Raw genomic sequence first — 57,671 nt, 5'->3', positions numbered from 1 at the left:
GGAGGAAACCTCCGCAAAACCCGGCGCGACAGTCTGGAAGATCGCCCCGAATTCCGCGGCGTTTGTCGATTCGCGAGGCGAGACTTCGAACGCTCCTGGCAGTTGCCGTGCACTCGGGTCACCCGGTGGCTTATCAAGGATAACATACGCCATTAAATCCGCGATCTCCTGACGCGACAACTGCTTCTCAATCCCCTCGGGCATCAGCGAGAGTTCACTCAGCTTGTATTCTTCGATCGTGGTCCGGGGAATGATCTCTACCTTCCCCCCCTGCACCTTCAGGACGACCCGCTCCGGAGAATCCTCAGCCAATAAACCGCTTAGCGCCCGGCCATCGTCGGTGATCACCGTACACGAGCGATAACCCGCACCAATGACGAGGTTCGGGTCGAAGATGTTCGAGAGCAATTGCGTGTAATCGTTTCGCCCATTGAGTGTGATCTCCGGCCCGACCTCTGCCCCTTCGCCGTACATCTTGTGGCATTGCCCGCACACCTTGCTGAAGATGAGCTGGCCTTTCACCGCGTCCCCCGGTGTGGTGCGAACAAGATGTCGCATCTCGGCAACCACTCGTTCCCGTTGCGGGTCGCGACCTGAACGCACCTGTCCCCACACTTCACCCAGCCGCTTGGAAAGCAGTTCATCCCCGAGATCCGCGATCCGTCGTGCTTGAAGTGAACTGAGAGCTGACGCGGGAATCTGCTTCTTCTCCATCGCTGCCAATAGAGCCGCAGCCCATGTCGGTCGCTGGGTGAGCAGTTCGATGGCCTTGGGCTGCAGATCGGTGGTAAGCTTCGGATAGTAGGCTAGGGCGAATGCGCCAACTTCGGGATCATCCAGCCGCGACAAAGTTGCCAGCAGCTTCCCCTTGAAATCGCTCGCAGCGGGCGGCTTGCCATCGAATATGGCAGCCACGCTCCGCAGCACTTCATCCTGACCAGCCGCCACGAGAGCACCAGCGGCCGCCAGTCGCTCCTCGTCTTTGAAGGTGGACGTTTCCAGCACTCTACGGGCGGCTGCATACCCGTCTGAGTCGCCCCAGGTTGTCGCCAGAAGCGCGGCTGGTACAAAGTTGCGGCTGGAGGGATCGGCCACGATTTTCTGGATGACCGGCCCAACCGACTTGCGTACCGCCGCCAAACGCTCACCCGCCAACTGCCGCGTCTGGATCTGCGTTGCCAGCACGCTCAGCACCTGCCGGGCTGATTCACTCGCCGCATCGGTGGCAAGAATCGTTTGCAGCACGACTGCATCCGGCTGCGGTTGCGACAAGACCCAGTCCATCAACCGGCCATCCAATGATTGCGCCAAGGCACTCGACCGGTATTCCGGCGCAGCGAGGAGATCACCCAGGAGCTCTGGTCGACGGCCATAAAAAGCCTTGACCGTCTGCCACGCCAGCCGATGAGCATGAGGGTCGTTTCCCAGAGCTTTTGATCCTTTTTTAATCGCCTCATGGACATCGTCACTGAGAATGCCCTGCTCTGCGGCACGAGTGGCGGTGATCCATGCCTGCACCCGAACAATCTGATCTTTATCAAGCATTCCGTACGGGATCACGATGCCAATCAGTTCGTTGGAATCCATCGTGCTGGAAGCATTTAAACGAGGGATGATCGATAGAAGTGTCCGATAGCTCCAGGCACGAATAACTGGGTCCGGATGATGTAAAGACTGCTTGCAATGAACTTCGTTATAGGTTGGCCCGTTGGTGGCAACTCGAAAGGCCGCATGACGCCCAAAATCGGTTGTGAGCTTCCCATTGGATCGAGACATTCCGAGAGACTGAATGCGTTTCGCACTTTCCCCGCCTGCCCACATTCTCTCTTCCAGAATCCGCTGAGCAGTCCCGCGTGTCCAGACGTTCGGGCTTTCCAGTAGTTGAAACAACTCGTCGTCGCCGAGTGATGCCAAGTCGAAGTTCGCCTTCCGAGGAGTCTCCTTGTATCGCACGCGATAGAGCCGCCCTTTGAGCCGGTCGATCCCTTCTGGATCGCGGTTGGCATCCTGATAGCAATGATAGCGGTCGTACCAGTCGAGGATGTAAAGCGAGCCGTCTGGGCCGGTCTTCTGCACCACCGGCATGAACCAGGCATCGTTCGCTGTCAGGAAATCAGGTTCGCCGAAGCCCGCGTAGGTCGAGCCATTGCGCTCAATACGGTCGACATTGATACATCCGCCATGGATGTTCCCCATGTAGAGCTTCTTGCGGTACTGCTCGGGGTAAGCGTCGCTGTCGAACCAGGTGATGCCGCAATACGCCGCCTTCTGGTGCTTGTGCTTGACGATCGATTCAATCTTCCATGTGTGCGGCGGATAAGGCCCGCCCTGCCGGTGGTAGTAACCGGTTTCGACGAGATGCCACAGGTGGTCGATGACGCAGGCGCTGATGAACGCTTCGCCTTCGTCATTGAAGGCGATCCCCCACGGGTTGCTTGTCCCTTCGCAGAAGACCTGGAATTCGCGAGTTTGCGGATGAATGCGGAACATCGCCACCGTGAATTTCCAACCGGGATGTTTCTCCCGCTCGGCCTCAGCAAAATTCGGATTGTCTTTACCATACTTGACGTGGCTGGGATTGAAGACGCCATTGAGCCCATAGAGCCAGCCATCCGGCCCCCAGGTCAAAGAGTTTGGTAACTCGTGGGTATCGTCGCGGCCAAAACCGGTCACCACGACTTGAGCCGGGCCGTCGGGTACACCATCCCGATTGGCATCCGGTACAAAAAGAATGTCAGGTGCATTCGCAATCCAGACACCGCCATGCCCGACTTGGACGGCCGAGGGAATGTTCAGCCCATCGAGGAAAACTGTGAACTTGTCAGCCCTTCCGTCGCCATCGGTGTCTTCGAGAATCTTGACGCGGTCCCGCCCTGGCCCGGCACTGTGCCTGGGATACTCCAGTGACTCCGTGATCCAGAAACGGCCCTTCTCGTCGATCGCCATCGCCACCGGATTGACGATCTCCGGTTCGCTGGCGACGACTTCCACCGTGAAGCCTTCCGGCACCGTCATCAGCTTCGCAGCAGTCGTTGCGTCGCGAGGATCGTTGGGCGGCTTCTCCTGACGATGAGGAATCACCTGCGCATTGAGCGATGTCCACGTTCCGAGAAACAATAAACCGAGCAGTAAGCCACCTGGAATTTTGCGGCTCAAAAGTAATCCAATCGGAAAGCGACAATCCATGGGAGGTGCCTCAGTGAGAAACGCATAAGCAGCAACACATGCATGTTACATCGAGGGACTTTGCACCGCCACAGTCCTCAAGCCTCTGAATTCTCTACTTCAGCGAATCAGGCTGACCTGCTGGTCACTGATGGCTGGCCGGACAATTTCCGGCGGATGACTTTTCTCAGTCGCACCCAGTTCCCAGGGAGATTGCCCGACCCACGTCGTTTTTAGCCCTTCGATTTTGAGTGTTCGCCCGGCAAGATCGACCGTCACCATCGCCCATAAAGGATCCTGATACGGGCAGGTACTTTTCAGGTGAGGATGCTGTTTGTGAATCTCTGGGGAGTAACTTTCATGTGCGAATTGATCTCCCATCCAGTGGTAGGCCGCACTGTTGATCTGGATGTAAGGAATCCCGTTGACGGGGCGAACGTAATCCTGATGCAAATGACCTGCGAATACAGCCACTACGGGCGATTTGTTTGATAACGTCCCTTCGAGAATCTTCTGGATTGCCGCATGGTTTTCGATGCCTGAATCTGTTTCCAGAGGTTGGTGGATGAGCACGATGACGGGTTCGCTGGATTTCTCAAGCTCCGTTTTCAACCACGCGATTTGATCCGGTCCAATGTACCGGGCATATCCCGATTTCTGGCCCCCCGGTTCATTTCCATCCAGAACAATGAATCGCACCCCTTTTGCAGAAAACGCATAGTACCTGGCAGGCATACCATAGAACTCGGCAGTGACCTGAGGTTTGTAACCGGCGTCCATGTCATGATTACCCAGCACATGGTATTTAGGCCCCGGGAATGCGTTCCAGATCTTCATGAGGGGCTGGTTTGCAGGTTTGGGGATACAAAAATCGCCCAGTTGGCAGATAAAATCGACGTTTGCCAATGTCATCGCTTCGACAAACGCTCTCAAACGATCAGGAGCATCGGGGATAATGTCCTGATGGAGATCTGTAATCACCCCAAAACGAAGTGGTGCTGTCTGCTCCTGCGCCTGGGTCACCAGGGCGGGTAAAGTGACGACACAGGAACTTGTGGCCAGAAATGTCCGCCGACTGATATTTGTCATCAGGAGTCGCTCCAGGAATGTCGTGCTGTGTTGAGTCTTAAATAGAAACGAGGGAAAGCCTGGCATTGGCTGATCATGTTGATGGTTGGGCAAGATGCTTGTTGAACCAGCTCAGCATTTCTTGAATCGCCTGTTTCATGTCTGCAGGAGGTAAGCCATGGCCTGCCTCAGGAAACTCCACCAATCGATTGGGAACTTGCGTCTGCTCGAAAGCCGCTTTGATGTTCTGGCTGTGTGAGACGGGAACCAGATCATCTTTGGCCCCAGCGAGGAGCAAAGTCGGCGCGTCATCGGCAGAAACTTGTAACAGGGGTGAAAGTTTCTTCGCTGCCGCCAGGTCGAGATCCAGAGCAGGAAATCGATCGTAAGCGGGGAGCCGGTCTTTGGCCTCGCGTACCATAATCGTCAGATCCGTGGGGGCCACAAACGCTGCGACGGCCTGAACACGATCACTCACCCGATTGATGGGATCGGGATCGTTCGCACGACCATCGTCTCCTGTGGTGCCCAGCGTGAGTGAAAGATGGCCGCCAGCGCTGATGCCAAAGACTCCCAGGCGGTTGGGGGAAATTCCAAACTGTTTGGCATTCAGACGAATAAATCGCACACTGCGGCGGACGTCGGCGACGGCATCGGGAATGCCATATTTCGGGCTGCTGCCGTGGCGTACGGCAAATACCGTGTAGCCTGCGTCGGTCAGTGGCTTGAGCATACCATGCAGCTTTTCGGGTGGTGACCACTGCGAATACCAGCCACCGCTGACGATAAAGATCACCCCCGCTCCATTGGCATTTTCAGAGGGAGTAAAGACATCCAGCGTCATCGCCAGACCATCTTTATGACCATAGACCACATCGGGCGTAATCTTTACGGTAGAATCGGCTGCCGTAACTGCATGCTGAAGGCCCATCCAGAGGGAGAGTATAATCAATCCTTGATTCCAGAAACTTGCCATCATTGTTCTCCTGATAAATGCTCTGTTGCGTCCACTCAGTTTCAAATCACACTCGATATGCGTTCCCCATGAGTTGACCGTGAAAATCGCTCATGATCAACTGCCCAGCAGATCGTATCGATCTGGTTTCACTTTGGTTCTCAGCGATTGATCTCGTGCCAACGGGCAAACTTTACTGGACAGTGACTCTGTCAATGAATTCTTTTTTGACCCAGCATCAACCGCCATCCGCTGCCCAGCCATCATCGACATTCCGTCTTGACTGGCTGTGCTGGACAGCTTTGGCGTTGACCTTGATCCTCCGCGTGGGCTGGATGGTTTTGAAGCCCGAGTCTCTAGCGATTGATCGGGATGCTTATCTCCTGCTGGCTCAAAATCTGGTGCATGGCGAAGGGTTTTGCGGGCCGGGTGGAGTTCCCACAGCGTTTCGGCCACCACTTTTCCCACTGCTTCTGGCACCGTTGTTGTGGCTGGCAAATGTCACGTGGGCTGTGGCCATACTGCAGTTGTCACTCTCTCTCGTGCTCACCTGGGCGACGATTCGAACAACTCAACTGTTGACGATCGATCGTGCCAGCGGTGAAGACACAAGAGATGGATGGCATGCGGCGGGTGGCTGGGCGGGCATGATTGTCGCAATAGATCCTTTACTGCTGCTCTACTCGACGCAGCCGATGACGGAAATTTTAGCCGCCACGCTGATCATGCTGTTGTCGCTGCAGTTGGCTCAGGCATTGATCCATCCCGCATCTCTGACACTCTCCCGATTGATGCTGGCTGGTCTCATGGCTGGGTGCGCCCCATTGGCCAGGCCCGCACTCCTTCTGCTGCTACCATGGTTCCTCATTGGCATGGGATGGATCGGCAGCCAACACGCACCACACCGTTCACCGCGATTATTTCTGCGCATCGTGATGATCCTTGCAGGATTTGCTTTGATCGCTCCCGGAATCTGGATGACTCGAAATCAACTGGTGATGGGTGAACCCATCGTCACCACAACACATGGAGGTTACACACTCTGGCTGGCCAATAATCCTGTCATACAAGAGCTCGAAGAGATCAAAGGAACTTCCATCTGGCCTGATGAAAAATTTCGTGAATGGGAAGCCAGAAACCGCGAAAAACTCGATGGGCTCAGCGAAGTCGAGCAAGACAAACTTCAGCAGGGCTGGGCCTGGCAAACCATCCGCCGCAATCCTGAAGCCTTTACTCGCAGCGCTCTGCTCCGGATGGCATTTTTCTGGAGCCCAGTCCCTCAAAGCATGTTCCAGAATCGAGTGCCGTGGGGACTCATGGAACTGTTGTTCTTCAGCTATGGCCTGTTCGCCATGATGGCCTGTTTAGGAACTATTGAACTCCTTCGCAGTCATCGAGTTTTTGGCGTCTGGTTGGTTGGTACTGTCTGCCTGGTGATGCTGCCCCATGTTTTCTACTTCAGCAATGCGCGGATGCGGGCCCCCATTGAGCCTCTCCTGGCGATCCCTGCCGCGATCTATCTCGTCAAACTCTTACAGCCATTGATCCGCAGGACGCACATTCCCGAGGATTGATCCCGTCTTGGCAAAGTCACTGGGAATTCTCGGCAGCATTGATGATCCGGCGAGCAATCATGACTGGATTGTCCTCGGGATCGATAGGGAATTGCCGACATTCTTCCAGATTACGAAACCACGTTTCCTGTCGCTTGGCAAACTGTCGTGTGCGATCGCGCATGGTGATAAACACAGATTCAGGGAGAGAGAGTTCCGGGTGTCGAGCTTCAGGACTCAGGGTTTCCAGCCAATCGAGAATTTCTTTGTAGCCCAGTGCCTGTCGGGCGGTATGGCTGAGAGGGCGTTCGAGTTCCATGAGTCTGAGATTTTCCGCAACCAGCCCTTGCTCGACCATCTGCGTTAATCTCCGTTCGATGCGTTCGGCTAACCAGCCTCGAGGGGGCATCAAAGCAAAGACTTTGTGGATCCCTTCGACTGGCGGTTGATTCTGTTGCGCAGACAACGGAATGCCAGTGAGCTCAAAAACCTCTAGGGCACGGATCACTCGCCTCAAATCATTCACATGCAATCGAGCCGCTGCCGGAGGATCACATTGGGCCAGAAGGTCATGAACGGCCTGATTTCCCTGTGTGATCGCCAAAACCTCCCACTTCTTGCGAAGTTCCCAATCAGCCGCCGGGCCATTAAAAACTCCCCGCAGCAGACTCCTCAAATACAACCCCGCTCCACCGACAAACAGCGGGGTCTTGTTGCGCTGGACAATCTCTTCCGCCACCTGATGAGCATTTTTCAGATACTCCGCCACACTGAATTCTTCCCACGGATCAATGACGTCGAACAAATAGTGCGGCCTCGCCAGACGCTCCGTGACGGAGGGCTTCGCTGTACCGATGTCCATTTTTCGATACAGTGTCATCGAATCGAGAGCGATGATTTCTGCATCGAGCATTTCTGCCAGTTCGAGAGAGACTGCGGTCTTTCCACTGGCGGTCGCCCCGGTCAGAAACCAGCACTGGTTGAGAAGTTCTGCGGGAAACTGCATAGCGAGTGGTTTTCAACAGCAGGGTGGTGGCATACACTGCACTCAGTTCGCAGGGCAGCATTCTGCCCATCATAACAGTGGCTGTGGTTTGCTGAACCTTGAAAGGGACCGCAATCGACGGCTGTTGTTGAACCAAAGAACTGCAGGTTTACTACGAAGGTTTTGACATGCCACAGTTTGAGAGTCAGGTTCAGCTTCCTGCAGCACCGGAAAAAATCTTCGACTTTATCTCACGTCCAAAGAATCTCGCCTCGCTGAGTCCTCCAGAAGCTGGTCTGGTCTTTGTGGAAGCTCCCGAAGTGTTATCTCTCGGCAGCATCATGGTCTGTCGAGTTCAGGCTTACGGCGTCGTCCAGCAACTTGAGCAGAAGATCACGGTCTTTAATGCTCCCGTGGGCTTTCGCGAAGAACTGATCAAAGGCCCCATTAAAAGTTACATTCACGATTACATCATCGAGCAGCAGGATGATGAGTTGTGCGTGCTGAAAAATCGAATTGAGTTTGAGCCACCGGGAGGCCTGATTGGTCTGATGGTCACTGCCGACAAGATTCTCGATCAACTGGAAGATGCCTTTGCTTACCGCCGTCAGATGCTGGTCAAGGCGTTCTCGTAAACACTCGAAAGTCAACCATTCGCACGGGAACCTGAGGTAGACTTGATGAGTGATTTGCTCAAGCGGCTCGAAGCACAGTTGGAACACCGGCTCATGGAACTCCCCGCCGGGTCTTACGTGACGGAACTTTCGCAGGCGGGTCATCATATGATGGCCACAACGCTGGTCGAAAAGGCCTACCAGATGGTCGAAGCCTGTGCGGAAGAGGATGCAGGGAACCCGGGCGACGTTCCTGCAGCAGCCGCCAACGTGTTGTTCCACTGGATGCTGCTGCTCAAGGCCTACGGACATGACTTGAGCACGGTTGAGCGAGAACTCACGCAGCGCTTTGATCTGCGGTGAGCCATCACTTCAATTCGGTGATCTTCACAGGCCGGCGATCATGATTTTTTCGCAGAAATCGCTTTGAGCACTTTCGTCCAGTTACTGCGCAGTTCTTCCTCACTCAACCCACCAGAGTTGTCGGCATCGATCTGCTTGAGAAACTGTCGATGGCCAGACTGAACCTCGCTCTCATCGACCTCCCCATTTCCATTGCGATCGAGAGCTTTGAGAAGTTTGCGGGGCCCCTCTTTGGAATCGAGCCAGTCGGTCATGAGGTTGGCAGTCTCTGCTGTTGAGCGGGGGATCGCGATGTCAAAGTAGCCAATCATCATCTCTTCCCAGGATTGATCCCCCCAGGTGACGACTTTGGAAGGGTCAGGGTTGGCGAGATTATCTGGTGAATTATCAAATGTCGCCGAGGCGAAGAGAGTTGAGCCGCGAGCCACTTTGATCGGTTCTGCCAGGCGATACTGTGTCTGCCAGTTGAAGTCGTAATGGGGAACATTCAGCACAACTTGCCGTTCCCCACCGGGTGACTGCAATTCGTAACGGAATGACTTCCCCCGGAGATGCATGTGAGGTGACATCGACAGCAATTCCAGCTCGACGGGAGCTTTTGTGGGCCTGGCGTCGACGCGCTGATTGTCTTTGTACGGCTCTAATCGAAAACGGAGCTGAGCCACACTTTCCGTCTTGACTTCATGCGTGACTTTGGCGGGATCAGCAAAGATCAGCCCGACTTTTGTGCGATCTTCCTGGGCCTCGCCATTGGGAGTGTAATGTACCTGAAAAATAAACTTGGAACCCTTCGGGATACGTTTGGCATAGCCTTCCGGGAGTGGCTTCAATCTCAATCCAGGCACATACGCCACCAGAAACTGCTTATCGTGATCAAACTTTTTGCCATCCTCACTCAGGAACACAATGACGTGATGGACAACAGCCCGGTTCCCGGGTTGAACCTCAACACCCGAGATCCAGCGATCTTCGGTGATGCCAGGATCTGCCGAGAAATATTGATATTTGACTTCGCCGGTCGACTTGACAGAGTACGGCCGCTCGCTCATCCACACCACCTGATCCGGCTGACGTGGTAATTGCCAACCATTGGTGAAAACTGGCAAAGGAGGTCTTTGCGAAATGTCTCCTGCCGGGGTCCCTTCGGCGACCCATTGCTTCAATGTGTCAATTTCCTTTTGAGAGAGCCTCCGTTCATTGAGGAATTTGGCGTGCGACTCCTCCGCATGCCAGGGCGGCATTCTTCGCTCACTGGTCACTTCGGCAATCATTTCGGCCCAACCCGCAGCCTCTTCGTAGTGAACCAGGCTGAAAGGCCCAATCTCACCGGGACGATGGCACTCGACACAATGGGCATCGAGGATCGGTGCGATGTCTTTGGCCCATGTCACTTGAGGCTCTGCCTTCGGCGAACTCAAGCGGCCAATCAGGCAGCCAATAACTTCGGTCTTGCTGATTTCGACGTTTTTCTTTGCCAGAATCTGTTCGACAGCCAAAGCCAGATCTTCGCGAGTCGGAGCTGGCCTTGATTTCCCAATCCCGTGCTGATCGTCGATTCGACCGCTATAGCGAATGACGCGGTTTTGATCGAGCACGACCACTTGAGGTGTTCGTTCGGCCCCTAACGCCTTGAGCCAGTCTTGATGGGTATCCTTCAGAATCGGGTAGCTCAGTTTTTGGCGACGGGCTTGGGCCTGAATTTCGGCCAGCGAATCTTGAGGATTGGCGTTAACCCCCACGAATTGTACGCCCCGATCCGCAAATCGTTCCGCAAGGAGATTCAACGTCTTGGCATATTGCAAAGCCAAAGGACACTCTGTTCCCAGAAAGGCCACCACCACGACGGGTGATGCTTCCGATTTCGGAAACGTCCAGACGTTTCCTTCGACATCTTTCCAGGTTTTATCAGTCAGCTCGGAAAGAGCAGTCAACTTTCCCTGCGGGCTCTCGGCAGTGGCAGCCGCCTGCGGCGTGTTTTCCACCGCAAAAGTCGGAAGTGCCGCCCAGGATCCTGACATGAATCCCGCGAGGCAAACCAGTGGCTTCAGGAAAGATGGTGTCGATCCGCTCATAACTGATGGCCCTGAAATCTGTTCACTATCTTTTGGCTGCCCTACCAACACCTGTCAGCACAGTTCCCTGTGACTCAAAAGGACTTACCCAGGAAAAGTGCTCCGGGTTTCAATACAGGAACACCTGGCAGAATGGTGGGTTCTCCAGAGTTTTCAGTCATCCCGCGGTTTTTGGGAAGAGCGGAATGTGAGCGCACAGAGAATTAAGACACGCTAACTTTCCTCACCTGGGGAAAAACTGCCAATCGTCGGCATGGCCAGGCTGGTGGAAGCGTTAATCCATGGTCTTCCTTCGGCATGTGCAATGGCCCGAAAGATACCTTCCCAGGTGAATGGACTGGCTTCCGCAGAAATCGATAACCCAGCTTCGATGGCGGCTTGTGTCGTCACCGGACTGATGCTTACAAATCGAGCCACATTGATGAACTCTGACGCATTGTGGCCAGATTCTCTCAAATAAGCATCAAGTAGTTTTTTCCAATTCCTGGCAATCGATGGGCTGCTCAAGGCAATCCAATCGAGTTCTTTACGGGAGAGTTTTTCCCAGAAATCTGTCGGCCAACTGGTCACATCCTCATTGCGATAGACCACCGCCGTTTCTATTGACCAGCCTGCTTTTTGAAGTCGTTCGGGAATGACTTCCCGTCCACGATTCGCCCGGAACCAGATCGCTTTTCCAGATGGGAATTGCTGGGTGAGTTCTTCCGCAAGGACTTCTCCGCGAAACTGAGAGGGCACAAAGTCGGCACGAAGATGCCATTTCTCCAGTTCGGCAGCAGTGCTCGCACCAATGACGGCAAGTCGGCAGCTTGCCAGTTTGCGACCATCCAGCCCGCGTTTCCACAAATGCTGCATGAAACAACGCACACCATTCACACTGGTGAAAATGATCCAATCGAATTCTGCGATACGGTCAATGATTCCATCGACGAGGGCCCAATCATCGATGGACGAGATCGAGATGGTGGGCATCAGCAGCGGAGAACCTCCCAATTGCTCACATTCGAGGGCCGTGAGTTCCCCCTGTTCGAGTGGTCTGGGAATCGCAATTCTCAGGTTGCGAAGTGGCCGCTCTTCAAACCAGGCAGCAGGCGTTCGCCATTCAATCGCATTACCGATCATGGCAAGTGATGGTGCCAGGAGATTGGCCTGTTTGGCCCTGGCAGCGATATCCGCCAGAGTCGCTTCCACCATTTGCTGACGAGATGTAGTCGCCTGACTCACAACCATGGCAGGTGTCTCTGCCGGCTTGCCGGCGTCGATGAGTGCTCTGGCGATCGTCTCCAGGCGATGCAAACCCATGTAGAAGACGAGCGTGCCAGGAAAATTGGCCAGAGACTGATAATTCAATGTCTGTTCAGTTTTGTCTGGATCCTCGTGCCCTGTAATGAATGCCACCGCAGAGGCACACTCACGATGCGTCAGCGATAAACCCGAATAGACGGCTGCAGCAGTGGCGGCTGTAATTCCCGGAACCACTTCAAACGGAATCCCCGCTTCAGCAAGAGCGGCCGCTTCTTCACCGCCGCGCCCAAAGATAAAAGGATCGCCTCCCTTTAATCGCACCACGATCTGGCCATTGCGTGCCGCTTCAATCATCCGGGAGTTGATCTCCGATTGAGAAATCCAGCCCGGATGTGTGCTGATGGCGCGATCTCCACCTGCCGAACGACCTGCGCGACAGCTTCGAACAGCCTCACCACGCGACCAATTCAGAATCCGTGGATTGACGAGGCCGTCATACAACACCAGATGGGCCTCCTGTAGACATTGCCAGCCACGAATGGTCAACAATCCCGCATCACCCGGCCCGGCACCGACCAGATAAACTTTTCCAATCCGATTCGTCATGAGTCTTCCGGTGATCAACGCGGCCAGTTTTTCATTTTTGTCCCTGAACCAGAGCGTTACGACGGTTGGGATAAAGACTGAAAACGGGATCCTTCGTATCTTGAGGCTTTGTGGTGTATCTTTATGGTAATTCCATCCTTTGTCGATGAACAACACTCTCTGAATCGAAATGACTCCGAGAGTCATCGTCTGTTAGATCCTTACCGACTTTTTACGGTCCATCAAAACCGTTCTCTGGAATCGAAAGTTTTCCTATATGCCCAAACGTGAGACTGGTTCTGGCCGGTCATCTTCTCCAGAGAACCGTCCGAGACCTTATCGGTCTGCAACCCAACAGACGGATTCTGATCCTCATGCAAGGGAGGAAGAAGCGACAGATCCCTGGGTGAGAGCCTCGCGCAAACTCTCAGGTTCGAAGCATCCCCTGCGAAGTACCAGCCCGAAAAAGGCCGACAGAAAATCGACTTCGGGGGCCGGACGCAGTGGAGGAAGTAACCCACCACCTTCCAGGGCGCTGCATGGACGATCGGCATCCGCGCGGACAGGAACGACACGCCCGGGAAGACGTGAAGCACTCGAGGCGATCGATTCCGTTAATGCCGCCATGGCGAAACTGACTGGACCGCAAAATTTCCGTGAAGGATCCAAGGCCTCTGCCAAAGGAGACCTTGAACTGGCTCTCAGTCACTTTCGAGAAGCCGTCCATCGTTCGCCATCGAGTTTGCCTTATCGAAAAACGCTAAGAGCGACGGCTTGCCGTAAGCATCGGCAAAACCTGGTCGGGTCGCCCAATGCGAGCAGTGTGATTATCCGTCTGGTGGTGCTCATTTCCGATGCGAAGAAGAAACGGGAGTGGCACCGGATTGATCGACTGGCCGAAGAAGGCCTGGCGCTCAATCCTTGGCATGATCAACTTCATGCACTGGCAGCCGAGGCCAATCTTGAAAGACGCTACTATGAAGTGGCTCTGTTTCTTGCCGATACCGCCCGTCAACTCACTCCGGGTAACCAGGAATTTGAGGTGTTGTATCAGAGGATTCAGGAAGCGATGAGAAATCCTGCAGTAAAGGATCGCTCAATGACAGAGACTTCGATGGCCAAGCGAAAAGCGGCACAGGGCAAACCGACCAAAAAATCGACTTTAACGCCCGGGACGAAGGCGAAAGCCAAGATCGTCGCGAAAAAATCTGAAAAGGTGGATAAAGCACCTCGAAAAGCGTAAATATCTAGTTGCAAATCTGTTCTGAGCGAAGACCGATCGACTAACTTCAGGGCTGCCAAATGAATTTTCTCGTTAGATCTCATACCGCAGGATTTTCGCTGCTGTCGAGTTGCCTCATGTTCGGTCTGGTGCTGGCAGGAGTTCAAAGCCGATTAGCACAGGCTCAGGAACCTGCCCAAACTCCTTTGAATGTCCTGGGAAGTCTGGTTCCTGATACAGCCAATCTCGTCGCTGTCATTCGCGTTCAGGAACTTCTCGACAGCCCGATGGGACGCGCTGCCAACTGGAGACAGGCACATCAGGCGGCTTTCCTGAATGGTGCTGCCACTGTCCCGACCAACGCCACCATGCTGGTGCGTGCGGCACATGTTCAACCCGATCATAACCGGGTCGTCTGGTCATTAGCCTTAGCCCAGATGCAGGGCACGTGGACGCTTCGCACACTCAGCCAGCCAACCGGCGGGGTCATTCAACAGGTCAATAATCACCCGGTACTGGTTCTCAGTTCCGATGCTATTGCGACTCAACTCCCTGGAAATCGCCTCGCAATCCTCTCGCCCGCCTCGAGGCATGACCTCGGTCGATTTCTGCGTCATACCACTGAAACTCTGAATGGTGCCTCACCGCAAAAATCCTGGGCCGAGACCCAAATCGATTCGTCCAAAAGTCACATTATGCTATCTCTCGATATGAGAGACACGTTTGACCCGGTCGTGGCAGCCAACTATCTGCAGTCAACTCTGGCTTTTGCTGGTAAACAGAACGAAGCCAGGATTATGGGTCAGATTCTGTCGGATCTCGAATTCATCGAATTCGATGTCGATGCCAGCAGTCAGCTTGATATGACGATCAAAATGAGCTTCTCCCGCTCTCCCACAAGACCAGCCAGCGAACTGCAGCAGGTGTTCGTCAATTACCTTGATGACTATGGCTTTCATCTCGATGAAATTGAAACTGCAAAAGCCACACTGAGCGGTCGCGTGCTGACCTTATCGAACACGATTTCTGATGCCAGCCTGCGTATGGTGCTCTCATTGATTCGTGGTGTGGGTGCAGGAACTTTGCTCCCCGAATCTCACTCGGCACAAACTCCAGAGGAAGCAACTCTGGCGGCATCAATTGCTTATTTCCAGACAGTGAATCAGCTTGTCGATGATCTGTTTCGCCAGGCATCGCGCGGTCACGACTATCAGCGAGTCGCCTCGTGGTACGACAACTTTGCCCGTCGTATTGACGAGTTGCCCATTCGAAATGTTGATCCGGATCTGCTCCGATATGGCCGTTCGATCAGTGCCCGCTTGAGACAAATCGGAATGTCGCTGCGCGGGATTCAATTAGAAATGGGACGCGTCGCCAGCTACGCTGAGTACCGGGTGGATGTCACTCCCCCCCAGGTTCAATGGAATGGTGGCTGGGGTGGAAACTGGAATGGCTGGGGTTGGGGCGGAGCCTGGGTGACACCGGGAACTGTGAATGTCGAAACCAACTTCCCTGAAATTCGCGGCAGACAGGCTGATGCGATTGCCAGAGGCACGACTGAGCGCGAGACCATCTGGAAATCGATTAACAATGATCGAGCCATTGTTCGCGACGACATGATGAAGAAGTTCAATGTCGATTTTCTGAATCCACCTCGTCGCTAGAACAGTCACTGATTGACAATTTTTCATGGAGGATGATTCAACAATGTTTCGACTTTTAGGATTCTGCCTGGCCCTGGGATTGAGCTCGCTCTTGCTGACGACTGCCCATGCCCAGGAAGCTCGCGTGGTAGACAAAGCCGGGTTTGACAAGGCGATCGCAGCACATCGAGGCAAGATTGTCATTGTGGATTGCTGGGCCACCTGGTGTGTGCCTTGCATCAAGCAATTCCCCAAATCGGTCGAACTTGCAGATCGTCATGCCAGGGATGGCGTGGTGCTGGTGACATTGAACTTTGACGATGTCTCTGGAACCAAAGTGCCAGCGAAGGTCAACAAGTTCCTCGCCGAGAAGGCAGGAAAAGGGGACCATCTGGTCAGTGCTCATTCTTTGAGTGATGACGGCGCAGAGATTTTTGGAATCTCAGACGCGGCTCTACCTCATTACATAATCTATGGCCGCGATGGAAAAATCGCCGCTCGGATTGCCAGCACCGAAGACCTGCCAGCGACTCACGAACGAGTCGAACAGGCCGTCCAGAGCCTGCTCAGCAAATCGCCCCGGTGAGTCGATGAGTTAAGACCCATCGACTCAGAAAACCTCTTCACTGAGGTCTAAGCCAATTAAGGTTCAACCCAGAGTCGCTGTCGCCAGCAGGTTGGAGAGTCGACAGATGTTTCGGCGGGATTTGTCTGCTGGTTGTGATGTCAGAATCACGGCATAGGCTCCGAGTTCCGGATCCATCCAGCAGAGTGTTCCCGTGGCTCCCCAGTGACCGCAAGTTGTTTCAGGAAGAAGTTCGCACAATGGGGATGTGTGCTGGCGCCAATTGAGTCGCCAGCCATAACCCCAACCCCGCGTGCGGCGTTCGATCTCTCCCAACTCTGGGAGCATCTGAACCTGGTTTTCCATCGATCTCACAAGTGACTGACGCGAAAGAAACCCGTGTCCAGGACCTGCCTGGCCATGTTCAATATCAATCGTGGTGAGGCAAGCTCTAAGGAGCGAAACGATATCTGTGGGAGTACAGACCATTCCACCCCAGGGTGCCCCCAATGTCCGCCACCACGGACTATTCCAGTTCCAGTCGTCGCCGCCAGCCTGTTCGGGGGGCACTTGAACGGAGATCTGTCGGCGTTCAATTCGCTCGAACGATTTTTCAGTCCCTGCTCCCAGAGCCGAATCATGCATTCCCAGAGGCTCAAAGATGGTTTTTCGAATGAATTCTCCCTGAGGCAGGCTGGTGATCTTCTCCATGATTTTCCCCAGCACGGAATAGCCCAGTGACTGGTACTGCACACCCCGGCCAGGAGCAAAAGACAGCGATGCCCGACAAGCTTCTGTCACAAAATCATCCAGGGTCGCGTGGGCTTTGCGAAGCTCGACGTTATTCGGCGGGAGATCGGGCAAACCGGATGTATGAGTCAGCAGATGGCGGATTTCGATGCCGTGCTTCTGTTCGTTGGCGAATTCCGGGAGAAATCGAGTCACGCGATCATTCAGGAGAATCTCACCAGCTTCAACCAACGCGAGTATGGCCATCGCCACGACCGGTTTAGTGATGGAAGCCACAAGATAAGCGGGTTCGCCTTCGAGTAAAGCCGCTCCCAGTTTTTGGATTTCAGGTCCGAAATGCCTGGGGGCGTAATGCCTGCGCGGCGATCCACAAGCGAAGGAAAGCGTCACGCCTTCGGCTTTGGACCAGCTTTCAGCCAGAGCCTGAGCCCGATTCCATGCTTCCTGCGAAGAGACAACCATTGTGAACCTCCCTGCTCATCTGCCAGTAAAATGAATGATCTACGAGACAGGATGACTCGATCACCCTTCAGGATTCGCCCGCGAGCATGCCGCCGACAGGTACAGTCTCAATCCGCATGATGCTGTCGAGCCTCGTGATCTCGAGAACTTCGCGAATCTCTGGATTCGGATTGAACACCATCAGTTCCACACCGAGTTTGGGAATGGTGGCAAGTAGCCCCAGCATGCCACTGGGGACAAAGCGAACATTCGTGAGATCGACAGCCAGCGACTGACATTTCGTGGTGCGAAGCAGCAATGTGAGTTCATCGCGGCAGATTCCGAGATCGAGTCGATCCGGGCGGTTCCTCCCGAAACCAATCACCGTTAATGGGCCGGATTGGTAGACTGCAAATGAACTATAGGGCTGACTGGTCATGATTTACTCCTGAGTTTCAGGAGTGTGTCAATTCCTGTCATGCAGGTCAACTCGCCTATCATGCAGATTAACTTGATTGAGACGACTCAACAGGAGTGCCGCCTCAATTCGACCACGCAGCGAAAAGTGAGTGAAAGGGCAGGATGGTTGGAATAAAGACAGCCTTGATACAAACACATCGAACGAATAGATGTAAACTCATCCTGCCGAGAGGAAGTCTGCCCATTCTTCTCCAGAAATTCCAGTCGAATCGTTGACGATCGACGATTTTGCAGAATTTCGAGATGATGCTCAGCGAATGATCAACTCCTCACCCGCTTCATCGACACGAGGGGATTGTCCACCACGCAGGACACTGTTTCCCTGGAAGAGAGTCCGCTGGTCGATTGGGGTGGGATTCAACCAGTCTTCTTCGCGAAATTGACCACTCGGCGAGTAGGCAGCCAGTGCGTTCTGGTAGGTGACAATCTCAATCTGGTCTTTCGTGATTCCGGCCTGTTCCATGAGTCGAGCTGTTTTGGGAACAGCCAAAGCATCAGAAACGCCCCAGTCAGCCGAGGAATCGATAATGACCCGCTCTGTCCCGTACTGTCGGATAATCTCGACGACCCGCTCATTACCCATTTTGGTGCGCGGATAAATCGTGAAGGCACACCAGTAACCACGATCCAGAACTTCTTTGCAGGTCTCTTCGTTGTTGTGGTCAATCACGACACGATGAGGGGCGATCCCGAGATCTTCAATGATATCCATCGTGCGGTAAGTGCCCCGCTTTTTATTTCGATGCGGCGTATGAATCAGAATGGGAAGATCGACCTCCACTGCCAGTTCGAGTTGCAACCTCAGATACTTCTCTTCGAGAGCGGTCTGGTCATCAAAGCCAATCTCACCAATCGCCACGACCCCTTCTTTGGTGAGATACAGGGGCAGCATTTCCATCACTTCGTCAGCCAGTCGCTCGTTATTGGCTTCTTTGGAATTCAGGCCAATCGTGCAGTAATGCCGAATGCCAAACTGCGAAGCGCGAAATCGTTCGAAGCCAACGAGCGTAGCAAAATAATCCTGAAAGGAACCGGCAGTCGTTCGAGGCTGTCCCTGCCAGAAAGCCGGCTCAATCACAGCCACCACCCCCGCAGCGGCCATCGCTTCATAATCGGCCGTAGTTCGCGAAACCATGTGAATGTGCGGGTCGATAAAGGCCATGATCAAAGCTCTCCTGTGGAGTCACCCGGCTGTGATGTATTGACGATGCTGATGATACCATCAGGAACAAGACAATTTTTCGCTCTGACTGGTCGAATCTCGGACGATATTCACTTCTAACTGACCGTTCGCGGCACGAGAAGTTCCCAGGTCAATTGACCCGTTTCCCATTCATCACGAAGTTGGCTGGCTGAGGCAGGCCCGTCGAAATTTGCGCCGGAATTTGATTCCACTAACGTCAGGAATGCTGCCCGCTGTTCCGTGGGATTACCTGACTCCAATAGCTGCTGCAGCTTGTGGGTCGCCCGGGAATTCAGGAAACGAACCATGGGTCGCCAGAGATCGAGAGGCACTTGCCGACCTGCTGCCTGACGTTCTTCGGCAAAATCGAGCAGCATGTCGACGAGTTCCGGATTGTTGCGTTGATCAACCGCCCAGATGCCACTGAGTGAGATGTCGTTGAACAATGTCTTGAGAATCAGTTGGTTCCATGAGTTATTGCAGAGATTCTCAGCGGGGTACGGGTTGTCGTAAACAATCGCCAGAAGCACGCTCCGGATGTTGGAACGAATCCCTTCTTCACACCGCTGCTGGTGGGCCTCCGGATAAGGGAATAGTGGCAAAGCGCTGTAGAGAGCCACCAGTTCTCGCACTTCTCCGGCGTTAAAGAGCGGATCAAGGACACTCAGTAATTCTCCGGCGGTTCGATGTCGCCATTGGAGAATCAGCCAGGTTCGGGCCGCCTGATCGACGCTCCAGGCCTCTGGATGCCAACCTGGCCGCACTTTATGGGCCGCTTGAAGCTCCTCGGATGAGAGGTTCAGATCGGATTTGCCAGTTTTTCGCGGAACGAGCCCAAATGAAAGAAATAATCCCTTACGGTCACCTTGAGAGATCTTCTCCGATTGCCTGGCCAACCACTCCAGAGCTGAAGGCTCCAGCCTTGTTTGCAGCCAGGTGGCCAGCACATGAGCAATCTGCTCTGTTCGTTCTGTCTTCGAGGATGTCTTCGGCAATTGAGTTGGGATGACGGCCGGTGTGGAATCAGCAATCGAATTCATGGCAGGAATCTCGGAGGAGGCATCATGGCAAGCGGCGGGTGAACATCTGACTCAATTCTTACGCGGTCATTCAACAAGTTGAGATCAGCAACCAGGGTGGATCAATGACCATCAGCCATGCCGGCTGCAGCCCGAAGGATGACCACAGCAACTGTTCATTACAGGTAAAGGAGATGCCGAACTGCGGCCACCAGCCACCATGGCGAGCATACCGCCAGAGATCAATCTTTCGACGGGTGTCTCTGCTGGTGTGGTTCCAGGCAGACGCCCTGCCTTCTCACAGAGCTCGCCCCAGGTGAGAATCTGCTCACGGATCCCGTGAGAAACACTGACCGTTTCATTGTTTGCAGGACAGAAATAATCGTAATTGATCATGTCGGGGCACTCTTTCTCACATGAAATCATCGGTTGAGTGCGTCACAATCATTTCTCAATCGAACGCAGAAACAACCTTCTATGTCAGAATACCGCCGGATGAGTGCAGCGGGCAACCCTTGCAATTTGAGCCCACCTGCTCAGCTCTTCCTGCGAATCAACCCCAGGCAAAGTGAAAGTCGCAAAGCATGTCCGCTTCCACACGACCAGATGGTGGATTTCTCGGGAGCAGCCCGTTCAATGGGCAGTTTCCTCAAACTCGCCTGCGCCGCAATCGCCAATCGACGTGGTCTCGGGCATTAACACAGGAAAACCATCTGCACGTCAGCAATTTGATCTGGCCGGTCTTCGTGATTGATGGAGTCAATCACGAAGAAGAAGTTGCCAGTATGCCCGGAGTCTTGCGCAGGACGATTGATCGGCTGCTGCCAGCCTTGCAAGAAGCCGAGTCACTGGGGATACCGGCAGTGGCCATCTTTCCTGTGACGGAACCACGATTAAAAGATGCTGAAGGAACGGAAGCTATCAATCCTGAAAATCTGGTCTGCCGGACTGTCCGCGCGATTAAGCAGGCAGGTCTTTCATTGGGAGTGATCTGCGATGTGGCCCTTGATCCTTATACATCGCATGGTCATGACGGAATTCTGCGTAACGGCGTGATCGTTAACGATGAGACGGTGGCACGACTTTGCCAGCAAGCGGTTGTTCAGGCTCAGGCGGGCTGTGACGTCATTGCTCCGTCGGACATGATGGACGGCCGCATCGGTGCGATCCGCAACGCACTGGATGAGGCTCAATTCCAGCATGTGCAGTTGCTTTCTTATGCTGCCAAATACGCCTCAGCGTTTTACGGGCCATTTCGTGATGCTGTCGGATCGGCTTCACAATTGGGACAAGGTGACAAAAAGACTTACCAGATGAATCCGGCTAACACGGATGAGGCAATTCGCGAAGTGGCCATGGATCTCGCGGAAGGGGCTGACATGATCATGGTCAAGCCCGGAATGCCTTATCTGGATATTGTTTATCGAGTGAAAACTGCGTTTGGAGTGCCCACTTTTGCTTATCAGGTCAGTGGCGAATACTCGATGATCGCTGGTGCCGCTGAAAAGGGCTGGGTGAACCGGGAGCAAGTGATGCTGGAAAGTCTACTGGCATTTCGCCGGGCTGGTGCCGATGGAATTCTTACCTATTTTGCGGTGGAAGCAGCTCGCCGACTGAAGAATATTCATTGAACGCCTCTAACTTTTGATTGGCGAGTCGAGGAGCAAATGCTTTCATAATTCCGGTTCTTGTTGTCCAGCTCTTTGAGTTTAGCAGGGTGATCGCCATGCGAATTTTTGTTGCGTCGTTGGGAGTACTCTTAGGGTTGGCATCACCAGCTATTGCCCAGCCTCCTTCCGAAGTTATTCGTAGAAATGTCATTATCCAGGATCCGACTGGTGATAACGCCGAGAAAATGACTCCGCCCATTGCGACAAGTGGAACGTTTGAGGTTGACGAAGTTGAACTTTATAGAAGATTAGCGACTGATGCTCTCAAGACTGTTGATTTGAATTCACTGACGTTGACGATTTGGTTTGCCCAAAAGGATGTTGAATTACCAGAGCATGTTCTTGTTCATCTTCATGACCTGGCCGTTATCGAAGATGATCGGGGAAAGCGATTGCTTTCCGATGAGCAACTCAAAAATGCCCATTACATCAAGGAACCCAGGCCAACGGGAATGATCAAAACGGCTCGCGGAAAATCCGGCCCGGTCATTTCATTACAACTGTCTGCCCCAGATCGGAATGCAGCCGTCATTCGCTCTCTCAAAGGAAAGGTCACTATCTCTGGGATTGGAATGGAGCACATTGAACTGACAGATTTGAGCAAACTGAAGGGTGGCTTGATTGAGGATGAGCGTCTGAAAGACTTCCCCATTCGTGCCAAGGTTTCCTACGAAGATGAACAAACGGTTGTAAAGCTTCTGCTTCCTGAGAAACACGATCAATTGGAGTTTTTCGGCCTCTTCCGCAATGATCAATCAATCCGTCCATCCGGTGGACACATAACTGGTGAAGATGGAATGACAAGCTCAGTCGTGACTTATACCGGTGATCAAACCAAAGGCACGTTTTTGGGAATCATTCTAAGAAAAATGATTGATCCCAAAACCATCGATTTTGAATTTAAGGACATTTCCCTTCCCTAATTTCAAGCGTGACTTTCGATAGCATCGAGTGCTTATCTCTCGGCAAACTGCGATCGAGATACAATAAACGACTGATTGAACGACACATAAAGCCCGAACCTCCCCAGAGACGACTAGTCTCTGGGGAGGTTCGATGTGCTGGAACTGAGCTCAATTCTACGTCAGGACTAAATTCCCGCCTGATCATTCCAGCCGATGGCTGGCCCCAGGTTTTGTGTGGGCACAATCTGCAGATCGAGCGGATTCGTGACGGCACCATCACCACGGATAATCAATACCTGAGCATCAATAACGCCATTGACTGGGATGTTCTCGGGGATCTTGAACTGAACCCCAAGATCGTACCAGCCGTAGATTTCGGGATCGATTTCCTGATTATTGATTGTGATCACGACTCGTCCGGGTTCTGGGCCCAGTCCTTCACCGGCCAGAGAAACCATAGTTCCCGGGCTGGTCGCTGTGGTATCGAGTGAGAAGGCTGCCGGATCGACTGAGAGAATCTCTCCTCGGTCAACCACCGCTACGTTGTTCTCGGGATTGCTGTCATTGAGTACGCGTTCTGTGTCGGCAATCAGATGCAGTTTCTGGAAAGGTTCCTTGCGTCCTTCGGCATTCACAAACAACTGATTAGCCTCTATCGGCAGACGGATATCGACTGAGGTGATCTGACCAGGTTCCATAGTTCCGATCGTCACACCCGATTGTGGTAATGCGGCATCGGGTGAAAGATCATTCGCTGCCATCAGCACCACATGGAAGGGTTGCGAGATTGAGGTGGTCGCATTGTTCCGCAACCAGACACGATACCTGGGCCCCAACTGCTGTTCTGTATGACCAGAATCCACAAACCGGACAGCCAACAGTTGGATATCCACACTGTTATCGACAATCGTGACAGGTTCTACGTCCACCCACGTCCCTGATGCGACCATGGGAAGCGTTTGATATTGGGGGTATTGCCAGACTGTCGTCCAGACAGGTGCTGGTTCACAGTAGATCGGCCTGACATACACTGGCCTGGGGTCGTAGACGACAGGGACAGTGTTCCACCACGACCAGCGAACCCATGGACTCCAGAACGGGAACCAGGTGTATCGCGGGTAGAACCTTGGCCCTGCATACCAGGAACTGAAGCTGACGCGCGAATAGACAGGCGCGATCGGGCCGTAGTAACGATTTCTCCAGCCACCACGTTCTACCAGAAGGTTGTTGAACTGGAGTTGTCTGGCGACATCCCCTCGGCGGTACAGTTCAAACTGCCGTCCGACATTAAAGCGGTTATAGAAGCTGTAATTGCGAAATGAATTGTCCCAGCGGTTATCCACAAGGCGATCCTGGAATCGACCACTAACGCGATCAATCCTGAGTGTCTGCAACTCACGATCATCGTTCCGACCAAAAAACCGGGCGAGATCGCGTGAATTGTTCAATTCTCGAAGCTGCTCACGGCTTTGAATACGGCTCAAATCCCAATTGTCGTTGTCAGGTCCGAGTCGCCCGTCAGCACCAATTCGCACAGGGATGACATTCCCGCGATCAAGAGCACGGGAAACTTCTCGTTGATCAGAAGCGAGTCGTTGCACATTTCGATTGAGATCCTGAAGCTGTCGCTCGATGTCTTCTGTTCGTGCCTTCACAGGTTTGACCGGGGCGACACCGAATACGGGTCGATTTTCTCGATTGGTACGCCCCTCGTCGTTACGAGAGCTGCCACGGTCTGGATTTACTCTCAGGCCGGGCTGGCGATCTCCTCGCTCGTCGTTGCCATTCTCCCGGTCTTGCCGGGGTTCATTTCGATCCATACGTCCGGGACGATCTGGATTATTTTCGCGGCTGGGAGAAGTTCCACCGGGAATCGGCAGCCCGGGAAGTGCGCCCGCAGGCCGTTCCCCACGAGTACGGTCCCGGTTCTCGCTATCCGCTTTTCGATCAGAGCCATTCTCTTTTCCCGCCTGCCGCTCCGGTCGATCTTCGCGGCCAGGCATCGGTTGAACGTCTCGGCCCGACGGATTACCAGCTTCGGGTTTATCGACATTCCCGGGGATTTTGGGCGTTTCGGCACGACCAGGAGCGTCCGAAGTTTTCGGTGCATTGGGCCTGCGATCCAGCCCAGGTTGTGGTCGAACTGGTGACAAAGGCTGATTCGTGCCCCCATTGGAAGGGAGGTTGCCAGCGCGCGAGCCTCGGCCACCACCCAGATTGGGTGTGACAGGATTCGGTGCATTCGGGTTTGGTGTCACCTGATTAGCAGGATTGGAATTACGATCAGGAGCCATCTCGGGACGATTATTGCGGGGACTGTCGCCGTTAGGGAGGCGGTTTCCTGGAGCATTCCGCCCTGCCCCTTGTGTGGCAGGTTGACTGTTGGTTTCTGGATTCTGTCCACGCTCACGAACACGACGATCGCCTCCCCCTTCTATTCCGGCAGGATTACCACCGAGAGGATTGGCAATGCGAGGGGGAATTTGTGGAGCCGTTTGCCTGGGTATCTGAGGGGCAGTCGGCGGTTGTGGGTTCGACGGCGGGATTGTTCCTGGAACTCCCCGACCAGGAAGATTGGCCCCACGTTCATTTCGAGGAGTTGCCCCCGTGCCCGGCGAAGTTGTACCCGCGCCTGGAAGTGTGGGAGCGATTTGTGGAGCACGATTCGTCGGCAAATCGACTCGGGGGCGATCGCCGCTTCTGGGACGATCAGCGCCTGGTACATTGCGATTGATTTCGCGATTACCGCCCGGCACAGCCGAGGGACCATTCGGCAGAGGATTGGCAATGCGTGCCGGAGGTCTGGATTCAGCGCGGGGTGTTGGCTGCGTAGCAGCGGGAGGCTTCTGTGCCGATGCTGCAGGAGCGGGTGGTGCTTGTCTTGGTGCTTCCGTTCTTCGCTCGATTCGAGGAGCGGGTTGACTGCGTGGGGCCGGCTGTGGACTTCGCGCCGATGGAGCTTCGGCCTTTGGCCTCGGAGCGGGTGTACGATCCGGCCTGCCCGCTGGTCCCCCTGATTGAGGCTCACTCTTTCGTGCCTCGCCTTTTTCAGGCTTATCAGCCATGGCCACCTGGCCCATCGTGAATTCACCGGCAGCACAACTGATGGCAGCCCAGGAGATCAAACCCCATGGAAACTTCTTGTTGAACATCATTCCCTCCTGAAGACGCTGCAAGGCCATACTGGCCAGACGATTCATTGAAGACAAACTTGAGCGGCTCACCAACCGGCAAAGCCCGCCACTTCGTACATACCCAGAGAAAATGGTGCCACAAAATGTCCTCCCCTGGCCAAGGCTGGAAGACAATGACGTAACCAATGACAGAAAAAGGCCTTACAAAACGAGAAATATTCAGGAAATGTCAGATTTCAAGTGGCAACCCTCTCTGTCGAAACTCATTGTGATGGCGCTGGTTATCTGTGAGATGTCAGCGTGACACACACCATGGTCGATTTTCATCCAGCTTGTCCCCGACCAATTCAACCCTCTGTCCATAATGTTTCAACGCACTGGATGCCTTCGACATTTCCGATTCTAGCGATTCTTCTGATCAATCGAATTCTAGGGAAGAAATTGTCTTTCATGTTCCGACAGACAACTGGAGGACAGTGATTGATTTGTGGGCCCTTTAAGTGGGAACGACCTTACGTGTCAGGCTGCCATGACAGTTCCGATCTTCGAAAAATCCTGCAAGCAGGCGTTCTTGGCGTCATTTGCGGGGCATCGATGTCGGGTTGTCAGATGGTGAAACACAGCACGTCGATCCATTCGGTCAATCTCGATTGGAACACTTACCGGCAGGTCGCTTTCTGGTGTGAGGAGCGGGATCATCTTCCCTTAAGGCCCAATCGCGTGGCCATGACTCAATGGGCCTATAACCCCGGAGGACGCCTGCCACAAAGCTGGAATGGGACAGCGAATTGCCCGCCGGAAAGCATGCTCGTCGGGCCAACTGGAGAGCCGTTTTCACAAAACCTCGGGACAACGCCCGCTCCGCAGCCAGGTGGAATCCCCGAGAACCACGGCATGCCACCCATGCCCTCGGGATCCTCCGGGCCTGCTCCACAGCAGCTGCGCACACCGCAGGAACTTCCTGCCCCGCCCGGTTGGGGGGGAGTTCCCGAGAATGGTATGCGACCACAAAGCTCTTCTCCGCAAGGCTCCACAAACCCGGCTCACCCGGATCTTCTCGATCACTCCGCTCCACCGACGATGAACACTTTACCTGGCGAGAGGCCACGGGGTGAACAACCCTCCGATCCCTTAGGGCCAACGGCTACTCTGGCACCATCGGGAGTCCAGAAAGCTGGCTATTCGGTCGAACCCAGTCAAAGGCGAGTGATTCAAAAGAATCCTGCCAACAGAAACTGGATTTTTACAAATTGAGCGCGACTTTTGTGATGCCCTCGCCTGACTATTCAGCCAATCCTTGAGCGAAAGCTTCGGGAGGAAGTTCCTGACCAGTGATGGAACGAAAGAGGTTCGTTGCGTAATCGGCAAAGACTTCGGCAGGCTCGACGATTTTCGCCCCTCGCACTCGCGCTTCATCAATCAATGGTGAATCTGCGGGCATGCTACTCAAGTCGAGAATCGTCATGCCGGGACGAATGATCGTGGGACTGATACTCGTCTTTCGCGAGCCATGATCCAGATTCTCTGACGCCACGACGAGGACATCGACCAGCGTGTCGTACAATTTCCCCAGAGGGACAAAACGCGCATCAGCCATCGTGGCAATCTGTTGACCTTCATCATCATCTGCCGAGCAGATGCTCACCAGCCCGTTACGCTTCTTGATTCCGACAGCCAGCGAAGCTGCCAGTCCTCCCTTCCCGACCACCATGACATTTTTACGATCCAGCGGTCGATCTTCCGGCCCGCTTCGCCCCAATGTTTCTTCCAGCAGCCTGAGTGCTGTCTTCCAGATCAGGTTGTGACTGGCCCATCCGTCAGGGCGCTTGATGTACAGATCCCCCGCTTTGGAAATCGCTGAGACCTCGTCCTGTGCGGACGCGATCGGAAAGACGCGGCGACTGGCATAATTTGTGGCAATGACACCAGGGATTTTGAGGATGTCGAGCATTTTGGGAATGGAATCGACAGATCGGAATTCGATGGGAAGGCAGCGGGTATTCAGATCGAGTGTGTCAAAGCCCGCATTGAGAATTTTGCAGAGCATCGTCTCACCCAGCCCGAATCCGACAACAGCAATAAATCGTGTCTTCGGGCCAATCTGTCGCCAGCGATAAACATCATCCAACTCACTGACTGTGGGTTGGCCCACGAAGGCTTCCATCCCCTTTTCGAGAGCGGCATAAATCCACGGTGAGCCATACTTCCGACCGAGCAATGAGAAGGTAAGCCCGGATTTTCCCAGCCCTAATCCCACCACGGGAATGGCTCGTTTCTGACTGACAACCGAGAGCAATGGCCAGGCCGCTTCCAGCAAGTCGGTCGGCCAGGTAAATTTAATGACATCCGCCTGCAGGATCCCGGCATTCTCAAAAGCTTCTTCGAGATCGTGGAGCGGTCGATTCATGCTCGTATAACTGATGACTCGCTGGACTTTTCCGAAACGAGGAATCTTTTTCGCTGCCGCTTCATCCAATTCGACGTAAGCCGGGCCAGCCAGAATCGCCTGTCGCAAGAGCTGAATTCGCTCGTCTTCGGTTCCTTTCCAGCTCCCTCCATTTTCTGCACTGCGACAAGAGACCAGAATGGGCTTCTTGGACGACTCAATCAGGTCTTTGACATCAGGCTCCTTGAGCAATCGATCGAGGCATAATTCCACAAGATCAGATTGCCGGGCGGCATTCAGAATGTCGACTTTCGCCAGTTGCCGCGATTCCGGAGTAACAGAAATACAAATCATGTGAATCCACGACTTTCCTGGTTCGTTATCGATTGTGAACTCGACAGCGAACCTGCGCAAAGAATGAGATATGATGTGCTGATGGCCTAAGACAATACTCCACAGTTCCAGAGACGTCGAGAGCCTGCCGACCACGATCTCAAAACTGTGAGTTCTCGCGTGGTCGATTGTCAGAAGAAACACCAATTCCATTCTTCACGTAGAGTCCACTTGATGGACTTTATGACGTTTTCCTGATCATGGTTAGCTCATGTATCGATTTGTCAAAGCGCAGCATCTAAGGCGACCAGCCGAGTTCGAGTTGGTCTATCGCCACAAACAGAAAGTGGCCGATGGGGTGTTGCTGGTCTTCGCCAGACGACGATCAACCCATGTGCCCAGCCACGGGCCCGAAGAAACTCGAGCCAAAGATCTGTCGAGCACTCGACTGGGGCTTTCCGTTTCAAAGCGGCGAGGGAATGCCGTGATGCGCAATCGAGAGAAACGATTGATACGCGAAGCATTCCGGCTGACTCAACTGGAGCGTCCGCAAGGGCTAGATCTGATTGTCGTGCCCATCGCCACGACACCTTTGACGCTCGATCAGGTGAAGCAATCTCTTGTGAAACTCAGTCGAAAACTGGAGCGGAGAATCCCACAGGCGTCGGATGAACTTGCCTCAGCCCCAGAGATCACGAGAGTGGATGCGACTGATGGTGCGTCAGAAAAAAACCAGACGCCCCAGGGATCTTCGGAATGAGCGACGATAACGAAATGCACGAAGAGAACGTTCCGTCCGTTGCTTCGCTCGAACTTGCCAATCAGCAGTCTGTCGGGCAGAACTCGATCATCACAAAGATCTGGTGGATCGGTCTTCTTCTCTTGTCGGCTGTGGGCTGGATGCTGTCTTTCGTGCTGATTGCGGCTGTAAGAATTTACCAGTGGACCATCAGTCCCCTTCTGGGCCCCGTCTGCCGGTTTCATCCCTCCTGTAGCCAATACTTCATTCTTGCAGTGAAAAAGTACGGGCCGATCTGGGGCACTCTCAAGGGACTCTATCGCATTACCAGGTGTCATCCGTGGAATCCGGGAGGATACGATCCCCCTTAAGTCCGGAAAATCTGAAAGTTCGATGAATCCAATGCGTTGCAGGTTTCGTACATGTCCACTGAGCTTCAACACGTGCTATTCTGCGTAGTGATCATTGAAACTCCTGGAACCACACTTCCCGACAAGGCTTAGACCATGCCCAAATTTGCTCGCATGCTTTTCGTTTCGTTGAGTTGCATGATTTGTGCAGGTTTTGCCCCAATCGACGAATTCGTAACTCTTCCTTTATGCGGGGCTGCATTTGCCCAAGAAGCAGCTTCGGAAACTCCCGGCGAAGCCTCGCAGGAGAAGCCCGCTGACACTACGCCTTCAGAGTCCACATCCAAACCACAGAGCGAGCCGACAGATTCTCTCATCAAGCAAGGCGAAGCCAAGATTGAAGAGATTGGTCGGACTCTTGATGCCAGCCCAGAAGCTCAAAAGCTCTCTGCAGGGATTCTTGATCCCATCTACAAGCTGGCCGAATTGATCAGTCATCCATGGCTTTACTGGGTAGCCTTTGCCCTCATGACAACCGGTGTGGTGAGCTTTGCCCTGCAACTGGTGATCGGCAAACTGGTCGTTCTGATGAAACTGCACATCAGCTTGACGGAGATCCTGAGTGACGCGCTGGGACTGGCCATCAGCCTGGTGGGACTGGTCTTCACCACCCAGGCGGCGACTGAAAACTCCACCTTTCCACAGAGTGCTGCGTCGGTCCTCTCTGCCACAGCAGTGGGGGTCGTCCTCGGATACTTCTTCTATGTCTGGGGACAAAGGCAGGAGCTTCGCGCAGTCCACGCTGCCAGGCAAGGCAAATAGTCGCCACCAAAAGAGCATCAGCGCTTTTTGAATCTCATCAGCCACCAGCCAATCAGACCGACGGTTGAAAGGATCACGCCATACTCCCAAGGCTGCAGGTGTCGCCACCTGTCCTCGGAGTATGCCTGATAAAAGTAGATGTGCTCCCAGAAGGTTTCCATGATCGTCTTGCCAGCCTAAGAGTTCGTACAGACATTCGCGGAAATGCCGATTGCTGGAACCCTAGTTCACAGGAGAGGAAAGGCAAATCTTTCTGTCATGTCCTGCATCAATTTAAGCATCTCTGGCAATTCGTACAGAATTCTTATCGATTATGCCTGTCCTGTCGGAATGGAAGTGACCACCAGATTGTCGCGGTGAATCACTTCGTCGTAAGGAATCTCTCCCAGAATTCTCGTCATCTCTTCGCGTTTTTTGCCAGCCACAGCCCTGGCCGAGGTGGCATCGTAATTGACGAGCCCACGGGCAAACTCTTCGCCCTCCGAATCGACCAGCGAAACGACTTCCCCTTTTTCAAAGTCTCCTTCGACACCCACCACTCCAATTGCCAGAAGTGATCGACCCAGATGCTCGACGGCGTTCCGAGCTCCGGCATCGAGCTGCAGGCGTCCTTTCGGTGGTAACGTAAAACCAATCCAGCGCTTCCAGGCGGGAATGGCCTGTTGCTCGGCTGCAAAAAAAGTCCCTACGTCTTTTCCTGCGAGGATCGATTCGATGACTCCGTCGCACTTGCCATGAGCAATGACCACATGTGTCCCCACAGCAGTGGCTGTTCTCACAGATTCCAACTTGCTGCGCATCCCTCCTGTCCCACGACTGCTTTTGCTGGCGCCGACGAGCGAAAGCAGATCTTCGTCAAATCGCTCGACAATCGGTATGCGCCGACTTTCCGGGGATGAGGGATCACCCGTGAGCAAGCCATCCACAACCGAGAGGACAATGAGCAGATCAGCAGGGATCAGATTCGCGACCATCGCCGCCAGACGATCGTTATCTCCCAGTTTGATTTCCTGAGTGCTGACGGTGTCATTCTCATTCACAATCGGAATGGTGTTATATTCACCAAGTGTCAGCAGCGTGTTGCGGACATTCAGATATCTCGACCGGTTCTTGAAGTCATTGGCTGTCAGCAGCAATTGAGCGGCATGAAAACCAAATCGGCGAAAATGCCGATCGTACGTCTCAATCAGATGCGCCTGGCCGGTGGCCGCCGCCGCCTGTAAGTGTGGCAAGTCTTTGGGTCGAGTTTTGAGCCCCAATAGACTCATCCCCGCTCCAATGGCACCACTTGAAACCAGCACAACTTTTCGCCCGGATGCGACAATCCCATGGAGTTGGCTCGCCAGATGGGCAATCCGCTGGTCGTCAAGCTGGTCATTGGCGTCTGATAGAACATTCGTGCCAACTTTGACAACGACGCTGCGCACCCCCTTCAGCCAAGCCGTTCGTTCTTGAGAAACAGGCTGCGTTCCGGCAGCCGAAATGTCGACCATGACGATTGATCCTGAGAGACGATGATTTCAAGACTTGGCAGGCTGGTTTCCCCAGTCGGGTGAGCCCGCAGTTTACCAGTCGGATTCCCTCGCAGTTTAACTGAACTCTCCACGTCTGAAAATCAGCAGCGATCAATTCCTCACGTTCATTTTTGAAGAGTGAGATGATCTATTCGGATTGCGATTCTTTCCGCAGGATTGATGCTGCCCGGACAATGTAGATCCAGCCTGTGTAAACGGTGACCATGGTCATCAGCCAGAGGAGGAGATCCCTGGTGAGCAACAGGCCCGGAACGGCACGGAGCCTTTCATCCATCAGTAGTAAAGCCGCTGTCGCTCCAGCACATTGCAGAAACATTTTGAGTTTGCCCCAGCCGCTGGCAGAGAAATCGTGCCCTTTCTGCTCGAGAAATCCCCGGAGGCTGGTGACGAGCATTTCTCTGGCCAGGACAGCAATTACCATCCAGGCTGTGACACCGGATTGCTGGCTGATGGGGAGTAGAAACAGAAACACCCCGGTCGTGATGAACTTATCGACGAAGGGGTCCACAATCCGTCCAAAGGTCGTCACGATGTTGTATTTGCGGGCGATGTAGCCGTCGAGCACATCGGTCGCGACAGCGATCACGAAGAGCACCGCCGTGGCGATCCACCAGCCTCCTCGATCAATCATCGCAAAGACAACGATCGCCAGGAAGAATCGCAGCACAGTAATGCTGTTGGGAAGATTGAGCGTTTTCTCACTGGGCATGATGTTCGCTAAGGAGGGTTTTTACTGGCCGCAAAAAGTCGGTCGGCTTTGAAGTGCAGACGCTGGTTGCATCAGGTTAAGCGATCGGCTCGATGTTCGTCGCCTTGGCCTGTCACATCACTTTTTCAGCAACTTTTCCACGAAAGGGGCAACATCTTCTGCATAGGAGAACTTGGACTCCTCTTCGTCTTCTTCAGAAGCTGCTGCTGCTGCTGCTTTTCCAGTTGATTGAGTCGCGGAGGCATTACTGGCAGTGCGGGTATAATGACCGTCGAACCTTTTGGCCTGCCGCCCCTGCTGATCGAAAACGTAGACAGCAGGTATCGAATCGAGCTTGAGTTTTTCGAAGAGTTCGTCCGCAGGCTCATTGCACATCAGATGGACAATATTCGAATTTTGAGACTGCAGAAACTCAACAACTCGCGGCCTGTAATATTCGACAGGCTTGGTTTTGACACCGATATAATCGCAATTCCACGAAATGCAGACGATTTCCTGGGGATGCTTTTTCTGCAGAGCCAGAATCCCTGGATACTCTTTCAAACAGGGATCACACGATGTGGACCACAGGTCAATGACGACGACTTTGCCGCGATACGTCGGCAACATGGCCATGAGATCAGCCCAACTTCGATTCGCAATCGTTAATTGCGCCTCTGGAGCTGGGGGAGAAACCTGAGCTGGGGGAGAAACCTGAGCTGGGGGAGAAACCTGAGCTGAGGGAGAAACCTGAGCTGAGGGAGAAACCTGAGCAGTGGCAGAGCTTGCTGTCATCCCGAAAATGCACAGGCACGACAAAACCAGGGACTTCCATTGTTCTGTAAAAAAACGCCCTGCCAGAGCCTGTTTTGAACGCAACTTCGTCGTGCTCTGAGCCGGGAAGATCTGGCGAATCATGGCGAAGCTCTCCTTGATCAATCGCTATTCTCAGTTCGAGAAAAAATTCTCGTTAGGAAACTCTGTCGCGATGTCTGCCGATTGGTCAAGTCATCAGCGTTCTTAAATCTCTGCATGCCGTCTGCGGAACCAATGAGAAAATTCCCGGAAAGCTTTGAAGAAGAACGGGTTATGCCAGAACAACTGGCAGCCAGAGCCAGTAGAAATCACTCGGATTCAAGTTGTTTCCAAAGCTGATTTTGTGTCACGAATGATAGGGAACTGGTTTGTGAAGAATTACTCACGCTTTCGCAACTTGCGATTCCAAGCCTGATATCTTTAAGTTGTATCAGTGCTCAAGGATTTGAGCATGTGGGACTTACGCCAGTTGGCCTGAGTGATTGCCCGGGCTAAGTGTTGTTGCCAATGATTCTTCCCGCCAGACCTCATTACGAGTTGCTTCCCATGTCCGTCAAGACAGACATTGCTGGTGTCGTCATTGATGGGGCTCGCTACGAAGTTCGCTCCAAACTGGGCGAAGGGAGTATGGGTCTGGTCTACCGGGCTTTTGATGCCCGTTTGCAGACAGAAGTCGTTCTCAAAGTGCCGACTGCTGCGACGTTGAGCGATCCGGAATTCGCTGAACGATTCCAGCGGGAAATTCGCTCACTGGTGCAGCTCAAGCATCCCCATATCGTGACCATCCACGATGTGGGTGATCACGAAGGTGTGCCCTATGTGGTGATGCAATATCTTTCTGGCGGCAGTTTACGAGATCGCATCTACGAGGGGACACAGCAGGTCGCACAGCCTCCTGCTGCTTTGCAAGACTGGTTGATGAATGTCGCCCGCGCTCTCGATTTCATCCATCAGCAGCATTTCATTCACCGCGATGTCAAACCGGCCAACATTCTCTTCGACCAGTTTGGGAATGCCTACCTGAGTGATTTCGGTCTCGCAAAAGCACTCTCAGCAACTCAGGAAGAGCCTGCCAAACGTGATGCATCGCTGACGGCGGCCGGGTTTCTCGTTGGGACACCGAACTATGTGGCTCCTGAACTGATTATGGGACACGCCCATGACGGACGTGTTGACCAATACTCTCTGGCCATGACTGTCTACGAATGTTTAGCGGGCTGTGTTCCTGTAGAAGGCCCCACAGCCTCCGCCACCATGGTGAATCAGACAGGGATGAAGATTCCTCCGCTGAGTAAGTATCAGGCAAATCTTTCGGACCGACTTTCAGAGGCCGTCATCAAAGGCCTGGCCAAAAATCAGGCCCGGCGTTATGCCAACTGTGTCGAGTTCGCTGAGGCGGTACTGGAAGCCGCCTCTCAAAGAAGTTCTTCACGCCTCGCCGCCAGTGGAACAGTGACGCTACCGACAGCATCGATGGTCGCCGAGCGGGAAGCCGCCGCTGCCGCACGAAGTGGCTCGGTTACTCCCTTACCTGCGAACAGTGCTTCGCAGCGTATGGCGAAAATTTCTCGCGGCACCCCGGGCAGTGTCCCCTGCCCCGAGTGTGGCAAGGTTCTGCCACTCAAACCTCAGTTTGCCGGGAAAAAAGCTCGCTGTGCCAAATGCCTGAGTCTGCTCCTCATCGGGCCGGATATTGCTTCGCTCAAATGGATAGCCCCACCACCCAAGCCTGAACCGGAGGAGGAAGATCTTCCTCAGGCTCCACTCTCTTCCGCCCCTAAAGTCAGGCGACAAAAAGGAGGCCAGGCAAGTACCTCCCGCAATGCACAGTCGAAAACAGCCAAAAGCAGACAGCTCAGCGATTCGGAAATCGACGCACTACTCGGGGAAGAAGTTTTTGGATGGAGATTCTCCAAAAAAGCCATCGCGATCGTGGGCGGAAGTGTGCTGATCGTTACGCTGATGGCCTGTGTCTTGATTGGTTGGTGGTTCAACGCTCAAGAACTGAAGAAAGAGCGAGAACAGATGCGCATCAAGACACTTGGAAATCGCGAAATCAACAAGGGACAGAAACCCAGCCGAGAAGAGGATTAAACCTCATCATCGCGGCTGATTCAGGGCCCAACGATGCGTAAAGCCTTGCGAAAGGCTCGAACGATCGCATGTTTATTGAATGGTCATCGCTCTGATACTCTGGATTTTCACTGGTAACTGGATGGAGCGATCTGTCGGAGCAAAGCTGATTCTCAAGCGTGAAACCAGCGATTTTTCGGCGATCCCATTCGTATCTGGAAGCTCCCACTCGATTTGTTCGAAGCCAGACGATTCCGTCTGATTTTGACTCTCGTTCACCTTCCCGTAGATTGTCGAAACCATCTGACCAGGCACAAACTCACGATCACCGGGATGTTGCCAGTAGAGATTCAGCCTCACTGGTTGGGTTGAGTCCAGTTGAAGACTGGCCTTAAGTCGGCGACTTTTTGCAAGCTGCCAGACGCAGGGTGGCGAGACGAGATGCACCGCTCCACAGGTCACCACACCTGATAAAACCTCTTTGCCTTCAGGCAGTCGCTGACACGCATGGATTGCACTTTCAGAGCCTTGCCATGTCCAGCCCTGCCGATCTTTCTCAAAGCTCCAATGGGGCAGGCCGGACTGGTCGGCCAGTTTCGCAATGCTGGTTCGAATTTCATCGATAGACCCCAGCACCAGCCGGGTCTCATAGACATAACTCTTCCCGGCCTCCAGATGTTCGGGGCGCACACTCGCCAGATAGCCTGTCGGGAAATCGTAGGTTCCGACACCTGATTGCGGCGATTCACGTCGTGCCTTCACACTGCGATGATCCGCAATCCCGCCAAGAAATGTTGGATTATTCGATTGCCAGAGGCCGCAACCATAACCGGCTTGATCCACCAGCGCGATCCACCCTTCACTGCCATACAGTCTCAACCACGGAAATTCTCCCGGCTGAGGATGATGCTCGATTTCCTCCCACGCCTCATGCGTCCAGGGTGCCTGACCGCGATAACTGATCAATCGGTTGAAGTTCCCCGTCAGATAAACCGCAGGAAGTTCCTGATCTCTGGCAGGATAAAACGTCGCATCCTCGCGTTGATTCTCCAACTGGTTGATCATCCGCACCTGATGACCATCCAATTGAATCACACTGACGATTTGACATTCACAAGGGGCATTATTGAGTGACCACTGCATCGGAATTGCAGTCACTTTGAGAGAGTGCTTATCTTGTTCAAACGCAATTGTTTTTGACGCATTCCCGAAATGATCTCCGGCTTGCACTGGATTCCAGGGAAAATCTGCCCAGGCCGGAGCGACTTCCTTACCCTCGACACGAAATTTCGCTGGCCCGGCATAGAACGACATCTGAATCTGTCGACCCCAATCCCAGTTATTGACCATATTCTCTGGATGTTGCGTGGTCGAAAGCCAGGTAATCGCACCTCCCAGATTCAAATCAACGCCCAGCCTGATCGATTCATTTTCAATCCAGCGCATCTCAGGCCGATGAGCCCGTACACGCTGGCGAATTTCATCCTCCGCATGAGCATTCCCCTTCGTTTGACGAAATGAAAATCCACACCCTGCCATCGCCGCCGCACAACGGGATAGCCACGCTCTTCGGGTGTGAAAATTCTGCCAGAAGGTCAGTTTTGACATGGAAGCTGAATCCGTGGTGAAATCGAGCTGGTATGCTCATTGAACTGATCATATGACTGAGGACAAAAACCCGTTGACTTGTTGTCTGGAATGCCGAGTTCTCATCATTCGATATGACGTCGCGGGAATCGATCTTACTCGAAATGACGCTGCATGGCGGTATCTGAGAATTGCACAGGATGGCAAATATTCGCTGCTTCGAAGGATCTCACTTGATGGTCAATGCCCGTAGACAGTTGGAAATCCACCATCGATTCTCCTCGAATGTGTGGCAACTGCAACGAACATGTTGGATCTGGTCTGTCATTGGCTGCCTGGGCCTGGCATTGCAGGTCAAGAGTGTCTGTTCTGCACAAGAATCACCAGCACCTCTTGTGGAGACAAATACGAAAGCCATCATTTCGTTGCCTGACTCAAAGCCTCAGCACGCTCTCGAAACGGGAGAGGCTTCGAAACCACAATTGAATACCCAATTGCTCGACCAGCACTCGCGCGTTCACGAGTTTCGCGAGAAGTCTGAAAAGCCATTACGAGTTGTGGTGTTTATCAACGGTGATTGCCCGATTGCTCGCAGCTATGTCCCAGAACTCAATCGACTTCACGAAAAATGGAACGAAAAAACCGAAACGGTTTCATTGCATGCTGTCTGGGGAAATCCCTTTTCCACGCATGCCGAATTGCGGAAATTCGTGGAGGATTACTCGATCAAGTTCCCGATCGTCTTCGATCCCCTGGCCCAACTGGCACATGCACTTAAACCGACACACGTTCCCGAATCTTTTCTTCTCAATGCGCAAGGGAGAATTGTTTACCGCGGCCGGATCGACGAACGCTGGGCAGCTCCAGGAGTGAAGCGCGCTGTGGTCAAAACTCGCGACCTGGAAACGGCCGTCGAGACACTCCAGCTGAACCCTGCTGCCAAAATTGCTTCCACCTCGGCTGTTGGATGCCTTTACGACTTGATCCCAACTCAAGAACTTCTGGGTGCGAATCATGATTCGCCGCAACAAAAATTGACATGGTCTCAAGTGACCGCTTCGATCATTTACGCAAACTGCACACACTGCCATCAGGCGAAGGCCGTCGGGCCCTTTCCACTGGAAACATGGCAGGATGTCGTCAACGAGCGGGCTCAGATGATCGAGGAAATTCAGACATCCCGCATGCCTCCATGGATGCCAGATGCAAATTGTGGCGAATTCCTCGGACAGCGAAGCCTGTCCGAGATCGAGAAACAGGCACTCTCCAAATGGGTTGAGCAAGGGACACTCAGTGGAGAACTGAACGAAGCCCCTGCGCCACCGCCAAAGAAATCCACCTGGGAACTTGGCCCACCAGATCTGATTGCCGAGATGGCTGCCGATTTCTCCATCCCAGCGGATGGCCCGGATCTTTTTCAGAACTTTGTGATCCCGTTGCCTCTGGATAGTGACAAAGTCGTGGCGGCTATCGAGTTTCAACCCGGCGATGCAAGTGTGGTCCACCATACGCTCTGTTTTCTCGATGCCAATCACCAGGGTCGAAAACTGGATGCGAAAACTCCTGAGCCCGGATACAGCAGCTTTGGCAGCCCCGGCTTTCTCCCCACCGGTTCAATTGGTGGCTGGTCTCCGGGAAATACGCCTCGAAAACTTCCCGGACATATGGGCCGATACCTGAAGAAAGGCTCCGATCTGGTGCTGCAGATCCATTATCACCCTTCCGGGAAAGCCACCAAAGATCGTTCGCGAGTGGGCATCTATTTTGCCGATCAGCCGAAGAATATTGTCGCGGCTGTCTGGGCCGCCAGTTATGACATTGATATTCCCGCTGGTGAACGGAACTACGAACGACGAGCTTCGTACAAATTGCCCCAGCCAGTGACGTTAATGGGGGTGATCCCTCACATGCATCTGTTGGGAAAGTCATTTACCGCCCAGGCCGTATTGCCGGACAACACAATTCAGCCCATCATCCGGATCTCGAATTGGAAATATGCCTGGCAGGACGAATTTCATCTTTCGCAGCCGATCCATCTCCCCGCAGGAACCCGGCTCGAAATCATCGCCGCATGGGATAACTCGGAGGAAAATCCGTTAAACCCGTCGAATCCACCTCGTCGCGTGACCTGGGGTGAGCAGACCACCGATGAAATGGTTTACGGTTTCTTTCTCGTGGCGGCTGAAGAGCCCAAAAAGCTGATTCCGCTGGCTCTCGACAATATCTCCGTGGATCTCAAGAGCAGAGCTTTGCACGGGCATCCTATTCGTTAAGGTCCATCGCTCCCATCGACCCGAATGAAAGATCGACACGAATGAAAAAAGCTCAGCGGCTGACAATTGGCGTCAGCCGCTGAGCTTTTGTGTGTCAGCATGAGCTTGAGAGCCATGCAGAATTAAAGCTCTTCGGAGTTAGAGCTGCTCTGTTGTTGGCAGCAGATAGGGTGCCCGGTATTCCCTCGAAAGCATGGCATTGGCTTCTTCGGATCGAGGGCCCGTAAAGGTTTCGTTCGGGAGAATCTTGAGCAGCGGGCCAACTTGGATCTTGTTACCCGTCAGATCAACTCCATTTGCTTTCAAATGCTCGGCAAACCGCTTGGTGGTTTCGAGACCTTCAGGATCTTTGGCGAGCTGAGTTTCCAGAGCGCTCAGGCTTTCCAGGGAACCCAAACGGTAGGAAATGTTGCCGACATGGCAAAGTGCACTGGAAAGATGTCCTTCCAGAATCTCAGCATTCAGCTTGGACATATCGCGGGCTTTGAACGCTTCGATAAAGTTGTTGTAGTGATTCTGGTCTGAACCACCCTTGAACTGCTTGATCTCCTTGCCATCTTTGGAGAAGACCGTCGCACTGGAGTAACTGGGAATGACCATGTACCCCTCGCTGCCATAAACAATCACGCCCACTTTGGCTCCCATGTAGGCGTCAGTCTTCAGGCCACGAACTTCGAAGATGAGTCGCTTATCACCAAAGGTATGGAAACAGACCTGCGTGTTGGCGGTATCGCCAGCATCTTCATAGCCATATCGGCCGCCATAGCTCATGACACTGTCGCCGATGCTGTTTTCATTGAGTGCCCAGCGGGCGATATCCATCTGGTGAATCCCCTGATTTCCCAGGTCGCCGTTGCCGTATGGCCATTGCCAATGCCAGTCGTAGTGAAAATTCTTGCGAGTAAGTGGCGCCAGTGGTGCCGGACCAGTCCACAAATCGAGATTCACAGTCGATGGCGGTTCGTAGTTGCTGCGTGGCCCAATCGAGTTCCGGGGCTTGTAACAGAGACCGCGTGCGAGTTTGACTTCCCCCAACTGGCCATCATGAATGTACTTGATCGCTTCCTTCAACCCGGGGTTCGATCGGCTTTGAGTGCCGCACTGGACAATCTTGTTGTACTTACGGGCGGCTTCGACAAGTCGGCGACCTTCGACCACATTGTGACTGACAGGTTTTTCGACATAAACGTCTTTGCCGGCCTGAATCGCCCAGATCGCAGCCAGAGCATGCCAATGGTTGGGAGTGGCCACACTCACGACATCGACATTCTTGTCGGCATAAGCCTCACGCAGATCGGTATAGACCTTAGGGCGGTGTTTGTACTCTTTTTCAATCAGTGCCGCTTTGGATTCACCGACTCGCTGATCGACATCGACAATCGCGTAAACGATCGAATCAGGATTGTTGCTGAAGCCTCGAATGTGCTCTCCGCCCCGGCCATTCACGCCCACGACGCAGACATTGATCTTGTCGCCAGTTTTTTTCGGGGCAGTTTCCTGTGCCTGAACAGCCTTCAAACCACCCGCGCAGGCCAGAGCAGCGCCCACTGAGAGGCTGTTCTCAAGAAATTCACGACGATTCTGAGGCATAACAAAATCCTTATCACGATGTCGTTATCAACTGTCTGCTAAAAAGGTATTGAACCCGGGTCGAGATGAACAATAGGCGACAGGCTGGCAGGACGACAGCTCGACCTTCTGTGCGACGACCTCTGCGGCCGAATGACTGATGATCGGGTTACATGCATCAACAGTCGTTTAAGTTTACCGCGAAGATCAATGACAGGGCAATCGACTGGGAGCGAACTTGCACTGTTATAGAAGGATTCTTTCAGAACGATTCGAACCCCCGCGATGGTCACCAGATCTCGGGCGGTCGAAAGATCCCCAAAAGATCTGCGGGATCCCTTCACTTCGGGCGGTGGACGATTCTCAGTTTCCCCAGCGTCAGAGCAGCGTGGAAATGTCAATTGTCAACCTTCATTTGGCTCGCCCGAACACATTGCCTTGCATTTATGCACAGGAGCGCGATGTGCAGGCACTGCTTGCCATTTCCAGCGGTCACAGTCGGAGTCGAGAGCCGCCGGAAGAAAAAATCCTGATGCTCAAGTTTCAGGCACATCGATCAGAATGCTATGTGGGCAGGGCTGACTTTCACCTGAATTTTGCGAGAATTCGGGCACATTCGTGAAAACTCACCCGAGAAAATGTTCAGCTAAATTTCGTTTTCGTGATTTTCCTCAGGAATCAAGGCACGCTCGTTGCTTATTTGCTGCGCAGGGGTGAAAAGTGCCTGCATTTTTCACATTCAAAACACCTTGTGGTTATGTGGCTCGGATCCAACTGATGGTGAAGGGTGCGTAATCGAGTTGCTTCGATTCAATGAGGGGAAAGTAAATGACGCGTTCCGTGGCGCTCCTGGGACTCACACTTCTACTGACAGCATGTTGCTGGTCGGTTTCTGGGCAAGGATTCGCCCAGGAAACTCCAGCCACTCCAGCAGCGGAAGCCGCTGCCACACCAGCTCCTGCTGCAGCAGAGGAAGCCAAGCCCGCCGAGGCTGCTCCTCCTGCTGATCCGATCGCAACTTTGCAGGCCACTGCAGACAAGCTGACTGTCGGTCTGGATTCAGTCTTTGTTCTCTTCTGCGGATTCCTCGTCTTCTTCATGAACGCTGGCTTCGGTGCTGTTGAGTCCGGATTCGCGCGTTCGAAAAACACAGTGAACATTCTTTCGAAGAACTTCATTGTGTTCGCTGTCTGTACGTTAGGTTTCTATCTTTTCGGATGGGGCCTGATGTTCGGTGGTGGCGATGGTTCTGTCTCTGGAGATGGTGGCTGGTACGGAGCTAAAGGGATCATGATGATCTCTGGCGCTGACAACAGCCCCAAGATCGCGACTCTTGGTTACGAAGGTGACTATGGCTCAATTGCCTGGGCTGGCGTCCCCTTGATGGTCAAATTTTTCTTCCAACTGGTCTTCGCAGGTACTGCTGCCACAATCGTTTCCGGGGCAGTTGCTGAACGAATCAAGTATCACTCATTCATCATTTTCTGCTTTATCATGATGATCGTGATGTACCCCATCACAGGCCACTGGATCTGGGGTTATGGATACCTGGCTGCCAAGTGGAACTTCTGGGATTTTGCTGGTTCGACTGTCGTACACTCGGTGGGTGGTTGGGCAGCATTGACCGGAGCGATCATCCTTGGCCCACGTATTGGCAAGTATGCCAATGGTAAAGTGAATGCGATCCCAGGTCACAGCATGATGGCTGCTTTCCTGGGTTGTATGATCCTTTGGCTCGGCTGGTTCGGCTTTAACCCGGGCAGTTGCATGGCGGTGGGTGATGGTGCTTTGATTGCTCAAGTCGCCGTCAACACCAACGCTGCTGCTGCAATTGCAGCACTGACATCGACTGCAACCGCTTGGATCGTACTCGGTAAGCCAGATATCGGGATGACTCTTAACGGTTGCTTGGCCGGCCTGGTCGCGATCACTGCTCCTGCTGCCTTCACTGATCTCAACTGCTCTTTGATTATCGGTGCTATCGCAGGTGTGCTCGTGGTCCTCTCAGTTCTGGCATTCGACCGAGTCGGTGTTGACGACCCAGTGGGTGCCACATCGGTTCACCTCGTGAACGGGATTTTTGGTACCATCTGCGTCGGGCTCTTCACCACGGCAGATCTTTCAACCACCCCAATTACTGGCGGGCCAAAAGCTGGTCTGTTCTTCGGAGGCGGGACCGAGCAATTGATTGCCCAGCTCGTGGGCATCGGTATGGTCGGAATCTACACAGTGGTGGTTTCAGCAATTGTATGGCTGGTCATCAAGTACACTGTCGGCCTGCGTGTGAAGCCTGAAGAAGAAATCGAAGGTCTCGACATGGGTGAACACGGCAACGAAGCTTACCACGGATTCGTTATTCAGAACTAACTGTCAGCCTGTATTCCAGAACAACCTGGGGACGGTGGCAAGATGCGACTCTCCCCAGGCATTTGCCAAAAGATGGACGGCACGGAAGCTTCACTGCGAGCTGTCAAACTGAGAATCTTCTGAGTTTGACTCTTCCAGAGATTCAAATCATCAGGCAAGCCGAACGGTCATCAATTCTCCCAAGAGAATTGGTGACCGTTTTTGTTTTCGTCGCGATCCGTCTCGCCCACTGAAGGCTGGCCTCAACGATCGAGTGCTCAATGATCAAAATAGTGATCAGAAACGAAAGGAGAACGCTCAGCAAGAAAGTTGCACTGCGAATGACTAGACTTCGTTATGCAAAAGAATATTGCCTATCGAACGTGGCACCGATCAGTCGTTGAATTATGGCCCCGCCATGAATGGCTGTGGCCCATTTTCATGACGGGAATTGCGCTGCTGATCAGTGGCGGCTGTCACCTGACAATGGGGGTCATCACCGGAGATGACTGGTCTGGGCCCACCTCGTTTCGAAAACCAGCCCTTTTTGGCATTTCGACAGGCCTCACCTGCATCTCGATGAGTTGGGTCTGGGGGAAACTGCGGATCTGGTCGCTCGATCCCGTCGTCGTCTGGCTGACGTCGTTAGCGCTCGCTTTAGAGGTGACATTGATCACCATCCAGTTCTGGCGAGGAGTCCCTTCGCACTTCAACCACGCTACTTATCGCGATGCCTTTATTGAAGTCGCCATGCTGGTGCTCATCATCATTGCCAGCCTGGGAATCAGTTGGCTCGTCTTTCGCAGTCTGCTGCCTGGGGCATTTTTGACAATCGAGGAAACACACGATCCTTCGAGAATTCCCTCAACTTCAATGAAATCTGCTATCCGTGCAGGACTTCTGTTGCTGTGGATCTCGCTTCTGCTGGGATTCATCATTTCGTCGATCGGCTGGGCAGAAATACAAGCCGGCCGTAACCCGGAACTTGTTCCCCACGCGGGAGTACTGAAATTTCCCCATGGAGCCTGCCTCCATGCGATTCAAACCTTGCCACTGGCGGTCTTCGTCTGGCAATTCCTCAAATGTGGCCATGTCCTCTTGCGGACAAATCTGCTCGCCAGTGCCCACTTCACGTTTCTGAACTATGCCTGCTGGCAGACATTTTCCGGACTGGCTCGCTTTGAACCCGCCATGGGAGGGATGATCCTCCTGGGGTTAACCAGTCTTTGCCTGCTATCCGCCCTGTGTCCATCTCGATGGATTGATGCGGTTCTTCCCACAAAGCGGCTGAGTGAAAGGGGATCTTGAAGGAACAACTCACTGAAATCAGGCCATTGAAGTCAGGCCACCTGGATGAGTCACTGGCTCTCAGCCCGTTGTCAATTGCCATCCTGAATGGCGGAACTTGAACCGAACTGGTATCAAAATTGGCCAGTTGGTATTGTTGGCAAACAGCGGTGATCTCAACCAGTCATTGATCTACACTCCCTGGGGACGGAACCTCATGCTCGGCGCTCACCTGAATCCGGCTGATTATCTTTCGAGGGTTGCTCAGGTCTTTCAGACCCTTGATTTGAAGGAAACGGAACAACTGGCAGAAGACATCTACTCGGCCTACGAGAATGGCAAGTTCGTCTTCATTTGCGGGAATGGTGGCAGCGGCTCGAACAGTTCGCACTTCTGCGAAGATCTGGGGAAAAGCTCACTCGACCGCAAAGATTTCACGAACGATGAACGCAAGCGGCTCAAAGTCTTATCCCTGACCGATAACACGCCTTACATTCTGGCGTGGGGCAATGATGAAGGCTTTGATCGTGTCTTCGTCGAGCAGTTGAAGAACCTGGCCTCGCCCGGAGATGTTCTGATTGCCATCAGCGGCAGTGGAAACAGCCCGAACATTCTCAATGCTGTCGAATGGGGCAATCGCAAAGGTCTCGTCACCTGGGGCATTACAGGCTATTCGGGTGGCAAACTGAAATCACTGGGACAGAAAAACCTGCATGTGCCGCTGGACGACATGGGGATTGTCGAGTGCGTCCATCTGATTCTGTTCCATTGGATCCTGAACGATCTCCATGGTCGCATCAACCAGATCGGACGCTACCAGGTGCCACGATGATCGTGACACCGGATGACAAACTTCCCGATGTCCTGAAGATAGAGCCGCGAGTTTTTGGTGATTCCCGAGGATTCTTCTTCGAAGTTTTCCAGCAGGAACGCTACACAACCAGCGGCCTGTCGCAAGCTTTTGTTCAGGATAATGTGTCCCGTTCGTCGCGAGGAACACTGCGCGGATTGCATTTCCAACTCGTACGTCCACAGGCCAAACTCATCCAGGTGATTCGTGGCGAGATTTTTGACGTCGCCGTCGATGTCCGCAAAAGCTCACCCACATTCGGCCAATGGATGGGCTGTCGACTGAGTGACGTCAACCATCACCAACTCTATGTGCCTGCGGGTTTCGCTCACGGATTTTGCGTCATCTCTGAGACTGCCGATGTGCTCTACAAGTGCACTGACTATTACTTTCCACAGCACGAACGCTGCCTCTTGTGGAATGATCCGACTGTGGGCATTGCCTGGCCTCTGGAAGACTTTCCCATTCTTTCGGCCAAAGACCAGCAAGGCCAAACTCTGGCGAATCTGGAATCCTTCGACTGACACGCAACCTGTTCAACACAGTGTTCCATCGATTGAGTACCCACACATTTCTCATGACTCAAACTTGATCAACAGCTCCCATGTTGTTTTAAGTGGCTGCTCTCCCTTATGCTGAATAGGTCAGCGATCGTTGATGTGATGAATGGGTCAGAATCGAGAGTGGTGAATCAGGGGCACAGCATGCCACAGCGCAACCGAGAGCAGCGGCAACCTGTGCTGTCTCCGTCGATGTGCCGGGTGTTCCTGTCAGGCTGGCTGATTGTGTCTGCGAGTCTGGCCATGGCTTGCGAACTTTTAGCAGCCGAAGGCGAATTCAGTTCAAAATCCATCAATTTCTCAAAAGATGTGCTGCCGATCCTTTCGGACAATTGCTTTCATTGCCATGGCCCTGATTCTCAGAGTCGTCAAGCCGAGTTGAGACTCGACCAACCCAACCCTGCTCTGGATCAAATCCTTAGAGAGAGTGCACCTGGCCAGAGTGTTTTCTGGGAACGTGTGTCGACCACTGATCCCGATCTGATCATGCCCCCTCCCGAGACGAAACATCGCCTCACAGCCGCACAATTGCTTTTGTTGCAAAGATGGTTGCAAGCCGGCGCCCCATGGGGAAAGCACTGGGCGTTTGAGCCGATAATCAAGCCTGCCGTGCCAGAGAGTGATCGAGCCGAGAATCCGATTGATGCGTTTGTGATCGCACAGTTGCATCAGGTGGGTAAGGAATTATCCCCCCAGGCCGATTCCGCCCGGTTGCTCAGACGACTGGCACTCGATCTGACGGGATTACCACCTTCGTTGGAATTGCGTCAGAAGTATCTGAAGTCCTCGAATCAACCCCTCGATGCAGGTGCTGTCGTCGATGAGTTGCTGGCATCACCACATTACGGAGAGCGTATGGCCTGGGAATGGCTGGAGGCTGCCCGGTATGCTGACACCAATGGTTATCAAGGTGATGCTGAACGCACCATGTGGCCCTGGCGGGATTGGGTGGTGGAGGCCTTCAACCAGAATCTGTCCTTTGCGGATTTCACACGGGCTCAACTCGCTGGCGATCTGCTTTCTCAAGCAACCGACCGGCAGAAGCTGGCCACAGCCTTTCTCCGGAATCATATGATCAACGGCGAGGGCGGGCGGATTGCTGCTGAAAACCGCATCGATTATGTGATGGATATGACGGAAACGACCGGGACGGTCTGGCTCGGTCTGACCATGAATTGCTGCCGCTGCCACGACCATAAGTTTGACCCGATCCGGCAGCAGGATTACTACCAGCTTTCTGGCTTTTTCAACAACACGCCGGTGGATGGGAGTGGTGGGAATCCTCAGACACCTCCTGTACTCGAATGGCCCAGCGAAGAGCAGAAAGAACACAGAAATCGACTGCTCAAGGAACGTCAGGAGATCGCAGAAAAGGTACTCGCCTGGGAAGACGAGTTTGTGCCGCTCAAGCATCTCGCACCAGCAGAGGGCCCTGCACTTTCTACCCAGCCAGTTTCAGCGATCGAAGTTTTCGACGATGCGAATGGAGTGGCCACGAGTCCCTGGCATCAGGATGACGGATTACCGGCTGAGGTTCGAGCCATTCGTCAAAAGCCCCCGCAGGATCGTAAGGCGAGTGAACTGACTCAACTCATCAACTTCTGGAATCAATGGCAAGGACAGTCGCCGCAGAGCCTGCTGATGCTGAAATCCCGTATTGATGAGCTGGATGCTTTGCAGAGGTCGATTCCCCAGGTCATGGTCATGCAGGAACGTGCTGGTGAACCTCGCAAGAACTTCATTCTGAGCAAGGGACTTTACAATCAACCTCAGGCAGAAGTTCCGACCGACGTCCCCCTGTTTCTGAAATCCAAGAAAGCCAGCGAGCGATTCCGAGATCAGAATGTATCACCCGTACTGACTCGCCGGGAGCTTTCCGAGTGGTTGCTGCATGATGAAAACCCTCTGGTTGCGCGTGTGGTTGTGAATCGAATCTGGCAGCAGTTTTTTGGCATCGGGCTGGTGAAAACGTCTGAAGATTTTGGCATTCAGGGAGAAAAGCCCAGTCATCCCGAACTGCTGGATTGGCTGGCAGCCGATTTCCGCGAGCATGGTTGGGATATCAAGCGTCTTGTCAAGCAGATGGTGACCAGTCGCACCTATTGCCAGACCACACTTGTCCCCCGTGAAGCCTATGTCGACGATCCGGAAAATCGCCTGCTCGCCCGGGGTCCACGGTATCGCTGGCCAGCCTGGATGCTGCGGGATCAGGCGTTGGCAGTTTCCGGGCTGCTGGTTCCCAAAACCGGCGGTCCACCGGTCAAGCCCTATCAGCCAGAAGGTCTCTGGGAAGAAGCCACTTTCGGCGCCAAGAGGTATCAGGCCGACCAGGGCGATTCGCTTTACAGGCGAAGCCTCTACACCTTCTGGCGAAGAATCATCGCGCCACCCATGTTTTTCGATACTGCCAATCGGCAAACCTGTATTGTTCGTACCAGTAGAACCAATACCCCATTACAGGCCCTGGCTCTCTGGAATGATCCTGTCTATCTCGAAGCAGCCAGGGTTCTGGCAACACGATTCTTTGTGAATGATCGAAAGCTGCACGACGACGAGCGCCTGAGGCGCCTATTTGAACACATTCTCGTACGCGAACCGACTCCTCAGGAATTGGAGTTATTGAGAACTTCAATCATGAGCTGGCGAGATCGACTTGTTCAATCCCCCGAACAGGTGAATGACTTGCTTGCTGTGGGAGCATCGCCTGCCAGCCTTGCGGGAGAAGATTCAGCAAGCCGGGCGGAAGCAGCCCTGTGGACTGTCGTCACCATGATTCTATTCAACCTCGATGAGACTGTCTCGAAAGAGTAATGCACCTTTTCAAAGAATCATCCACCTCTACAAAGAGAAATCCAACTGGGAATCCTCCATTGCCACCCGTTCCTCCTTGTGAGTGGATGACCACTCATCATCGCCGCAGTTTTCTGGGGACAGCAGCAGGTTCTCTGGGCCTTGGCCTGGCGAGTCTTTCGCACTTATTGGCTGCAGAACAATCGCCTGCACCCATTTCATCAACTTCAACTGCAGCGACGACCGACATCGTGGGGCGGCCCCGTCTGCCCCCCAGGGCCAGGCATGTCATTTATCTCTTTCAGAATGGCGCGCCGACGCATGTCGATCTGTTCGACTACAAGCCAAAGCTCAGAGAACTTCACGGTCAGCCTCTTCCCGAATCCTACGTAGGTGGCAAACGCTTCAGCACCATGACGGGCAATGCGAATGGAAAACTGATTCTGGGAAATGTCGAGCCCTTTGCTCAACATGGAGAATCCGGGGCATGGGTATCGAGCCTCATGCCACATACCGCACAAATCGCTGATGAACTCTGTTTTATCAAATCGATGCATACAGAAGCGGTGAATCATGCACCGGCGATTACGTTCATGCTGACGGGGAGTGAACTTCCTGGCAGGCCTGCGCTGGGTGCATGGCTGACGTACGGTCTGGGAAGCGCAGCCGATAATCTCCCCGGCTACGTCGTGCTCACGTCAGTCACCAAGGGAACCTCGTGTGGGCAGATTTTCTACGATTTCTACTGGGGAAGTGGGTTTCTGCCTTCGCGATTTCAAGGCGTGAAATTTCGAGGAAGCAAAGATCCCGTCCTCTATTTGAAAGATGGCCCGGGGATTTCTCGCGAGTTTCGCGAAGCCATGCTCAACGATGTCACAGCACTGAATCTGCAGAAACAAGCTCTCTCAGGAGACCCCGAGATCAGCACTCGAATTGCCCAGTCCGAAATGGCATTTCGCATGCAAACCAGTGTTCCCGAGTTGACTGATCTTTCCGGTGAATCAAAAGCCACCCTCGAGATGTACGGTCCACAGGTCGAGCAGCCAGGCTCTTTCGCCTACAACTGTCTCATGGCCAGGCGGCTCGTTGAACGTGGTGTCCGAAGTGTGCAGCTCATGCATGCCGGGTGGGATCAGCACAATAGTCTCACGACTGAACTTTACAACCAGTGCCGCGATACCGACCAACCTTCAGCAGCCCTTGTGAAGGATCTGAAACAACGTGGTCTGCTCGATGATACTCTGGTCATCTGGGGTGGTGAGTTTGGTCGAACGCCATTCATTCAAGGAGATCTTGCCAATCGCCCGCGCTGGGGACGTGATCATCATCCCTACGCCTTTACCGTCTGGATGGCTGGTGGCGGCGTGAAAAGTGGTGTGACTCATGGAGCCTCTGATGATCTGGGGATGAACGTCCTGGAAAACCCCGTCCATGTTCATGACCTGCAAGCCACCATACTGCATCTGATGGGAATTGATCATGAACGCCTGACTTACCGGTTTCAGGGACGGCAGTTTCGTTTAACAGACGTGCATGGCCATGTGGTTCATGACATACTTAAACATGTGTGACATCCTCAAATCCTTGTGATTCAATATTCCTGCTTCCTCGATTGGCGGAACTCATCCATGCCCAACTCACCAGCCATCCTGATGTTCATTGGAGAAGAGTACGAAGATCTCGAAGTCTGGTATCCCAAACTGAGGCTGATCGAAGCCGGTTATCAGGTCGTTTGCGCGGGGCTGGAAGCGAACGTGGTCTACAAAGGGAAGCACGGCTATCCCTGTCGATCAGACGCCGCCATTCGAGATCAGAAGTCCAGCGATTATGTCGGGGTGATCTGTCCGGGAGGATGGATGCCTGACAAGATTCGCCGTGAAGCGAAAGTGAAACAGTTGCTGCAGGAGTTTCACGCAGACAGCAAACTTGTGGCAGCGATCTGTCATGGGGGCTGGATGCCGATTTCCGCCGGGATTTATCGGAATGTCCGCACCACCGGTTCGCTGGGTATCAAAGACGATATCGAGAATGCCGGCGCTTTGTTTCTGGATCAGGAAGTTGTCGTTGATCGGCATTTTGTGAGCAGTCGCAAGCCAGACGACCTCCCGGCTTTTCTGCTTGGTTGCCTCGAAGTGCTTGGAAAATCGACCCGCGGCGAGTTGTTGGGTTAACGGAAGGATCATTCCCAGGCTACCATCATCAGGGAGCCATGCGGAATGGGATGGGTGTAAAGCCAATCAATAAGAAGGCCAACAGCAGCCAACCGAGAGCCATTTTGACGTTGCTGGGCGCTATTGTCTCATTCTCAATTTCAGCACTGCGAATGCCCATAAACGCCATCAGCCCCAGCATGGTGCTGAATGTCAGATCGAGTGAGTACAGCATCCAGATGACGGCCACGACAATGGTCAGTTTGCTCACAATTTCGGCCCGTCTGCCAATCAGTGCGGTCATAATCTGACCGCCATCCAGTTGACCAATCGGCACCAGATTGAGGGCCGTCCAATAGATGCCAAACCACCCGGCCAGCAAGGCGGGGTTGATGAGGACATCGTCATTGGGCCCCAGTTGCGGATGCGTCAGCACGATCATCCACCGCAGGATTGGTGGATCACTGAGTGAAAAGCCCGGTTGTGCGTTCGCCGGAAACGGGATGGATGTCGCTGCACCATAAAGTGCGATCGGCAAGGTAACAATCAGGCCAAACAGTGGCCCGGTTGTGGCAATATCCAATAGCGCTGATCGTGACAACTTGATTTTACTGGAAGATACCGTCGCTCCTAAAGTTCCAAAGATCCCAAAGGGAAATGGAATGAAGTAGGGGTAATAGAATGGCAGCCCGTGCCGTTTGCTTTGCAGGTAATGGCCCAGTTCATGAGCACACAAAATTGCCATGACGCAACCCGCATAGATGAGCCCGTGACGCAGGAGATCTTCCGGCATGGCCGGGGCTGGGCCACCACCACTGTTCAAGCCCGCAAGGAACGTCGTCACACAGGTCATAAAAAACAGCCAGATCGCCCAATGTCTTGAGCGAAACTGTTTCTCCTGCTCCGCCAGACGCTTCGCTTCCAACTCGCGTTCTCGACGAAGCTGCTCGTTTTCTTCCTCCAGGAAGTCGTCATCTTTCAGTTCATGATCGACTGTATTAACGCCGTTTGCGGGAGAGGTCGCTGCCTGAAGCGCAGCCATTCGTGCCAACTCGCCGGGGAGCATCTCACGCTCGAGGACCACACGCTGGGGCTTGGCTGGTTTGCCGCCCTTAGAATCATTCGTTTCGACAACCGGTGAGCTGTTCTTCGAGTTGGCCTTATTCAGTGCAGTTTGAGGGACTGAAGTAGAAGGGGTCTCTGCCGGATAGATCTGTAGTGGATCGACCTGCTCCAAAGTCTGATCTGCAGATTTTTCCAGAGGCTGTTTCCGTCCAAACCATGACTTCTTGGGAGCCATGGGCTGGAGTGGATCAACCCAGGAATCATCCTGTTCGAATGTCTTGCTCTGTGAGCTTTTTTCAGATTCGGCCATGCACTAATCATAGACTCAGAGTTTTCGAAGGCCAATTGCAATCCCATGGCCATTATGAGATTCCCTTCATGAAAGTTTGTCACTTCGAGAATACCAGTCTGGCATCGCTGGGAACGGAACTGTAGAACGATGAAGGGTAATCTACCATCACCGTTTTGATCTGTTGGCTGGCGCACTGACGACCACCTCTGAGAGAAAGAAGCGCATGTTCGGTTTGTTTGGTTCCAAAGACTGGAATGTCATTGCGATCGTCTTCGAGCGAAGTGACTTGTACCGCGTCAACGGTCAGCGGGTCAAAGGAGGCGCTGCGGTCAAATGTCGTGATGGCGCCAAGGGGATGTCCCGCACAATTTTCTGGGCTGTTTACGACCAGAAACGGGCTTTCCTTGAAGGCGAAGCTGGCCCCGGTGCTCACCTGGTCACACCACAGATCATTCAGCGGCTCAAACGCGAGATCAACACCAACATGACCGTCACCCAAATTCTGGGAATGCTCGAAAAGGGTGAACTCGCGATGGCAGCGAAGCCTCTGGTGTGGACTGGCTATCCCAAACCCGAACCAGTCAGCGAAGAATAGTAATCACCAACAGAACAACCATCGCTGATCAACATCGTCGGTAAAACAGAGCCTTCATTCCAGGACGAGTCATGCTTCCGGAGCCCATTCAAGTTGGACTTGTCTTTCGTGATCATCATCCTCAAGTCGCAGAGATTCGTCGAGTATTAGTGGATTTCATCGAACAGCAGGAGCAGGTGCAGCTTGCAGGAATTCTGGGGGTTCATGACTGCAACTGCTGGGAGATAGAACCACAGATCGTGGCTGTGATCGGTGGCGATGGCTCCATTCTCCGTACCTGCCGTGCCATGGGCAAACAACAGAGGCCCATGCTGGGTATCAACCTGGGACGCCTGGGGTTTCTCGCCGATCTGACACCAGCCGAATTCATGCAATCCTTGGGCGAGATCGCATCGAGGCGGTACCGCATTGTCGATCATCTGATGTTTGAATGCCGACTTTTTCGGGATGGCCATGAGCAACTTCAATCGCTGGGTCTGAATGAAGTTTCGATCCAGGCAGGGGCCTCCCTCCGCCTGATCGATATCGAACTGCTGGTCGATCGGGTTCCTGTGACCACATACCGCTGCGATGGTTTGATTGTCAGTACGCCGATTGGCTCAACGGCTCATAGTCTGGCGGCTGGTGGGCCAATTCTTAAACAGAACTTACAGGCCTTTGTGGTGACACCCATCAGTCCTCACACTTTAAGCAATCGCCCATTGGTCGATAGTGCCGATTGCATCTTCGAAATGCGTGTCCCCGAAGTGAATGAAGGGGTAACATTAGTCATTGACGGACAGATTCGCGAACCACTTCAGCCAGGGGATGTCGTTGAAATCCGCAGAGCCGACGTCTCGTGCCAACTCGTACGTCTGGAAGGATGGAGTTATTACTCCACCCTGCATCGAAAACTCGGCTGGGGTAGTAATCCGGTGAATTTTGATTCTCGATCGATTTGACCCTGAACTTAATCAACTCACTTTTTGCACAGCCGTTCACGCCCTCGACAAGCTCTCATTTGAAGTCACATCATGACAAACCGTTTGCTTCTCTCCGGACTGGTGTTCCTCTGTGGAATTGCCGCGAACTTTGCTCAAGCCAGCGAAGGAAAATCGCCTTCAGCTCCACACCAAAAACATCCCAATATCGTGGTGATTCTGGCCGATGATCTGGGCTGGGCTGATCTTGGCTGTTACGGAAATCCTTTTCATAAAACTCCCAATCTTGATCAACTGGCCCGCGATGGGATCCGCTGCACACAGGCCTACGCCGCCTGCCCTGTCTGCTCTCCCACACGAGCTGCGCTTCTCACGGGGCAAAACCCCGCCCGGCTGCATCTGACAGACTGGCTTCCCGGAAGAGGCAACCGTAGCGACCAGGCATTGCGTGTCCCCGAGATTCGAAACTCTTTGCCGCAAGGGATTATGACTCTGCCGGGAGTTTTAAAGTCGAATGGGTATCAGACATGCAGTATTGGCAAGTGGCACCTCGGTGGTGGAGCAACCGGCCCTCTCCAATATGGTTTTCAAGAGCAGATCGCCGGAGATGAACGAGGTTCACCCGCCAGATGGTTTGCGCCCTTTGGTCCTAAAGCAGTGGCCAATGGAGAAAAGAATCCACAGGGTAAGCCGATCCCTGGTCTGGAAGACATCCCCGATGGAGAGTATCTCACCGACGCCCTGGCTGACAAAGCCGTTGCTTTCATTGAAAAACAAACCGACGAAAAGCCATTCTTTCTTTATCTGCCACACTTTGCTGTGCATACACCGATGAATGCTCCTGAGGAGACCATCCAGAAATTTCGAGACAATAAGCCACCCGGCGTGGTTCGCAATGAGATCTATGCTGCCATGCTCTATCACCTCGACGCAGCGGTCGGCAAAGTGATGAACTCTCTGACGGAAAAGGGCTTCGCGAAGAATACAATTGTGGTCTTCACCTCTGATAATGGCGGGCTGGCGACGATTGAAGGCAAGAACACACCGGCCACGATCAATGCTCCACTTCGCGAAGGGAAAGGCTGGCTCTACGAAGGTGGGATTCGTGTACCGCTCATTGTCAGTTTTCCCAAGCACATCCCGGATGGTTCGACGACAGACTTTCCGATGACCACACTCGATCTGCTCCCCAGCCTTCTCTCTCTGGCAGGAATTCAGTATCAGGTCGATGCGAACTCCCCGCTTGACGGGATGAATATCTCTGACATCTGGACAGGGAATGCTACGCCCGAATTCAAGAAGTCCGCATTTGAAAGGCCGCTTTATTGGCATTATCCGCATTACGCCAATCAGGGTGGCTTCCCCGGCGGAGTCATTCGTCAGGGCCCCTGGAAGTACATTGAGAACTACCAGACTGGTCGCAAAGAACTGTTTCTTGTTGATAAAGATCCAGGAGAAGGACGCAATCGTGCCCCCGACGAACCAGAAAAAATCACACAATTTGCAAACCAACTGGCAACCTGGAAGCAATCAGTAAACGCCCAGGAAACAGTCCCCAACCCTGATTACATACCGAATCCTCCGCATGAGAAAACCGGAGTGATCTCGATCCCAGCCAAATCCGCTCAGGTCTACGGGAGACAGCTTCGTTACGAACCATTACCTCACAAGCAAACGGTCGGCTTCTGGGTCGAGAAAGACGACTATGTCGTTTTTCCGTTGACTGTCACAAAGCCCGGCAACTACCGCTTGAGAGTATTCCAGGGCTGTGGCAAAGGGAGTGGCGGTGCCATCGTCGAGGCGAAGATTAAGGATTCATCCCTGACATTTGTGGTCGAAGAGACGGGCCACTTTCAGAACTTCGTCTGGCGAGATGTCGGAGAACTCAAAATCGACGACATCGGCCGGCAGGAAATCAGCCTCAAAGCAGTTTCAAAACCAGGCGTCGCTGTCGGAGATTTTCGCGCACTGGAACTGATTCCTCAATAGTTTGTGCAACGACTCAAGCGGGAGCTCATTCAAGACGGAATTTGGTTTGTCGATATCTCCATCGGACCACGATATGAACTTCCTGTTGACTCTCTCTCGGATGTTGAGTTGTGGCCGGCACATGCCGCTGGCTGCTCTTTGCTTGATCGTGGTTTTGTTTGCCAAAGGCTTATTGGCGAATCAAAACTCTTCTACTCCCCAACCAACTGCTGAAGACCGTCGGCCGCATCTTGTACTCATCCTTGCGGATGATATGACGTACGACGCAATGAGTCTCCTCCGGCGGCGCGAGGTGCAAACACCCCATCTCGATGCACTGGCTCGTCGCGGAACTTTGTTCACGCATGCCGCCAATATGGGTTCCTGGTCTCCGGCAGTTTGTATTGCGAGTCGATCGATGCTGCTCACCGGCCGCACGCTCTGGAAGGCTGAAAAGTCCCACAAACAATTGCCTCAATTGGCCTCCCAGGAACTTCTCTGGCCGCAACGACTCAAAAAAGCCGGGTATCGCACTTTCATTTCTGGCAAATGGCATTTACCAGTCCCACCCGAGAAAGTCTTTGATCAAGCGGTTCACATTCGCCCCGGCATGCCCGCAGACAAACCCGCTGGATACAACCGCCCGTTGGAAGATATAAAAGATGTCTGGTCGGCCTCAGACACAGCGTTTGGCGGCTACTGGGACGGTGGCACCCATTGGTCGGAAGTTCTCGCGAACGATGCAGGAGCTTTTCTCGCCTCCCAGTCGAGAGCCAACTCACCTTTTCTCATGTATCTGGCCTTTAACGCACCGCACGACCCGAGACAGGCCCCACAGGAATTTCTCGATCAATACCCGGCCAGCCATCTCAAACTTCCGGCACCATTCCTGCCCAGATACCCTTTCGCAGAAGCCATGGGTTGCCCTCCAGGTTTGCGCGACGAGCGGCTAGCCCCCTTCCCTCGAACTGAGGCAGCCATCAAGCAGCATCTCAAAGAGTACTATGCCCTCATTACCCATCTCGATGCCCAGGTCGGGAAAATCCTCCGCGCCATTGAATCCAGCGGCACTCAGCGAGAGACCATTATCGCCTTTACAGCAGATCATGGCCTTGCTATCGGCCAGCACGGACTCATGGGGAAACAAAACCTCTATGATCACAGCACCCGGGTCCCCCTGTTTTTTGTCAGCATTCCCGCGGGATCATCAGCCAGATCACAGCATCGGCAGACCACGATTCCCGAGGGGAAGAAAGTGACCCGGCCGGTCTACCTGCAAAGTGTAGCAGCCACGTTTCTTGACCTGGCTGGGGTGCCTCTTTTGCCCGAGGAAGAATACCCGTCACTGCTCCCGCTGATTCAGGAAGCGACCACCATTGATGGGGCCACTTCTCAGAATTTTCAGAACCTGCGTCTCGCCAAAGAGACTGATTCGTCGTCGACAAAGGACTGGGACGACGATCTGATTGGCAGCTATCTCAATCGGCAACGTTCCATCACCAGCGACGGAATGAAGCTGATCGTCTACCCGGAGGCGAATGCTGAACGCCTTTACAATCTCAAGACAGACCCTTTAGAACAGACTGACCTTTCGGCAGATGAATCCCATCGTGCAATCGGCAATCAGCTCCGGGAACGACTGATTGATTGGCAGAAGAGATTGGAAGATCCGCTGCATCTCAGCGGAAAAGATAACACCTCGCGATGACGTGCGATCACAGGAAACTGCTGCTACACTGTGAATGATGTCATCCGGCCCGGTGGCGAAATAGGCAGACGCACAGGACTTAAAATCCTGGGTCTCGAAAGGGACGTGCGGGTTCGATTCCCGCCCGGGCCAGTAAATCCCCCAGCATCTCTCTACTCCCTTCTCGCCAAACAACTCCTGGATGGTTCAACAGCCGCCCAGAGAATTCCAAAACTCACTCCCGCAACCTCCCCAATTACCGAATACCACATTCCGCCTGCCAAAAAACGAAAAGACCCTGCTTCGCGTGAGCGAGGCAGGGCCTTCGTTATCAACAGGAGGGGAAGAGGAGAGATCAGCTTTGCGAGACAGT

Annotated in this window: 44 protein-coding genes and 1 tRNA gene (1 of these 45 running past the window's edge); 26 read left to right on the top strand and 19 right to left on the bottom strand. The window is 53.5% G+C overall.

What is annotated here, in order from left to right:
- The 3 genes from A6X21_RS16460 to A6X21_RS16450 form a co-directional block, all read right to left on the bottom strand.
- Nucleotides 1-3,186, bottom strand: the 5' portion of a protein-coding gene (locus A6X21_RS16460; RefSeq protein WP_068849859.1) for a PVC-type heme-binding CxxCH protein. It extends 378 nt beyond the left edge of the window; 3,186 of the gene's 3,564 nt are visible here — the first part of the coding sequence; the start codon lies at nt 3,184-3,186; its stop codon lies off the left edge, out of view.
- Nucleotides 3,187-3,285: 99 nt separating this feature from the next.
- A complete protein-coding gene (locus A6X21_RS16455; protein ID WP_083233673.1) occupies nt 3,286-4,320 on the bottom strand; it encodes a metallophosphoesterase family protein in 1,035 nt (344 codons plus the stop codon).
- A gap of 7 nt (nt 4,321-4,327) precedes the next feature.
- Nucleotides 4,328-5,185, bottom strand: coding sequence for an alpha/beta hydrolase (locus tag A6X21_RS16450; protein ID WP_240490297.1), 858 nt, complete (start codon nt 5,183-5,185; stop codon nt 4,328-4,330).
- A 218-nt stretch (nt 5,186-5,403) separates the two neighbouring features.
- On the opposite strand from A6X21_RS16450, the gene A6X21_RS16445 reads away from it, so the two are divergent.
- Nucleotides 5,404-6,762 (top strand): hypothetical protein, encoded by a 1,359-nt coding sequence (locus tag A6X21_RS16445; RefSeq protein WP_131818390.1) that lies wholly within the window; start codon nt 5,404-5,406, stop codon nt 6,760-6,762.
- 16 nt (nt 6,763-6,778) lie between these two features.
- On the opposite strand, the gene miaA is transcribed toward A6X21_RS16445, so the two are convergent.
- The gene (miaA, locus tag A6X21_RS16440) at nt 6,779-7,747 is read right to left on the bottom strand and encodes a tRNA (adenosine(37)-N6)-dimethylallyltransferase MiaA (RefSeq protein ID WP_068849851.1); all 969 of its coding nucleotides are present in this window, start codon (nt 7,745-7,747) and stop codon (nt 6,779-6,781) included.
- Nucleotides 7,748-7,914: 167 nt separating this feature from the next.
- Here miaA and A6X21_RS16435 point away from each other — a divergent pair, with 167 nt between their 5' ends.
- On the top strand, nt 7,915-8,361 hold the full coding sequence (locus tag A6X21_RS16435) for an SRPBCC family protein (protein ID WP_068849847.1): 447 nt from the start codon (nt 7,915-7,917) through the stop codon (nt 8,359-8,361).
- 45 nt (nt 8,362-8,406) lie between these two features.
- Nucleotides 8,407-8,703 carry a phosphoribosyl-ATP pyrophosphatase gene (locus A6X21_RS16430; RefSeq protein WP_068849844.1) on the top strand — a complete coding sequence of 99 codons (297 nt, stop codon included), beginning with the start codon at nt 8,407-8,409 and terminating at the stop codon, nt 8,701-8,703.
- A gap of 38 nt (nt 8,704-8,741) precedes the next feature.
- Here the strand turns inward: A6X21_RS16430 and A6X21_RS16425 are convergent, their stop codons facing one another.
- Complete coding sequence (locus A6X21_RS16425; protein WP_068849840.1) at nt 8,742-10,775, bottom strand: redoxin domain-containing protein; 2,034 nt, start codon at nt 10,773-10,775, stop codon at nt 8,742-8,744.
- 213 nt (nt 10,776-10,988) lie between these two features.
- Entirely contained in the window at nt 10,989-12,626 is a 1,638-nt protein-coding gene (cobA, locus tag A6X21_RS16420) for a uroporphyrinogen-III C-methyltransferase (RefSeq protein WP_068849926.1), read from the bottom strand.
- A 385-nt stretch (nt 12,627-13,011) separates the two neighbouring features.
- Here cobA and A6X21_RS16410 point away from each other — a divergent pair, with 385 nt between their 5' ends.
- From A6X21_RS16410 to A6X21_RS16400, 3 genes are read left to right on the top strand one after another with little or no spacing between them, the layout of a single operon-like run.
- Nucleotides 13,012-13,848 carry a hypothetical protein gene (locus A6X21_RS16410; protein WP_131818389.1) on the top strand — a complete coding sequence of 279 codons (837 nt, stop codon included), beginning with the start codon at nt 13,012-13,014 and terminating at the stop codon, nt 13,846-13,848.
- 59 nt (nt 13,849-13,907) lie between these two features.
- The gene (locus A6X21_RS16405; protein ID WP_131818388.1) at nt 13,908-15,491 is read left to right on the top strand and encodes a hypothetical protein; all 1,584 of its coding nucleotides are present in this window, start codon (nt 13,908-13,910) and stop codon (nt 15,489-15,491) included.
- A gap of 43 nt (nt 15,492-15,534) precedes the next feature.
- On the top strand, nt 15,535-16,056 hold the full coding sequence (locus A6X21_RS16400; protein ID WP_068849829.1) for a TlpA family protein disulfide reductase: 522 nt from the start codon (nt 15,535-15,537) through the stop codon (nt 16,054-16,056).
- Between the two features lie 63 nt (nt 16,057-16,119).
- Here the strand turns inward: A6X21_RS16400 and A6X21_RS16395 are convergent, their stop codons facing one another.
- From A6X21_RS16395 to A6X21_RS16375, 5 genes are all read right to left on the bottom strand, one after another.
- Nucleotides 16,120-17,247: a serine hydrolase domain-containing protein gene (locus A6X21_RS16395; protein ID WP_068849826.1), complete on the bottom strand. Its 1,128-nt coding sequence runs from the start codon at nt 17,245-17,247 to the stop codon at nt 16,120-16,122.
- Between the two features lie 67 nt (nt 17,248-17,314).
- Entirely contained in the window at nt 17,315-17,665 is a 351-nt protein-coding gene (locus tag A6X21_RS16390) for an STAS domain-containing protein (protein WP_068849823.1), read from the bottom strand.
- 291 nt (nt 17,666-17,956) lie between these two features.
- The gene (locus tag A6X21_RS16385; RefSeq protein ID WP_068849820.1) at nt 17,957-18,868 is read right to left on the bottom strand and encodes a TatD family hydrolase; all 912 of its coding nucleotides are present in this window, start codon (nt 18,866-18,868) and stop codon (nt 17,957-17,959) included.
- Nucleotides 18,869-18,984: 116 nt separating this feature from the next.
- Nucleotides 18,985-19,929, bottom strand: coding sequence for an EboA domain-containing protein (locus A6X21_RS16380; RefSeq protein WP_068849818.1), 945 nt, complete (start codon nt 19,927-19,929; stop codon nt 18,985-18,987).
- 111 nt (nt 19,930-20,040) lie between these two features.
- Nucleotides 20,041-20,304, bottom strand: a complete 264-nt coding sequence (locus A6X21_RS16375) for a hypothetical protein (protein WP_068849815.1) — start codon at nt 20,302-20,304, stop codon at nt 20,041-20,043.
- A gap of 188 nt (nt 20,305-20,492) precedes the next feature.
- Between A6X21_RS16375 and hemB the strand changes: the two genes are divergently transcribed.
- Nucleotides 20,493-21,539, top strand: a complete 1,047-nt coding sequence (hemB, locus tag A6X21_RS16370; protein WP_068849812.1) for a porphobilinogen synthase — start codon at nt 20,493-20,495, stop codon at nt 21,537-21,539.
- Nucleotides 21,540-21,556: 17 nt separating this feature from the next.
- Nucleotides 21,557-22,501, top strand: a complete 945-nt coding sequence (locus tag A6X21_RS16365; RefSeq protein ID WP_131818387.1) for a hypothetical protein — start codon at nt 21,557-21,559, stop codon at nt 22,499-22,501.
- Nucleotides 22,502-22,668: 167 nt separating this feature from the next.
- On the opposite strand, the gene A6X21_RS16360 is transcribed toward A6X21_RS16365, so the two are convergent.
- A complete protein-coding gene (locus tag A6X21_RS16360; RefSeq protein ID WP_068849806.1) occupies nt 22,669-25,683 on the bottom strand; it encodes a hypothetical protein in 3,015 nt (1,004 codons plus the stop codon).
- 543 nt (nt 25,684-26,226) lie between these two features.
- On the opposite strand from A6X21_RS16360, the gene A6X21_RS16355 reads away from it, so the two are divergent.
- On the top strand, nt 26,227-26,871 hold the full coding sequence (locus tag A6X21_RS16355; RefSeq protein ID WP_131818386.1) for a hypothetical protein: 645 nt from the start codon (nt 26,227-26,229) through the stop codon (nt 26,869-26,871).
- 28 nt (nt 26,872-26,899) lie between these two features.
- Here A6X21_RS16355 and A6X21_RS16350 read toward each other — a convergent pair whose 3' ends face one another.
- The gene (locus A6X21_RS16350) at nt 26,900-28,357 is read right to left on the bottom strand and encodes a type I 3-dehydroquinate dehydratase (RefSeq protein ID WP_068849923.1); all 1,458 of its coding nucleotides are present in this window, start codon (nt 28,355-28,357) and stop codon (nt 26,900-26,902) included.
- 250 nt (nt 28,358-28,607) lie between these two features.
- Between A6X21_RS16350 and rnpA the strand changes: the two genes are divergently transcribed.
- The 3 genes from rnpA (at nt 28,608) to A6X21_RS16335 (ending at nt 30,247) form a co-directional block, all read left to right on the top strand.
- Nucleotides 28,608-29,096 (top strand): ribonuclease P protein component, encoded by a 489-nt coding sequence (gene rnpA / locus A6X21_RS16345; RefSeq protein WP_068849800.1) that lies wholly within the window; start codon nt 28,608-28,610, stop codon nt 29,094-29,096.
- Entirely contained in the window at nt 29,093-29,446 is a 354-nt protein-coding gene (yidD, locus tag A6X21_RS25250) for a membrane protein insertion efficiency factor YidD (protein WP_240490296.1), read from the top strand. The genes rnpA and yidD overlap by 4 nt, the downstream gene beginning before the upstream one ends.
- Nucleotides 29,447-29,581: 135 nt before the next feature.
- The gene (locus tag A6X21_RS16335) at nt 29,582-30,247 is read left to right on the top strand and encodes a hypothetical protein (RefSeq protein ID WP_068849796.1); all 666 of its coding nucleotides are present in this window, start codon (nt 29,582-29,584) and stop codon (nt 30,245-30,247) included.
- 311 nt (nt 30,248-30,558) lie between these two features.
- Here A6X21_RS16335 and proB read toward each other — a convergent pair whose 3' ends face one another.
- The 3 genes from proB to A6X21_RS16320 form a co-directional block, all read right to left on the bottom strand.
- Complete coding sequence (gene proB / locus A6X21_RS16330; RefSeq protein WP_083233671.1) at nt 30,559-31,740, bottom strand: glutamate 5-kinase; 1,182 nt, start codon at nt 31,738-31,740, stop codon at nt 30,559-30,561.
- A 169-nt stretch (nt 31,741-31,909) separates the two neighbouring features.
- Nucleotides 31,910-32,491 (bottom strand): CDP-diacylglycerol--glycerol-3-phosphate 3-phosphatidyltransferase, encoded by a 582-nt coding sequence (gene pgsA / locus A6X21_RS16325; RefSeq protein WP_068849793.1) that lies wholly within the window; start codon nt 32,489-32,491, stop codon nt 31,910-31,912.
- A gap of 117 nt (nt 32,492-32,608) precedes the next feature.
- Nucleotides 32,609-33,388, bottom strand: a complete 780-nt coding sequence (locus A6X21_RS16320) for a TlpA family protein disulfide reductase (protein WP_068849790.1) — start codon at nt 33,386-33,388, stop codon at nt 32,609-32,611.
- A gap of 444 nt (nt 33,389-33,832) precedes the next feature.
- Here A6X21_RS16320 and A6X21_RS16315 point away from each other — a divergent pair, with 444 nt between their 5' ends.
- Nucleotides 33,833-35,380: a serine/threonine protein kinase gene (locus tag A6X21_RS16315; RefSeq protein ID WP_165603829.1), complete on the top strand. Its 1,548-nt coding sequence runs from the start codon at nt 33,833-33,835 to the stop codon at nt 35,378-35,380.
- 72 nt (nt 35,381-35,452) lie between these two features.
- Here the strand turns inward: A6X21_RS16315 and A6X21_RS16310 are convergent, their stop codons facing one another.
- Entirely contained in the window at nt 35,453-36,967 is a 1,515-nt protein-coding gene (locus A6X21_RS16310) for a hypothetical protein (protein WP_131818384.1), read from the bottom strand.
- A gap of 215 nt (nt 36,968-37,182) precedes the next feature.
- On the opposite strand from A6X21_RS16310, the gene A6X21_RS16305 reads away from it, so the two are divergent.
- A complete protein-coding gene (locus A6X21_RS16305) occupies nt 37,183-39,219 on the top strand; it encodes a redoxin domain-containing protein (RefSeq protein ID WP_165603828.1) in 2,037 nt (678 codons plus the stop codon).
- A 138-nt stretch (nt 39,220-39,357) separates the two neighbouring features.
- Here A6X21_RS16305 and A6X21_RS16300 read toward each other — a convergent pair whose 3' ends face one another.
- On the bottom strand, nt 39,358-40,809 hold the full coding sequence (locus A6X21_RS16300) for a Gfo/Idh/MocA family protein (RefSeq protein WP_068849778.1): 1,452 nt from the start codon (nt 40,807-40,809) through the stop codon (nt 39,358-39,360).
- Nucleotides 40,810-41,616: 807 nt separating this feature from the next.
- Here A6X21_RS16300 and A6X21_RS16290 point away from each other — a divergent pair.
- From A6X21_RS16290 to A6X21_RS16260, 7 genes are all read left to right on the top strand, one after another.
- Complete coding sequence (locus A6X21_RS16290; protein WP_068849772.1) at nt 41,617-43,155, top strand: ammonium transporter; 1,539 nt, start codon at nt 41,617-41,619, stop codon at nt 43,153-43,155.
- A gap of 336 nt (nt 43,156-43,491) precedes the next feature.
- Complete coding sequence (locus A6X21_RS16285; protein ID WP_068849769.1) at nt 43,492-44,442, top strand: hypothetical protein; 951 nt, start codon at nt 43,492-43,494, stop codon at nt 44,440-44,442.
- A 196-nt stretch (nt 44,443-44,638) separates the two neighbouring features.
- Nucleotides 44,639-45,253 (top strand): SIS domain-containing protein, encoded by a 615-nt coding sequence (locus A6X21_RS16280; protein WP_068849915.1) that lies wholly within the window; start codon nt 44,639-44,641, stop codon nt 45,251-45,253.
- On the top strand, nt 45,250-45,795 hold the full coding sequence (gene rfbC / locus A6X21_RS16275; RefSeq protein ID WP_068849766.1) for a dTDP-4-dehydrorhamnose 3,5-epimerase: 546 nt from the start codon (nt 45,250-45,252) through the stop codon (nt 45,793-45,795). The genes A6X21_RS16280 and rfbC overlap by 4 nt, the downstream gene beginning before the upstream one ends.
- A 180-nt stretch (nt 45,796-45,975) precedes the next feature.
- Nucleotides 45,976-48,642 carry a PSD1 and planctomycete cytochrome C domain-containing protein gene (locus A6X21_RS16270; RefSeq protein WP_165603827.1) on the top strand — a complete coding sequence of 889 codons (2,667 nt, stop codon included), beginning with the start codon at nt 45,976-45,978 and terminating at the stop codon, nt 48,640-48,642.
- A complete protein-coding gene (locus A6X21_RS16265) occupies nt 48,642-50,192 on the top strand; it encodes a DUF1501 domain-containing protein (RefSeq protein ID WP_438822580.1) in 1,551 nt (516 codons plus the stop codon). The genes A6X21_RS16270 and A6X21_RS16265 overlap by 1 nt, the downstream gene beginning before the upstream one ends.
- Nucleotides 50,193-50,249: 57 nt before the next feature.
- Nucleotides 50,250-50,792, top strand: a complete 543-nt coding sequence (locus tag A6X21_RS16260; protein WP_068849761.1) for a type 1 glutamine amidotransferase domain-containing protein — start codon at nt 50,250-50,252, stop codon at nt 50,790-50,792.
- 28 nt (nt 50,793-50,820) lie between these two features.
- Here A6X21_RS16260 and A6X21_RS16255 read toward each other — a convergent pair whose 3' ends face one another.
- Nucleotides 50,821-52,146: a site-2 protease family protein gene (locus A6X21_RS16255; protein WP_068849758.1), complete on the bottom strand. Its 1,326-nt coding sequence runs from the start codon at nt 52,144-52,146 to the stop codon at nt 50,821-50,823.
- 205 nt (nt 52,147-52,351) lie between these two features.
- Here A6X21_RS16255 and A6X21_RS16250 point away from each other — a divergent pair, with 205 nt between their 5' ends.
- From A6X21_RS16250 to A6X21_RS16230, 5 genes are all read left to right on the top strand, one after another.
- On the top strand, nt 52,352-52,723 hold the full coding sequence (locus A6X21_RS16250) for a hypothetical protein (RefSeq protein ID WP_013109786.1): 372 nt from the start codon (nt 52,352-52,354) through the stop codon (nt 52,721-52,723).
- Between the two features lie 71 nt (nt 52,724-52,794).
- Complete coding sequence (locus A6X21_RS16245) at nt 52,795-53,664, top strand: NAD(+)/NADH kinase (protein WP_068849756.1); 870 nt, start codon at nt 52,795-52,797, stop codon at nt 53,662-53,664.
- 72 nt (nt 53,665-53,736) lie between these two features.
- Nucleotides 53,737-55,632, top strand: coding sequence for a sulfatase (locus A6X21_RS16240; RefSeq protein WP_083233669.1), 1,896 nt, complete (start codon nt 53,737-53,739; stop codon nt 55,630-55,632).
- Between the two features lie 73 nt (nt 55,633-55,705).
- The gene (locus A6X21_RS16235) at nt 55,706-57,319 is read left to right on the top strand and encodes a sulfatase family protein (RefSeq protein ID WP_083233668.1); all 1,614 of its coding nucleotides are present in this window, start codon (nt 55,706-55,708) and stop codon (nt 57,317-57,319) included.
- A gap of 46 nt (nt 57,320-57,365) precedes the next feature.
- Nucleotides 57,366-57,451 (top strand) — tRNA-Leu (locus A6X21_RS16230).
- Nucleotides 57,452-57,671: the final 220 nt, after the last annotated feature.

It is taken from the genome of Planctopirus hydrillae (assembly GCF_001707835.1).
GTDB lineage: Bacteria > Planctomycetota > Planctomycetia > Planctomycetales > Planctomycetaceae > Planctopirus > Planctopirus hydrillae.
The sequence above is the reverse complement of the archived record's forward strand: the minus strand, read 5'-3'. Positions and strand labels throughout refer to the sequence as shown.

Coding starts and splice junctions, on each gene's coding strand:
- A6X21_RS16455 (WP_083233673.1), bottom strand. CDS start 4,320: ATGCCAGGCTTTCCCTCGTTTCTATTTAAGACTCAACACAGCACGACA.
- A6X21_RS16445 (WP_131818390.1), top strand. CDS start 5,404: ATGAATTCTTTTTTGACCCAGCATCAACCGCCATCCGCTGCCCAGCCA.
- miaA (WP_068849851.1), bottom strand. CDS start 7,747: ATGCAGTTTCCCGCAGAACTTCTCAACCAGTGCTGGTTTCTGACCGGG.
- A6X21_RS16435 (WP_068849847.1), top strand. CDS start 7,915: ATGCCACAGTTTGAGAGTCAGGTTCAGCTTCCTGCAGCACCGGAAAAA.
- A6X21_RS16430 (WP_068849844.1), top strand. CDS start 8,407: ATGAGTGATTTGCTCAAGCGGCTCGAAGCACAGTTGGAACACCGGCTC.
- A6X21_RS16425 (WP_068849840.1), bottom strand. CDS start 10,775: ATGAGCGGATCGACACCATCTTTCCTGAAGCCACTGGTTTGCCTCGCG.
- cobA (WP_068849926.1), bottom strand. CDS start 12,626: ATGACGAATCGGATTGGAAAAGTTTATCTGGTCGGTGCCGGGCCGGGT.
- A6X21_RS16405 (WP_131818388.1), top strand. CDS start 13,908: ATGAATTTTCTCGTTAGATCTCATACCGCAGGATTTTCGCTGCTGTCG.
- A6X21_RS16400 (WP_068849829.1), top strand. CDS start 15,535: ATGTTTCGACTTTTAGGATTCTGCCTGGCCCTGGGATTGAGCTCGCTC.
- A6X21_RS16395 (WP_068849826.1), bottom strand. CDS start 17,247: ATGGTTGTCTCTTCGCAGGAAGCATGGAATCGGGCTCAGGCTCTGGCT.
- A6X21_RS16390 (WP_068849823.1), bottom strand. CDS start 17,665: ATGACCAGTCAGCCCTATAGTTCATTTGCAGTCTACCAATCCGGCCCA.
- A6X21_RS16385 (WP_068849820.1), bottom strand. CDS start 18,868: ATGGCCTTTATCGACCCGCACATTCACATGGTTTCGCGAACTACGGCC.
- A6X21_RS16380 (WP_068849818.1), bottom strand. CDS start 19,929: ATGAATTCGATTGCTGATTCCACACCGGCCGTCATCCCAACTCAATTG.
- A6X21_RS16375 (WP_068849815.1), bottom strand. CDS start 20,304: ATGATCAATTACGATTATTTCTGTCCTGCAAACAATGAAACGGTCAGT.
- hemB (WP_068849812.1), top strand. CDS start 20,493: ATGTCCGCTTCCACACGACCAGATGGTGGATTTCTCGGGAGCAGCCCG.
- A6X21_RS16360 (WP_068849806.1), bottom strand. CDS start 25,683: ATGAATCGTCTGGCCAGTATGGCCTTGCAGCGTCTTCAGGAGGGAATG.
- A6X21_RS16355 (WP_131818386.1), top strand. CDS start 26,227: ATGGTGAAACACAGCACGTCGATCCATTCGGTCAATCTCGATTGGAAC.
- A6X21_RS16350 (WP_068849923.1), bottom strand. CDS start 28,357: ATGATTTGTATTTCTGTTACTCCGGAATCGCGGCAACTGGCGAAAGTC.
- rnpA (WP_068849800.1), top strand. CDS start 28,608: ATGTATCGATTTGTCAAAGCGCAGCATCTAAGGCGACCAGCCGAGTTC.
- yidD (WP_240490296.1), top strand. CDS start 29,093: ATGAGCGACGATAACGAAATGCACGAAGAGAACGTTCCGTCCGTTGCT.
- A6X21_RS16335 (WP_068849796.1), top strand. CDS start 29,582: ATGCCCAAATTTGCTCGCATGCTTTTCGTTTCGTTGAGTTGCATGATT.
- proB (WP_083233671.1), bottom strand. CDS start 31,740: ATGGTCGACATTTCGGCTGCCGGAACGCAGCCTGTTTCTCAAGAACGA.
- pgsA (WP_068849793.1), bottom strand. CDS start 32,491: ATGCCCAGTGAGAAAACGCTCAATCTTCCCAACAGCATTACTGTGCTG.
- A6X21_RS16320 (WP_068849790.1), bottom strand. CDS start 33,388: ATGATTCGCCAGATCTTCCCGGCTCAGAGCACGACGAAGTTGCGTTCA.
- A6X21_RS16315 (WP_165603829.1), top strand. CDS start 33,833: ATGTCCGTCAAGACAGACATTGCTGGTGTCGTCATTGATGGGGCTCGC.
- A6X21_RS16310 (WP_131818384.1), bottom strand. CDS start 36,967: ATGTCAAAACTGACCTTCTGGCAGAATTTTCACACCCGAAGAGCGTGG.
- A6X21_RS16305 (WP_165603828.1), top strand. CDS start 37,183: ATGGTCAATGCCCGTAGACAGTTGGAAATCCACCATCGATTCTCCTCG.
- A6X21_RS16300 (WP_068849778.1), bottom strand. CDS start 40,809: ATGCCTCAGAATCGTCGTGAATTTCTTGAGAACAGCCTCTCAGTGGGC.
- A6X21_RS16290 (WP_068849772.1), top strand. CDS start 41,617: ATGACGCGTTCCGTGGCGCTCCTGGGACTCACACTTCTACTGACAGCA.
- A6X21_RS16285 (WP_068849769.1), top strand. CDS start 43,492: ATGCAAAAGAATATTGCCTATCGAACGTGGCACCGATCAGTCGTTGAA.
- A6X21_RS16280 (WP_068849915.1), top strand. CDS start 44,639: ATGCTCGGCGCTCACCTGAATCCGGCTGATTATCTTTCGAGGGTTGCT.
- rfbC (WP_068849766.1), top strand. CDS start 45,250: ATGATCGTGACACCGGATGACAAACTTCCCGATGTCCTGAAGATAGAG.
- A6X21_RS16270 (WP_165603827.1), top strand. CDS start 45,976: ATGCCACAGCGCAACCGAGAGCAGCGGCAACCTGTGCTGTCTCCGTCG.
- A6X21_RS16265 (WP_438822580.1), top strand. CDS start 48,642: ATGCACCTTTTCAAAGAATCATCCACCTCTACAAAGAGAAATCCAACT.
- A6X21_RS16260 (WP_068849761.1), top strand. CDS start 50,250: ATGCCCAACTCACCAGCCATCCTGATGTTCATTGGAGAAGAGTACGAA.
- A6X21_RS16255 (WP_068849758.1), bottom strand. CDS start 52,146: ATGGCCGAATCTGAAAAAAGCTCACAGAGCAAGACATTCGAACAGGAT.
- A6X21_RS16250 (WP_013109786.1), top strand. CDS start 52,352: ATGTTCGGTTTGTTTGGTTCCAAAGACTGGAATGTCATTGCGATCGTC.
- A6X21_RS16245 (WP_068849756.1), top strand. CDS start 52,795: ATGCTTCCGGAGCCCATTCAAGTTGGACTTGTCTTTCGTGATCATCAT.
- A6X21_RS16240 (WP_083233669.1), top strand. CDS start 53,737: ATGACAAACCGTTTGCTTCTCTCCGGACTGGTGTTCCTCTGTGGAATT.
- A6X21_RS16235 (WP_083233668.1), top strand. CDS start 55,706: ATGAACTTCCTGTTGACTCTCTCTCGGATGTTGAGTTGTGGCCGGCAC.